At 41.3% G+C, this 49,929-nt stretch carries 43 protein-coding genes, 2 pseudogenes and 1 riboswitch (1 of these 46 running past the window's edge); of the genes and pseudogenes, 33 read left to right on the top strand and 12 right to left on the bottom strand.

Translation table 11 applies throughout. From position 1 onward, the window contains the following. Positions 1 to 95 precede the first annotated feature (95 nt). The 3 genes from F991_RS16250 to F991_RS16240 are packed head-to-tail and all read left to right on the top strand — an operon-like array spanning position 96 to position 2,501. Complete coding sequence (locus F991_RS16250; protein ID WP_051064217.1) at positions 96 to 443, top strand: GtrA family protein; 348 nt, start codon at positions 96 to 98, stop codon at positions 441 to 443. Beyond that, the gene (locus F991_RS16245; RefSeq protein WP_004673473.1) at positions 444 to 1,745 is read left to right on the top strand and encodes an FAD-binding oxidoreductase; all 1,302 of its coding nucleotides are present in this window, start codon (positions 444 to 446) and stop codon (positions 1,743 to 1,745) included. Further along, positions 1,746 to 2,501, top strand: coding sequence for an SDR family NAD(P)-dependent oxidoreductase (locus tag F991_RS16240; protein WP_004673471.1), 756 nt, complete (start codon positions 1,746 to 1,748; stop codon positions 2,499 to 2,501). It begins immediately after the preceding gene. A 186-nt stretch (positions 2,502 to 2,687) separates the two neighbouring features. On the opposite strand, the gene F991_RS16235 is transcribed toward F991_RS16240, so the two are convergent. Beyond that, a complete protein-coding gene (locus tag F991_RS16235; RefSeq protein WP_004673469.1) occupies positions 2,688 to 3,407 on the bottom strand; it encodes an SDR family oxidoreductase in 720 nt (239 codons plus the stop codon). A 197-nt stretch (positions 3,408 to 3,604) separates the two neighbouring features. Here F991_RS16235 and F991_RS16230 point away from each other — a divergent pair. The 3 genes and pseudogenes from F991_RS16230 to F991_RS16220 all read left to right on the top strand — a co-directional run bounded on the left by F991_RS16230 (position 3,605) and on the right by F991_RS16220 (position 5,053). Next, a pseudogene (locus F991_RS16230) lies at positions 3,605 to 3,962 on the top strand (type II toxin-antitoxin system RelE/ParE family toxin). After that, positions 3,955 to 4,257 carry a helix-turn-helix domain-containing protein gene (locus F991_RS16225; protein ID WP_004673466.1) on the top strand — a complete coding sequence of 101 codons (303 nt, stop codon included), beginning with the start codon at positions 3,955 to 3,957 and terminating at the stop codon, positions 4,255 to 4,257. The pseudogene F991_RS16230 and the gene F991_RS16225 overlap by 8 nt, the downstream one beginning before the upstream one ends. 85 nt (positions 4,258 to 4,342) lie before the next feature. After that, a complete protein-coding gene (locus F991_RS16220) occupies positions 4,343 to 5,053 on the top strand; it encodes a hypothetical protein (RefSeq protein WP_034595744.1) in 711 nt (236 codons plus the stop codon). A 251-nt stretch (positions 5,054 to 5,304) separates the two neighbouring features. Here F991_RS16220 and F991_RS16215 read toward each other — a convergent pair whose 3' ends face one another. From F991_RS16215 to F991_RS16205, 3 genes and pseudogenes are all read right to left on the bottom strand, one after another. Then, positions 5,305 to 5,805, bottom strand: coding sequence for a GNAT family N-acetyltransferase (locus F991_RS16215; RefSeq protein ID WP_004673461.1), 501 nt, complete (start codon positions 5,803 to 5,805; stop codon positions 5,305 to 5,307). A gap of 39 nt (positions 5,806 to 5,844) precedes the next feature. Continuing rightward, positions 5,845 to 6,030, bottom strand: a pseudogene (locus tag F991_RS17875) (DUF3565 domain-containing protein). Then, positions 6,031 to 6,483: a MarR family winged helix-turn-helix transcriptional regulator gene (locus F991_RS16205; RefSeq protein ID WP_004673458.1), complete on the bottom strand. Its 453-nt coding sequence runs from the start codon at positions 6,481 to 6,483 to the stop codon at positions 6,031 to 6,033. A gap of 182 nt (positions 6,484 to 6,665) precedes the next feature. Between F991_RS16205 and F991_RS16200 the strand changes: the two genes are divergently transcribed. From F991_RS16200 to lpxC, 9 genes are all read left to right on the top strand, one after another. Then, entirely contained in the window at positions 6,666 to 7,148 is a 483-nt protein-coding gene (locus F991_RS16200; protein ID WP_004673456.1) for a glutathione peroxidase, read from the top strand. A gap of 221 nt (positions 7,149 to 7,369) precedes the next feature. Next, positions 7,370 to 8,314 (top strand): glutathione synthase, encoded by a 945-nt coding sequence (gene gshB / locus F991_RS16195; RefSeq protein ID WP_004673453.1) that lies wholly within the window; start codon positions 7,370 to 7,372, stop codon positions 8,312 to 8,314. A 228-nt stretch (positions 8,315 to 8,542) separates the two neighbouring features. Beyond that, positions 8,543 to 9,640, top strand: a complete 1,098-nt coding sequence (murG, locus tag F991_RS16190) for an undecaprenyldiphospho-muramoylpentapeptide beta-N-acetylglucosaminyltransferase (protein WP_081398975.1) — start codon at positions 8,543 to 8,545, stop codon at positions 9,638 to 9,640. A gap of 14 nt (positions 9,641 to 9,654) precedes the next feature. Next, the gene (gene murC, locus F991_RS16185; RefSeq protein ID WP_004673448.1) at positions 9,655 to 11,100 is read left to right on the top strand and encodes a UDP-N-acetylmuramate--L-alanine ligase; all 1,446 of its coding nucleotides are present in this window, start codon (positions 9,655 to 9,657) and stop codon (positions 11,098 to 11,100) included. Positions 11,101 to 11,134: 34 nt separating this feature from the next. Further along, positions 11,135 to 12,061, top strand: coding sequence for a D-alanine--D-alanine ligase (locus F991_RS16180; protein WP_004673445.1), 927 nt, complete (start codon positions 11,135 to 11,137; stop codon positions 12,059 to 12,061). A gap of 3 nt (positions 12,062 to 12,064) precedes the next feature. Beyond that, positions 12,065 to 12,922 carry a cell division protein FtsQ/DivIB gene (locus tag F991_RS16175; protein WP_004673444.1) on the top strand — a complete coding sequence of 286 codons (858 nt, stop codon included), beginning with the start codon at positions 12,065 to 12,067 and terminating at the stop codon, positions 12,920 to 12,922. Between the two features lie 63 nt (positions 12,923 to 12,985). Then, complete coding sequence (gene ftsA / locus F991_RS16170; protein WP_004673441.1) at positions 12,986 to 14,248, top strand: cell division protein FtsA; 1,263 nt, start codon at positions 12,986 to 12,988, stop codon at positions 14,246 to 14,248. Between the two features lie 166 nt (positions 14,249 to 14,414). Next, the gene (gene ftsZ / locus F991_RS16165) at positions 14,415 to 15,590 is read left to right on the top strand and encodes a cell division protein FtsZ (protein ID WP_004673440.1); all 1,176 of its coding nucleotides are present in this window, start codon (positions 14,415 to 14,417) and stop codon (positions 15,588 to 15,590) included. Between the two features lie 202 nt (positions 15,591 to 15,792). Beyond that, positions 15,793 to 16,695 (top strand): UDP-3-O-acyl-N-acetylglucosamine deacetylase, encoded by a 903-nt coding sequence (gene lpxC / locus F991_RS16160; protein WP_004673438.1) that lies wholly within the window; start codon positions 15,793 to 15,795, stop codon positions 16,693 to 16,695. Between the two features lie 98 nt (positions 16,696 to 16,793). Here the strand turns inward: lpxC and F991_RS16155 are convergent, their stop codons facing one another. After that, positions 16,794 to 17,234, bottom strand: a complete 441-nt coding sequence (locus F991_RS16155) for a hypothetical protein (protein WP_004673437.1) — start codon at positions 17,232 to 17,234, stop codon at positions 16,794 to 16,796. 106 nt (positions 17,235 to 17,340) lie between these two features. Here F991_RS16155 and F991_RS16150 point away from each other — a divergent pair, with 106 nt between their 5' ends. The 5 genes from F991_RS16150 (at position 17,341) to F991_RS16130 (ending at position 24,157) form a co-directional block, all read left to right on the top strand. After that, positions 17,341 to 18,027, top strand: a complete 687-nt coding sequence (locus F991_RS16150) for a M23 family metallopeptidase (RefSeq protein ID WP_004673436.1) — start codon at positions 17,341 to 17,343, stop codon at positions 18,025 to 18,027. Between the two features lie 206 nt (positions 18,028 to 18,233). Next, positions 18,234 to 20,951, top strand: a complete 2,718-nt coding sequence (gene aceE / locus F991_RS16145; protein WP_004673435.1) for a pyruvate dehydrogenase (acetyl-transferring), homodimeric type — start codon at positions 18,234 to 18,236, stop codon at positions 20,949 to 20,951. A gap of 2 nt (positions 20,952 to 20,953) precedes the next feature. Continuing rightward, positions 20,954 to 22,900, top strand: coding sequence for a 2-oxo acid dehydrogenase subunit E2 (locus F991_RS16140; protein ID WP_004673434.1), 1,947 nt, complete (start codon positions 20,954 to 20,956; stop codon positions 22,898 to 22,900). Positions 22,901 to 23,033: 133 nt separating this feature from the next. Beyond that, positions 23,034 to 23,315: a hypothetical protein gene (locus F991_RS16135; protein WP_004673433.1), complete on the top strand. Its 282-nt coding sequence runs from the start codon at positions 23,034 to 23,036 to the stop codon at positions 23,313 to 23,315. 40 nt (positions 23,316 to 23,355) lie between these two features. Further along, positions 23,356 to 23,496, top strand: a riboswitch (yybP-ykoY riboswitch). Between the two features lie 85 nt (positions 23,497 to 23,581). Further along, entirely contained in the window at positions 23,582 to 24,157 is a 576-nt protein-coding gene (locus F991_RS16130) for a TMEM165/GDT1 family protein (protein WP_004673431.1), read from the top strand. Positions 24,158 to 24,213: 56 nt separating this feature from the next. On the opposite strand, the gene F991_RS16125 is transcribed toward F991_RS16130, so the two are convergent. Next, the gene (locus F991_RS16125; RefSeq protein WP_004673429.1) at positions 24,214 to 26,373 is read right to left on the bottom strand and encodes a TonB-dependent siderophore receptor; all 2,160 of its coding nucleotides are present in this window, start codon (positions 26,371 to 26,373) and stop codon (positions 24,214 to 24,216) included. A gap of 284 nt (positions 26,374 to 26,657) precedes the next feature. Between F991_RS16125 and guaB the strand changes: the two genes are divergently transcribed. The 4 genes from guaB to recJ all read left to right on the top strand — a co-directional run bounded on the left by guaB (position 26,658) and on the right by recJ (position 31,958). Beyond that, positions 26,658 to 28,124: an IMP dehydrogenase gene (gene guaB, locus F991_RS16120; RefSeq protein ID WP_004673427.1), complete on the top strand. Its 1,467-nt coding sequence runs from the start codon at positions 26,658 to 26,660 to the stop codon at positions 28,122 to 28,124. 126 nt (positions 28,125 to 28,250) lie between these two features. Continuing rightward, positions 28,251 to 29,588 carry a phosphoglucosamine mutase gene (glmM, locus tag F991_RS16115; RefSeq protein ID WP_004673425.1) on the top strand — a complete coding sequence of 446 codons (1,338 nt, stop codon included), beginning with the start codon at positions 28,251 to 28,253 and terminating at the stop codon, positions 29,586 to 29,588. Positions 29,589 to 29,600: 12 nt separating this feature from the next. Then, positions 29,601 to 30,257, top strand: a complete 657-nt coding sequence (pdxH, locus tag F991_RS16110) for a pyridoxamine 5'-phosphate oxidase (protein ID WP_004673423.1) — start codon at positions 29,601 to 29,603, stop codon at positions 30,255 to 30,257. Further along, entirely contained in the window at positions 30,258 to 31,958 is a 1,701-nt protein-coding gene (gene recJ / locus F991_RS16105) for a single-stranded-DNA-specific exonuclease RecJ (RefSeq protein ID WP_004673421.1), read from the top strand. A 44-nt stretch (positions 31,959 to 32,002) separates the two neighbouring features. On the opposite strand, the gene F991_RS16100 is transcribed toward recJ, so the two are convergent. After that, complete coding sequence (locus F991_RS16100) at positions 32,003 to 32,860, bottom strand: putative porin (protein WP_004673419.1); 858 nt, start codon at positions 32,858 to 32,860, stop codon at positions 32,003 to 32,005. A 203-nt stretch (positions 32,861 to 33,063) separates the two neighbouring features. After that, positions 33,064 to 33,846, bottom strand: coding sequence for a putative porin (locus tag F991_RS16095; protein WP_004673417.1), 783 nt, complete (start codon positions 33,844 to 33,846; stop codon positions 33,064 to 33,066). A 411-nt stretch (positions 33,847 to 34,257) separates the two neighbouring features. Between F991_RS16095 and prfB the strand changes: the two genes are divergently transcribed. The 5 genes from prfB to F991_RS16070 all read left to right on the top strand — a co-directional run bounded on the left by prfB (position 34,258) and on the right by F991_RS16070 (position 39,114). Beyond that, positions 34,258 to 35,353, top strand: a protein-coding gene (gene prfB, locus F991_RS16090) for a peptide chain release factor 2 (protein WP_155757036.1) whose coding sequence is annotated in 2 segments (ribosomal slippage) — positions 34,258 to 34,329 and positions 34,331 to 35,353 — 1,095 coding nt in all. Because the reading frame shifts where the segments join, the coding sequence is not laid out codon by codon here. A gap of 184 nt (positions 35,354 to 35,537) precedes the next feature. After that, on the top strand, positions 35,538 to 35,840 hold the full coding sequence (locus F991_RS16085) for an ArsR/SmtB family transcription factor (protein ID WP_034595781.1): 303 nt from the start codon (positions 35,538 to 35,540) through the stop codon (positions 35,838 to 35,840). 56 nt (positions 35,841 to 35,896) lie between these two features. After that, on the top strand, positions 35,897 to 36,961 hold the full coding sequence (locus tag F991_RS16080) for an alkene reductase (protein WP_004673412.1): 1,065 nt from the start codon (positions 35,897 to 35,899) through the stop codon (positions 36,959 to 36,961). 126 nt (positions 36,962 to 37,087) lie between these two features. Further along, on the top strand, positions 37,088 to 38,407 hold the full coding sequence (locus F991_RS16075; RefSeq protein WP_004673409.1) for a 3-deoxy-D-manno-octulosonic acid transferase: 1,320 nt from the start codon (positions 37,088 to 37,090) through the stop codon (positions 38,405 to 38,407). Then, positions 38,404 to 39,114, top strand: a complete 711-nt coding sequence (locus tag F991_RS16070) for a 16S rRNA (uracil(1498)-N(3))-methyltransferase (RefSeq protein WP_004673408.1) — start codon at positions 38,404 to 38,406, stop codon at positions 39,112 to 39,114. Before F991_RS16075 ends, F991_RS16070 begins: the two co-directional genes overlap by 4 nt. On the opposite strand, the gene F991_RS16065 is transcribed toward F991_RS16070, so the two are convergent. Further along, a complete protein-coding gene (locus F991_RS16065) occupies positions 39,094 to 40,083 on the bottom strand; it encodes a mechanosensitive ion channel family protein (RefSeq protein ID WP_004673405.1) in 990 nt (329 codons plus the stop codon). The two genes, F991_RS16070 and F991_RS16065, sit on opposite strands and share 21 nt — an antisense overlap. Before the next feature lie 449 nt (positions 40,084 to 40,532). Between F991_RS16065 and acs the strand changes: the two genes are divergently transcribed. Then, positions 40,533 to 42,491 carry an acetate--CoA ligase gene (gene acs / locus F991_RS16060; RefSeq protein WP_004673404.1) on the top strand — a complete coding sequence of 653 codons (1,959 nt, stop codon included), beginning with the start codon at positions 40,533 to 40,535 and terminating at the stop codon, positions 42,489 to 42,491. 88 nt (positions 42,492 to 42,579) lie between these two features. Here acs and sfnG read toward each other — a convergent pair whose 3' ends face one another. Further along, on the bottom strand, positions 42,580 to 43,683 hold the full coding sequence (gene sfnG / locus F991_RS16055; RefSeq protein WP_004673401.1) for a dimethylsulfone monooxygenase SfnG: 1,104 nt from the start codon (positions 43,681 to 43,683) through the stop codon (positions 42,580 to 42,582). Between the two features lie 28 nt (positions 43,684 to 43,711). Further along, on the bottom strand, positions 43,712 to 44,452 hold the full coding sequence (msuE, locus tag F991_RS16050) for an FMN reductase (protein ID WP_004673400.1): 741 nt from the start codon (positions 44,450 to 44,452) through the stop codon (positions 43,712 to 43,714). A gap of 349 nt (positions 44,453 to 44,801) precedes the next feature. Between msuE and F991_RS16045 the strand changes: the two genes are divergently transcribed. Continuing rightward, the gene (locus F991_RS16045; RefSeq protein ID WP_004673399.1) at positions 44,802 to 45,452 is read left to right on the top strand and encodes a response regulator; all 651 of its coding nucleotides are present in this window, start codon (positions 44,802 to 44,804) and stop codon (positions 45,450 to 45,452) included. A 123-nt stretch (positions 45,453 to 45,575) separates the two neighbouring features. On the opposite strand, the gene omp33-36 is transcribed toward F991_RS16045, so the two are convergent. Next, positions 45,576 to 46,496: a porin Omp33-36 gene (gene omp33-36 / locus F991_RS16040; RefSeq protein ID WP_265588206.1), complete on the bottom strand. Its 921-nt coding sequence runs from the start codon at positions 46,494 to 46,496 to the stop codon at positions 45,576 to 45,578. A 710-nt stretch (positions 46,497 to 47,206) separates the two neighbouring features. On the opposite strand from omp33-36, the gene F991_RS16035 reads away from it, so the two are divergent. Beyond that, on the top strand, positions 47,207 to 48,046 hold the full coding sequence (locus F991_RS16035; RefSeq protein WP_081398973.1) for a class D beta-lactamase OXA-290: 840 nt from the start codon (positions 47,207 to 47,209) through the stop codon (positions 48,044 to 48,046). Between the two features lie 328 nt (positions 48,047 to 48,374). Next, a protein-coding gene (locus tag F991_RS16030) for a GGDEF domain-containing protein (protein ID WP_004673391.1) crosses the window boundary here: on the top strand, positions 48,375 to 49,929 show its 5' portion. Its footprint extends 167 nt past the window's final position; the window shows 1,555 of its 1,722 coding nt (coding positions 1-1,555); it begins with the start codon at positions 48,375 to 48,377; its stop codon lies beyond the right edge, outside the window.

Below are 49,929 nucleotides of genomic sequence, written 5' to 3'. Positions count from 1 at the left end.
TTCATCCAAGGATTATCTCTTGAATTAAATAATTTTGCTGATTAATTTAAGATCAAATAAATTGTACGTTTTTTGATTTATGACGGAAGTCTAATATTGTAGCACAAGATATTTCTAGTTACATTTATGTTGGAAATTTTTATATTTTTATTTCAATTTTTATTGGTACAGGTGTTGGCTTAGTTGTTAAGTATGTGCTGGATAAAAAATACATTTTTAAATATAAAACACAGAATACAAAACATGATGGAAAGGTTTTTGTGCTTTATACCATCATGGGTATTTTTACGACTATTATTTTCTGGGGCTTTGAGTTTGGCTTTCACGCAGCTTTTGGAACCAAAGAAATGCGTTACGTGGGTGGAATAATCGGTCTAATGATTGGCTATATTTGCAAATATTACTTAGATAAACATTTTGTGTTTCGTAAAGTTGAGGCATAAATGAAAACAATACAGGCTTGGGGCAGACTTTCTGACGCTGAACATCAAGTTATTCCTTTAATAACACCTTCACAAGCATCCAAACAAATAAAACATGGTACGTTCCCGGGTATCGCTCATGGTATGGGGCGTAGCTATGGCGATGTCGCATTAAATGGTAATGGTATTTTATGGCTGACGACAGCTATGAATCATTTGATTTCTTTTGATTTAAATACTGGCATTTTACATTGCGAAGCGGGTGCTACATTACAAGATATCCATAGAACACTGATCCCGCAGGGTTGGATGTTACCTGTAACACCAGGAACACAAATGATTACCGTTGGTGGGGCCATTGCGAACGATGTACATGGCAAAAACCACCATGCTTTTGGCTCTTTTGGTGACCACGTTCTGTACATTAAATTAATGAGAACTGATGGTGAAATTATTGAGTGTTCAAAGACTGAAAGAGCAGATTGGTTCTATGCAACCTTAGGCGGGATTGGTCTAACAGGAATCATTTTAGAAGCAAAAATTCAGTTACGTTCGGTTCAAAGTTCATGGATTGACTCAGAAACCATTCCTTACCACAATCTAGATGAGTTTTTTGCACTCTCTGATTCATCCGAACCAGATTGGGAATATACAGTTTCCTGGATTGATTGTATGAATGGTGCGAATGCCAAAGGACTTTTTACAAGGGGCAACCTAGCAAGTGAATCAACTCATATAGAACCTAAAATTAACGATAAAACATTTCCAATCACTCCACCTATTTCATTAGTCAATAAACTCAGTTTACCGGTCTTTAATTTTGCCTATTTCCATGGAAATTCGCTAAAAAAACAGCCTCAAACCGTACATTACGAGCCATTCTTTTATCCGTTAGATGCCATGCATGAATGGAATAAAATGTATGGACCCAAAGGGTTTTATCAATATCAAAGTGTGGTCCCGAAAGAGATTGGCAAAGAAGTCACTCAAGAGATGTTAAACACCATTAAAAAATCGGGTGAGGGCTCATTTTTAGCTGTATTAAAAACCTTTGGTGATCGTGAATCTGGGGGATTGCTGAGTTTTCCAAAGTCTGGCGTTACTTTGGCGTTAGATTTCCCTAATCGTGGGGAAAAAACATTAAAGTTATTAAATGAATTGGATCATATTGTACAGCAAGCACAAGGCCGCCTTTATTTAGCCAAAGATGCGCGTATGCCAAGATCACTATTTGAAGCGGGCTATCCTCGCTTTACTGAATTTTTAAAATATCGAGATCCAGGCATCAGCTCGGAAATGTCTCGTCGTCTATTAGGGGCTTAAATGTCAAATCAACCAAAAATCTTAATTGTGGGTGGAAGCTCCGCTATTGCCGAACATTGTGCCAGACTCTGGCTTAAGCAGCAGCCTTATGAAATTATTTTGTTAGGGCGAGACCAAGACAAGCTACAACGTGTTGCTAATGATCTTAAAGTCCGTACCCCGCAAGCTAACATCCAATTTCAGACCGTTGATTTTTTAAATGCGACAGCCATTCAGGATTGCATTAATACCATCAATCAACAGGGAAAAATCGATATTGCCCTAATTGCTCATGGTAATTTACCAGATCAAGATCAATGTCAAAATGATTTACTTCAATGCCAACAGGCAATCGAAGTCAATGCAATTTCTCCTGTTCTATTTACTGAAATTATTGCTAAACATATGATTGAACATAATCATGGAAAATTGGCAGTAATTGGTTCAGTCGCTGGTGATCGTGGTCGTAAATCGAATTATGTGTATGGTGCATCGAAAGCGCTGATTGATAAATATCTACAAGGATTACAACATCGCCTAGCTTTAACGGGCTCTGTTGTCACAGCAACTTTAATTAAGCCGGGCCCGACAGCAACCCCTATGACAGCTGGGATATCTGGTAAAGGCAAGCTTGCCTCACCTGAACAAGTTGCTCGTGATATTGTGCAAGGAATCGATAAAAGTAAATTAACCGTCTATACGCCAGGTAAATGGGCGATCATTATGATGATTATCCGAAATTTACCTTTCTTTTTATTTAGAAAAATGGACATATAAATTATTTATAATTAAAAAGCTCAATCATATATTGGGCTTTTTAACTTATGTGTGTTTATCTAGAATATACGACGTTTGCACTCCAACATCGCCCTTGGTTTCTGATGACATATTTTTTTAGTTAAAACCCAAGTGCGACTTGTCATGAAAGATCATTTATATAGTCAGAACCTAAGCGTAAAAAAACTAAACATTCTGATCCAACATTGCAGGCATAAGTATTTCCTTTACACAGGCAGCCTTACTGGTTGAAATAATAAAATTAATTGCATGAAGAACATCTGCCAATGGGATTAAGGAGTATTCCGTTTCTTCTAAAATTTCTTCAACAGGTTTTTCAATCTCATATTCACTGGCAAGGTAGCCTAGATTAAGCACACTCGCTCCAATTAAATGTTCACGTAAGATTTCTCTGAGGGATTGTGCAATACCTCTTAATGCAAATTTGGTTGCCGAGAAAACAAGTTCTTTGCCGTTATGGTTATCAACACCCCAAGTTGAACCGATCAGAATAATTTTGGCATTGTCAGAGCGCTTTAGATTTTCAAGTAATGATTGAATGGATTGGATACAGGTGATGATATTGGTATTAATGATTTGGCTGATTTCAGCAGCAGAAACGTCTGCAAAATTATAATTTTCGCTAAATGCCTGTTGTTCCCAAATGCCCACGTTGTATATCAGCACATCAATTTTTTGCTGTCCAATCACAGCCTGTACATCACTTACAGCTTGTTCAGGTTTGGAAAGATCAGTACAGATCCAGTTTAAGTTTGGAATTTCTCGTGGTTGGGTGCGAGATACGCCATAGATGGTATCTGTTGACTTTGGTACAGTTTGAACAATGGCTTTTCCTAGCCCTTTACTGACCCCGTAAATGAGAAATGTTTTATTTGAATCACTCATCAATCTTTCCATGTATCTAAGGTTAAAACGCAACTATAAAAGCTCAACTTAGCTTGAGGTCAAGGGTTAATTGATCTGCTAAATGTGGATTATGACTCATGAGAAATATGATGTGGTTTTTGTTCTAATGTTCTCTATTGCGAATCTATTCTCTTTGTTATAAGGTATAGATTGTAGTCTATATTTTTGGTTGTGATATGTGGACAGTCATTACGACAGACTTGTTTAATGAATGGCTTGAACGGCAGGATGAATCCACACAAGAAAAAGTCTTAGCAGCTTTAGTTGTTCTACAACAGCAGGGACCGAGTTTAGGTCGTCCTATGGTTGATACTGTATATGACTCAAAATTTACAAATATGAAAGAGCTACGATGTTCAACATCGAGGTAAGCCTCTAAGAGCTTTTTTTGTATTTGATCCATTTCGACAAGCGATTGTGCTGTGTATTGGTGATAAAAGTGGTAAGAAGCGTTTTTATACAGAGATGCTGGCAGTTGCAGATGAGCAATATGAACTGCATCTCTCAACTTTAGGAGATCAATCTAATGGCTAAGACCTTACAAGAATTACTGGCTAGTCGCTCTCCAGAGAGTCAAGCTCGTATTCAAGAAATGGCAGATGAATTGCTTTTAGAAACTCAGCTTTATCTTATTCGTGAAGAGTTAGAGATTTCTCAAAAAGAACTGGCTGAAACGCTTGGGATCAAACAGCCTTCACTTTCAGCGATTGAAAATCGAGGTAATGATTTAAAGATTTCAACCATGAAAAAATATGTAGAAGCGATGGGCGGAAAGCTTCGTATCGATGTGGAGCTTCCTACAGGAAAACATATCGGATTTAATGTTTAAATTCTTGGAGAACAAAAAAGGGCATAAGGTTGCCTCTTTTAAGTATTTCTAATCAATTGTTGGAAATAATGATTGAAAAATAAGTGTGGAACATGAAAAATCACAAAAAATCCGTTCCAGTGCGCTGAACCCTAGAACGGATTTAGATAAGGTGTTGATGAGAAAAGGAAAAAATCAGGTTTTGCGCATAAGGCGTATTATGTTAATTTTAGCTAATGTTAAGAACAACATGTTTTGTGAAAATACATATTTAGCCAGTGTAGAAAAGGCTAAAAGTCTTGGTTATAAAGAGTATTTAGATACTAAAGCCTACTCAGGTAAATCGTATCGTAAGAATGGGAAAAAGTGGATTATCTTTAGTCCTTTTCACTTACTTGAAGATCCTGAAATTAAAGCCAAAAATATTAAGGATGAAGAGGGTTTAGAACGATTAGGTTATAACGTCAAAGACTATTATGATCATCACCCTGATTCATTAGCATACAGAGCTGATTTACATAGAATAGAAGCCGAGCAAATTTTCTATGAAACAGAAAGAATGCAAAACATAAAAGAAATTTTTGGCCATGCAAATATTGATTTTGATGATGTTGATAATATCAACGAAACCTTAAATCAAATTGGCTATAACTCTTTTTCTTTAGAAAAAGATAAGGATTCAGATGATGAAAGTAACGAAGAATATCTAGAAATAAATGATGAAAATCAATCTCACAATGCCACTCTGAACCAGAAAATTGCAGCGTGGCATTGTGATGATGAGAAGAAAAAAATGCCGCATATTTATAAGAAATAATCACCTACTTAACATAATGGGCGTTAAACGCAACCAGAGCTATGTAATTCATATAAATCAAATGCTTAATAACTAGCATAATCCCAGAAACTGTCAAAAAAGCCGACTTTGAAACAAGCTAGCTTCTTTTTAAGCACATTTGTCACTTTTTAGCCAATAAATTCGTTTTAAAAACAACCAAAACAAGAGTTTCTTTGCTCGTCTGAAGAAGGGGATTTAGAGCAATCCGCAGCCATAGGTGATTAGCTCTACTATAAGAAAAGCTTCATCATGAGCTCATCAGTATATTCCATATTGTCATGGTCTTTTAATGCTTTGTGCTCTACACCGTATATTTGAAAACCAAGTTTCTTATAAAGATGAATGGCAGAGTTATTGTCATCAGCGACGGTCAGTAAAATTTGTTCGATATGTTTATTACTATGTTCTATAACTGCTTGAATTAGTTCATTTGCGATACCTTTGTTTTGAAATTCTGGTTGAACAAATACACTTGATAGATAGGCTTTATGGGAAATTTTGGCGACGGTTTCTTGTGTTAACGTTGCTAAAGCGACGATTTCTTTTCCGTGATAAGCGCCAAATACTATTGAGTTTGATAAACAGTTCTGAAAAAAAGCTAAAGGCTTGTTTAGTTCGACTGCGTAGCTAGAACCAAACATTTTAGGGGCATTTAATAACGCTGCAAGTCGAATATTTCTAAAATCGTTAATATCACTTACATTTAAAATTTTAATCTCAATATTCATCATTTTTTCTTTTACAAAAAATTAAATTTAACACAAAACCTCTTATCCAGATTTTATCTCCTCGCACTTCTTAGTCCAACAACACTCCAATTTTTTCTAAACGCCCTTGTTCAGTCAACACTCAAGAGCGATTTTGCCATGGCGCACATGTTGCGTATGACCACAAGAAAGATCAGCAACCCAATGATTTTCTTCATCGAGGTGAAATCCAACAATGGCTTGTTGCATTTATTCACTCAAACTTTCGAGTTTAGAATCCTCTAAACCTTTTAAAAAACGATGGCATAGATTATGGATCGCCACCAAATCATTTGGATCAACACCCAAAGAGCAGGCGAGTTTAAAAGGAATCAAGGTAATTTCATCTTTTGCAGCAAGCGCTTTTTCCAGCAAGATCACTTTCTTCATGCGCTCATCTTCTTTCACCGCAACACGCTTTAAAAACTGTTTTTCTTCGAGTTTTTTAATAATCGGCGTGAGCGTTCCTGAATCAAAAAAGGTCTTTTGTCCAATTTCAGACAAAGTCACATTGTCCTTTTCATACAAAGCCAGTAGCACAATAAACTGCGGATAGGTCAGGTCGTATTGCTTAAGTAAAGGGCGATATTGACGAATCATCGCATTGGTCGCGGAGTACATCGCAAAACACACTTGATTATCCAAGTAAGAAATTTCAGTCATGCTTTACTCCTCAACACCATCATTATTGCTAGAGAACAGTATAGTTTGGAAATGCACAAAAGTATATTGCGCATAATTAACTTGCACGCAAGATAATTGTGTGCAATATTAATATGCATAGCTGAACGACTAGACAAAGCTATTAGGCAAATAAGATTGATTGAATCAGAGCGAGATGTTGTATGACGACAATTTATGATTTTCAAGCTGAGCTGTTAGAAGGCGAGCAAAAGGACCTTGCAGACTATCAAGGCAAAGTTTTACTGGTGGTCAACACCGCAAGTCAATGCGGCTTAACCCCACAATTTGAAGGACTGGAAAAGTTATATCAAGACTATCAACAGCAAGGTCTCGTGATTTTAGGCTTTCCATGTAACCAGTTTGCCAATCAAGACCCATCAAGCAATGAAGAAATTGGCAGCTTCTGTCAGCGTAACTATGGCGTATCATTTCCGATGTTTGCCAAAGTTGACGTGAATGGACCAACTGCACATCCTTTGTATCAATACTTAACTTCGGAAGCGAAAGGTCTGTTAGGCAGTGCAAGCATTAAATGGAATTTCACCAAGTTCTTGATCAATCAAAATGGCGTAGTAATCAAACGTTACTCTCCAACGACAAAACCTGAAAAAATTGGCAAAGATATTCAAAAACTTTTGGCTTAAGTTGTATAAAGTGTTGATGATTTGGAAATTACTGGTATTGAAATCATCTACCAGTAATTTTCTGATTTTTAATCAATGATCAATTCAGACCTGATATATAGATCATTGTAGACGACTGAATAAAATAGATTTTTTATAATTAAGAATTACATAACTTGTTTAAACATCATCATTAAAGTTCGTTATACTTTTGCCAAGATTAAAAATACGAGCGTCAGATTATGCGTGTACTTGTAGTGATGGACCCAATTGAAACTGTGAATTTAAAAAAAGATTCCACCATGGCGATGTTATGGGCGGCCAGCCGTCGTGGACATGAGTTGGGTTATGCATTACAACAAGATTTGTATATCGATCAAGGTAAAGCGTTTGGTTTGATTTCGCCGTTAAAAGTGTTTGAAGATTATGATCATTATTATGAGTTAGGCGAAAAGCAAAAAGAATCGATTGCTGCTTATGATGTGGTGTTGATGCGTAAAGACCCGCCGTTTGATATGAATTTTGTCTATAGCACTTATATCTTGGAACAGGCAGAGCGAGAAGGAGCGTGGATTATCAATAAACCACAATCTTTACGCGACTGTAATGAAAAGCTGTTTGCTACCCAATTCCCTGAGCTACAAGTCCCGACCTTGGTGACTTCACAACAAAGTTTAATTCGTGAATTCATCAAAGAACATGGTGATGTCATCGTAAAACCATTGGATGGCATGGGTGGTACAGGGATTTTCCGCTTGTATCAAGATGGTGTGAATATTGGTTCAACTTTAGAAATGCTCACTGAACTAGGTACATGTCCAATCATGGCACAACGTTATATTCCTGAAATTGTGGAAGGGGATAAACGCATTTTGATGGTTAATGGTGAGCCAGTGCCGTATTGCTTGGCGCGTATTCCACAAAACGGTGAAGTGCGTGGCAACTTAGCTGCGGGTGGTTTAGGTCAAGCCCGTCCGCTGAGTGAAAATGACAAAATGATTGCGGCAAAAGTTGGACCATTCTTGCGTGAAAAAGGTTTGGTTTTTGTCGGATTAGACGTGATTGGCAATTATGTCACCGAGATTAATGTCACCAGTCCAACCTGTATTCGTGAGATTGATGACCAATTTGGCACTGCCATTGCCGATGATTTATTTGCGGTGTTAGAAGCGGGTCGTACAAACTAATTTATTATCAATTTTTGACCGAATTGCCCATTTATTTTTTATGTTAATTTAGCAGTAAATGGGCAATTAGATGTAGACATCATCATGTTTTTAGCAAACAATTGCAAAAAGTATAGCTTTCTGTTGTAAACGAGTGAAATTCGCTTTTCGTGAATGAAACTTTAGGATTAAAATAACTGCCGAAAACAATAGACGATAACCTTCTTTTTTGAGTTGAAGAATTACACCGTGACCAATTCACCACAGAACAAACCCAAACATGTCTTGATGATGGCCGCTGGTACGGGTGGGCATGTTTTTCCTGCGCTTGCTGTTGCCAAACAACTTCAACAAGAAGGCTGCCAAGTCTCATGGTTGGCGACGCCTACGGGTATGGAAAATCGCTTACTCAAAGATCAAAATATTCCGATTTATCAAATTGATATCCAAGGTGTGCGTGGTAATGGTTTGTTGCGTAAACTCACTGCACCTTTTAAAATTTTAAAAGCAACTTTAAGCGCAATGCGCTACATGAAGCAGCTCAAGATTGATGCTGTTGCTGGTTTTGGTGGTTATGTCGCAGGACCGGGTGGTTTGGCTGCACGTTTGCTCGGTATTCCGATTCTCATCCATGAACAAAATGCAGTTGCTGGCTTTACCAATACCCAGTTGTCACGGATTGCCAAAACAGTTTGTCAGGCTTTTCCAAATACTTTTCCAAGCAATGATAAAGTGGTCACCACAGGCAATCCTGTGCGAGCTGAAATCAGTGCCATTTTGAATCCATCATGGCGTTATCAAAGCCGTGAACAAGAGCAGCAACCGATCAATATTTTGATTGTCGGTGGTTCATTGGGGGCGCAAGCGTTAAATGAGCGTTTACCTGAAGCCTTGATCAAACTCAATGTGCCGTTAAATGTTTTTCATCAATGTGGTCAAAATCAGCAAGATGCAACTCGAAATCGTTATCAAGCTGCACCTGCGAGTATGAATGTCGCAGTTGAACCGTTTATTCATGATATGGCCAAAGCCTATAGCGATGCAGATCTGATTATTTGCCGAGCAGGTGCGTTAACCGTTACTGAAGTGGCAACTGCAGGGCTTGCAGCAATTTTTGTACCTTTACCAATTGCGGTAGATGATCACCAAACCGCAAACGCGAAATTCCTCGCAAATGTAGGGGCTGCCAAGATTTGCCAGCAAGCAGAGATGACGCCAGCAGCTTTAGATGAGCTGTTGGCGAGTTTACTCAACCGCCAGCTTTTATCTGAAATGGCCATTAAAGCACGTCAACAAGCACAACCGAATGCAACTCAGCATGTGGTTGATCTGATTAAAAAATTGTAATTTGAGTTTTATTTATGTCTCCAACAAATCCAAACCAAGCTAAAAAGCTGATTAAAGTGCCAGAGATGCGCCGTATTAAACACATCCATTTTGTGGGGATTGGTGGTGCGGGGATGTGTGGTATTGCTGAAGTGTTGGGTAACCAAGGCTATAAAATTTCAGGTTCAGACATTAAAGCCTCAAAGACCACAGCGCAACTCGAAGCCAATGGCATCAAAGTGTACATTGGTCATAGTGCTGAAAATATTAAAAATGCCAATGTATTGGTCGTTTCAACCGCAATTGATCCTGAAAATCCAGAGATCAAAGCCGCGATTGAGCAGCGTACGCCGATCGTGCGTCGTGCGGAAATGTTGGGTGAGTTGATGCGCTATCGTCACGGGATTGCTGTGGCAGGTACGCATGGTAAAACCACCACCACCAGTTTGCTGACCACCATGTTGGCTGAAGAAAACCTTGATCCGACCTATGTGATCGGTGGGTTGTTGAATAGCACAGGTGTAAATGCTGCACTTGGTGAAAGTCGCTTTATCGTGGCTGAAGCCGATGAGTCAGATGCATCGTTCTTGTATTTGCAACCGATGGCGGCCATCGTCACCAATATCGATGCAGATCACATGGATACCTATGACGGTAGCTTTGACAAGTTAAAAGATACCTTCATCCAGTTTTTACATAATTTGCCGTTCTATGGCTTAGCTGTGGTCTGTGGAGATGATGCCAATATTCGCGAGATTCTTCCGCGAGTGGGTCGTCCTGTGATTACTTATGGCTTTGATGACGATAATGACGTTCGTGCCATTGATGTAGAACAAGATGGTATGCGTTCACACTTCACTGTGCTGCGTAAAGATCGTGAACCGTTACGTGTCACCGTCAACCAACCGGGCTTGCATAATGTGCTGAATGCATTGGCCGCGATTGGGGTGGCAACCGATGAAGGCGTTTCGGATGAGGCGATTTGTCGTGCGCTAGCAGGATTTAGTGGTGTCGGACGTCGCTTCCAAGTTCAAGGTGAATTTGAAGTCGGAGATGGCTTGGTGAAATTAGTGGATGACTATGGTCATCATCCTAAAGAAGTCGAAGCGACCATCAAAGCGGCACGTGCCAGCCATCCAGATCGTCGTTTAGTCATGATGTTCCAACCACACCGTTATAGTCGTACCCGTGACTGTTTTGATGATTTTGTGGATGTGTTATCTCAAGTCGATCAATTGTTGTTATTGGAAGTGTATTCCGCAGGTGAAAAGCCAGTGGTTGGTGCTGATAGTCGTGCTTTAGCGCGTAGTATTCGTCTACGTGGACAGGTTGAGCCGATCTTGGTTGATCCAGTCGAAGGTAATTTACCAAGTGTTTTACAAAAAGTGTTACAAGCGAATGACTTGTTATTAACACAAGGCGCAGGTAACGTGGGGGCAATTTCGGTAGAATTGGCTCAGCATCGCTTGTATGCCAAATAATTGTATTTTGTATTAAAGTTTTAAGGATATAAACGTGTCAAATGCTGCAAAATTCGGCAAAGTTGCTGTGTTGTTTGGTGGGAAGTCGGCTGAACGTGCTGTGTCATTGGATAGTGGTCAAGCCGTTTTAGATGCATTGTTGCGTTCAGGCGTGCAAGCAGAAGCATTTGATCCACAAGATCGTAGTGTGACTGAATTGGTTGCTTATGATCGCGCTTTTATCGTGTTGCATGGTCGCGGCGGTGAAGATGGTCAGATCCAAGGGGTATTGGAATGGTTAAATATTCCCTATACAGGCACTGGCGTACAAGGTTCTGCGATTGGTATGGACAAGGTCAAAACCAAGCAAATTTGGCAAGGCAGTGACTTACCAACAGCACCATACCGTATTATTAGCAAAGCGACTGACTTGGATGCTGTGATTGCGGAATTGGGCTTGCCTGTGATTATTAAACCTGTGCATGAAGGCTCAAGTGTCGGCATGAGTAAGGTTGAGAAAGCCGAAGACTTTGCTGCTGCCATTGAAAAAGCAACGCAGCATGATGCAGTGGTGATGGCTGAAAAATGGATTACAGGTCGTGAATTTACCATTTCATTTTTGAATGGTCAGCCTTTACCTGTAATTCGTTTACAACCGCCAGCAGATGTGGCGTTTTATGATTATGAAACCAAATATCAACGTAATGATGTTGAATATGGGATTCCTTGCGGGTTAAGCGAGGCAGAAGAGCAAAGTTTACAAGCGCTTTGCTTGCGTGCGTTCCAAGCAGTGGGTGCAGAAGATTGGGGGCGTATTGATGCCATGCAAGATGAGCAAGGCAACTTCTGGTTGTTGGAAGTGAATACCGTTCCGGGTATGACCAGTCATTCTCTCGTGCCGAAAGCAGCACAAGCCGTGGGTTATAGTTTCGATCAGCTCTGCGTTGCGATTTTAGAGCAAACCTTAACAAAGTCGGCTTAATTTATGGCTCAACTCCCTGCATCCATGCGCCGTAAATCACGGCCAGCGATTAGCTCTATCCACGAGAAACCGCCTTCACCTCAACAAAAGATGGTGAATGCGGGCGGCTGGGTGTTGCTGGTGATTGCATTTGCAGTGCTGGCGCTGGGTATTTATGGCTTGTATAAAGTCATGACTGATGCCACAGTGGCGGAATTGCAGGTGGTTGGTGCAAATTCAGAACAAGAAAACCAGTTATTGGTTCAGAAATTAACGCCGATTATTAAAGATAATTATTTCACTTCAGATTTAGAACTCATTCGAGATCAAGCATTAAACGTTTCATGGGTCGACCGTGTGGTCGTGTCACGAGCTTGGCCAAATGCAATTCGTGTGCGGGTGATGCCGCGTCATGCGATTGCGCGTTGGGGAACAGGGCGTTTGCTCAGTGACAATGGTGAAGGATTTAGCGAGGCTGTGCCAAAAGCACATCCAAATTTACCGCTTTTACATGGTCCGACCAGCCAATCCAAAATGATGATGCGTCGTTATAATGAAATTAATCAGCTGTTTCTGCCTGCTGATTTGCGTTTAAAAGAGTTGTATTTAACCGAGCGTATGACGTGGTTTATGCAGTTTGATTCGGGTTTACGTATTATTGTAGATCAAGATCAGACCATGAATAAACTACAACGCTTAAGCCATTTGGCACAAACGGATCTAAAACCTGTATGGCCCAAAATCTCGGCGATTGACTTGCGTTATCGGAATGGCCTTGCCATTCAATGGAGAAATGCAACACCGCCTAAGATCGTCAACGGTCAGTTTGTTGTAACGATTGATGACACAAGCCTTGCAGGTGCAATTCAGGCAAAGCCATAATACGTGGCTTGAAAACAACAGGCAGTTTGCCCGTACTACACAACAAAATATGGTATTCAAGTAATGAGTGAAACTGTTCCCTCAGTTGTTACGATTGATATTGGGACTCATAAGGTCACAGTTTTAATTGGTAAAATCCATGCGCCGGACAAGATCCAAGTCATTGGCATGGCATCCGCTCGTAACCGAGGTATGGTTAAGGGCAAGATTGTCAGTCTAGACAAGGTCATTGCGGCGATTAAAAACGCAGTATCCGAAGCTGAGGATATGGCGGAGTGCCGTATTCATAGCGCTTGGGTGTCTATTCCGAGTACAGAATTACAGAGTTTTTATGCCTCTGGTCGTACACCTGTGGCCAACCATGATCATATTATTACAACAAATGAAGTAGTCAGAGCGTTAGAGCTGGCGAAAGCCAGTCATGTTTCCCCAGATTATTATTTAGCAAGTGCAGTGCCACTTGGTTTTGAGTTGGGTGATTCGGCGGAATGGGTGCAGAACCCCGTCAATATGTCTGCACACAGTATGACGGGACATTATCAATTGATGATGATGCCAATTAGTACCATGCAAAACCTTGATCGTGCGATGAAAGGCGCGAATATCGGGGTGGAAAAAATGGTGGTGTCTTGCTTAGCAACCGCGGAAGCAAGTCTGCTTAAAGATGAAAAAGAATATGGCGTGTGTTTGGTAGATATTGGTGCGGGTATTACCAATATTGCGGTATATCTAGATGGACGTCTAGCGCTAGCCCGTACTTTGCAGCGTGGTGGTGAAAATGTAACGCGTGATATTGCGGCTGTACTACAGACCACCACGGATGAAGCTGAGCGGATCAAGATACTGCATGGTTGTGTGGATCTGAGTGTGGTGAAACCTGATCATATGATCCAAGTACAGGGGATTGATGGCACCCAAACCATTAGTCGTATTGAACTTGCAGAAATCATCATTGCACGTTATGAGGAAATCTTTGCGCTGATTCGTGATGAATTACAGCATAGTGGTGCGATTCATGGTTTGTATCATGGCGTGGTGTTAACGGGCGATGCTTGTCAAATCGAAGGTATGGTGAATTTGGCACGACGGATGCTTGGTGTCTCTGCACATTTGGGCAATCCACCGTTACAGGTGTATGCCGATGATCAGCATTTGCCAGCCTTGCGTCGTTCGATGTATGCCACGGCTTCAGGTTTGTTGATGTTTAGCCAAAGTGATTTGCAAGATGTGGTTGAAGAACCAGAGGAAGCCGCGGATCGTAGTTTTGTGGATCGGGTTGCCAATGGTTGGAATGCATTGAATAGCAAATTAAAGGCTATATTTTAAGTTGTAGTTATTTTTAGGAAAATTTGTTAGGAAGTTGTAATACTAAGTCACTCTACTTGACAAGTTGATGATTATTGCACAGCATCCTAAACATCAGTAGTTTTAAAAATCAGGGCAGTAACGGGCTGAAGTAACTGCCATTAATATATTAGGAAATCTAAAGGTCATGGCCTCATTTGAATTTATAGAAGATGAACTAGACGATGGCAACGGTCAAGCCCGTTTCACAGTGTTTGGTGTTGGTGGTGGTGGTGGTAATGCTGTTCAGCACATGGCGCAGTCTGATATTCAAGGTGTGAAATTTGTCTGTGCCAATACAGATAAGCAAGCACTTGACTCTATGAATGCACCATTCAAGATTCAATTGGGTGAGCAAAGCACGCGTGGCCTAGGCGCTGGCGCAAACCCAGAAGTGGGTCAGATTGCCGCAGAAGAAAGTCGTGAAGTGATTCGCCAACACCTTGAAGGTACTGACATGGTCTTTGTCACTGCGGGCATGGGTGGCGGTACAGGTACCGGCGCGGCGCCAGTGGTTGCTGAAGTTGCCAAAGAAATGGGGATTTTGACCGTTGGTGTTGTCACGACTCCATTCAACTTTGAAGGACGTCGTCGTCAAAAATCTGCGGAAAAGGGCATTGATGCTTTAGAAGCGCATGTTGATTCTTTGATTATTATTCCGAACCAGCGCTTACTCAGTGTTTATGGCGATATTTCAATGAAAGATGCCTATAAAAAGGCAGATGATGTATTGCTAAATGCGGTTCGCAGTATCTTCGATCTGGTGGTCAATCGTGGTCACATTAACCTTGACTTTGCCGATTTAAAAACAGCGATGAGTACACGTGGTTATGCCATGATGGGTGCTGGTTTAGGCCGTGGTGAAGATCGTGCACGTCAAGCTGCTGAGCAAGCGATTCGCAGCCCGTTGCTTGATAATGTAAATATTATCAATGCCAAAGGCGTGTTGATCAATATCACAGGTGGCGATGATATTACCCTTCGCGAAACAGAAATTATTACCGATATCGTCAATCAAATCGTTGATTTGGATGATGGTGAGATTTTCTACGGTACGGTATTTGATCCAGATGCCCGTGATGAGCTTCGTGTCACCGTTATTGCAACGGGTTTAACACGCAATTCAGCCGAAGTTGATCATAAAAAACGTACGACTGCTACACATGCTTCCGCTCAAGCAACCCAAGCTGTTGATGAAGATGATGTTCCTGCGATCAATAAGCGTGCGAATGCAGAGGCTTCAGCCAATGCAGCGCCAAGTTCATCACCGTTGTCATCACCGATGAGTATTCAAGACTATTTGAAAAATCAACAACGTAAATAGTCGAATAAAAAGATGGTTAAAAAGGGGTATTGATTACCCCTTTTTTTTATTTTTAGAATAAATGGGTCATCATGTCGCTATTGCTTACGTTTTATTTCAGCTCTGATGAGATTTTCTTTGACAAGGCAATCCATTTATGAAGTGCCAAAAGACCCTAAATATGCTAACTTATAGCGGTTTTTGCAAATAAAGTTGGCATGGCATGTTGAAACAACGGACTCTCAAACGTGTGGTGAAAGCGAGCGGTATTGGTCTGCACAGTGGTCAAAAGGTGCTGATTAATTTTGTTCCACACCATATTGATGGAGGTATTGTCTTTCGCCGTATCGACTTAAATCCGCCAGTTGATATTCCAGCCGATGCTTTGCTGATCCAAGAAGCCTTTATGTGTTCCAATCTGGTCCGTGAAGACATTAAGGTGGGCACCATCGAACATGTCATGAGTGCCATTGCTGGTCTTGGGATTGATAATTTAATTGTTGAGGTATCCGCTTCTGAAGTTCCGATTATGGATGGAAGTGCAGGGCCATTTATTTATTTACTCATACAAGGTGAACTTGCGGAGCAAGATGCGCCGAAAAAATTTATTCGAATTTTAAAACCTGTTGAAGCATTAATAGAAGATAAACGCGCGATTTTTACACCGCATTCAGGCTTTCAGTTGAATTTTACCATTGATTTTGATCATCCTGCCTTTGCTAAAGAATACCAGTCAGCCACCATTGATTTTTCCACAGAAGTTTTTGTCTATGAAGTGAGTGAAGCACGCACTTTTGGCTTTATGAAAGATTTAGATTACTTAAAAGCCAATAATCTTGCCTTGGGCGCGAGCTTAGACAATGCGATTGGGGTGGATGATACAGGTGTAGTCAATGAAGAAGGATTGCGCTTTGCGGATGAATTTGTCCGACATAAGATTTTGGATGCAGTCGGGGATTTATATCTCCTTGGACATCAGGTCATTGCGAAGTTTGATGGCTATAAATCAGGCCATGCACTCAATAATCAGCTATTACGCAATGTTCAAAATGATCCAAGCAGCTATGAAATTGTAACATTTGATGACGAGAAGAATTGTCCAATTCCGTATGTAAGTGTGACATAAGTCATTGTCTTTCCATGCCTATGTTATAATGTAACAAGCTGAAATGAGATGCACGTCACGGAAAATAACAGTAGATTCCATCACTTAAATTGAGTGGTTTACTTTTTATTGCTTGCCAAACGTAGTAAAGCTTGGCTAAGCTTAGGGTCGCTCACATATTCAGCGGCGCTACGCAATAGCTCTTGAGTCTCTGGTGTAAGTACTTTTGATGAGGGGGATGGTTGTTGAGGTGCAATAACTTTGTGTCTTAAACGAACTTGAATTTTTCGTAAATCATGAAGTCCTTGGAGTTGAGCTAACTGCGCAACATAGTGGCTTTGCAAATAACTGAGTTGACTAATCATTGCTTGATTTTCACCGGTTATGATCAGAACACCATGTTGATAACAAACAACTTGCCATTGCTCTGGTTGGGGCAGTAAAGGTTGAATAATTTTCGTAAGTTGTGTCCATTGTGTGACTTGCGTCGTTAGAAACGTTAAGTTTCCAGTTTTTGTACGTTGTCCTTTCTGTTGAAAAACGTTGCTAGGTTCAGACATGTCAACTTCCTTCGAGGAGATATGCCCATCTTAAGCGTTTATTTTGGCTGTTATCAAGGAAGAGATGATAAAGGGACTTTTTAAGGACGGTTTCAAGAGGTTTTTTATGCATCATACGCGTCGTATTTTACTGGCATTTTCATTGGCGGCTTCAGCTGCTTCAGTTGCTTTTGCAGACTATCAAAATATCAATCAAGCAAATGCTGCTGATCGTTTAGAACAGTTATCAAATACCTTAGCTCAAGGTTCTTATACCCACCCTGATGATATTGATTTACCTGCTGTATCCAATGTATCGGTTAAATTACGCGAAAAAACCATTGAATTGAATAATGCAAGCATTGAGAAAAAATATGGTCGCCAAGACAGCGGATCATCTTTCTCAGCGGGGACAGGTCATTCTTGGTTGGTGAGTCATCCACTACAAGAAGGCCGAGTAAGTTCTACTTGGGGCAATCGCACCTTATTGGGTTCGACCCGTCATCATTCAGGTGTTGATATTGCGGCACCATCAGGTACACCTATCTATGCAACTGGTCCTGGTGTTGTGACCAAAGCAGGTTGGGGTACAGGTTATGGTCAATATGTTGAAATTGACCATGGCAGCGGTTATGTCACACGTTATGCGCATGCATCACGTTTAATGGTGAGTGCAGGTGATCGTGTCGGCGCTGGTGAGCATATTGCCAATGTTGGATGTACAGGTCGTTGTACTGGACCTCATTTACATTTTGAAGTTGTGAAAGATGGTCAACGCAGAAACCCTTCAACTTACCTTGCAATGTTGCCTTAATGTAATTTATTAACAGTTGTATATAAATATTTAAAGAAAATCGCCTTTATTGGCGATTTTTTATGTTTTATGTTTGATTTGGGTCAATGACTATTTAGGAAAAAAATATTAAGTGCTTTTGTATTCATTTAGGGCAATACCTTTATGAAGCCAAAACATGATAAATATAGCAACAACAATATAACTTAAGGGAAAAGGTGAATTATATGGCGTTTTATGGCGACTCTGACGCGCAGGAAACCCAAGAATGGCAAGATGCTTTTGATTCAGTATTGCAGCACATGGGCACGGAGCGCGCTGCTTTCTTACTGGAAAAGCTTTATCAACGGGCGATTGCGAAACATGTTCCAATTCAACGCTTAAATACACCTTATCTCAATACGATTTCAGTTGAAGAACAACCTGCGATGCCTGGCGACCAAGATATGGAACGCCGTATTCGTGCATTGATTCGTTGGAATGCCTTAGCAATGGTACTTCGTGCGAATAAAACAGGTGATGATCTAGGTGGACACTTGGCGAGCTTCGCATCAAGTGCAACATTATATGACGTAGGTTTTAACCATTTCTTCCGCGCAAACAGCAATAACTTTGGCGGAGATATGATTTATTACCAAGGACACTGTGCTCCTGGTATTTATGCACGTTCATTCCTTGAAGGACGTTTAACTGAAGAACAGTTAAGTAATTTCCGCCGTGAAGTTGGTGGTAACGGTTTACCAAGCTATCCACATCCGTATTTAATGCCGGACTATTGGCAATTCCCCACAGTCTCAATGGGTCTTGGTCCAATCATGTCGATCTACCAAGCACACATTCAAAAATATTTGATGAATCGTGGTTTGATTAAAGAAGAAGATCGTAAAGTCTGGGCATATCTTGGTGATGGCGAGATGGATGAGCCAGAAAGTACTGGTGCAATTTCACTTGCTGGTCGTGAAAAGCTTGATAACCTAATTTGGGTCGTGAACTGTAACTTACAGCGCCTCGATGGTCCTGTACGTGGTAACGGTAAAATTATTCAAGAATTAGAATCTTTATTCCGTGGTGCGGGCTGGCGTGTCATTAAAGTGGTGTGGGGCCGTCATTGGGATCCTCTACTTGCTCAAGATAATTCAGGCGCTTTAAAAGCAGTAATGGAAGAAACAGTTGATGGTGAGTACCAGCGCTATCAAGTGAAAGGTGGTGCATATACACGTGAGAAATTCTTTGGCAAGTACCCAGAAGCTGCGGAACTTGTAAAAGATTTAAGCGATGAAGACATCGATAATCTTAACCGTGGTGGTCATGACCCGTACAAAGTTTTTGCTGCCTATGCAGAAGCAATGAAAGCCAAAGGTCAACCAACCGTTATTCTTGCGAAAACGGTTAAAGGTTACGGTTTGTCTGAGGAAATTGAAGCGGTGAACAAAACTCACCAAATCAAAAAAATGCAGGTCGACTCTTTGAAATATGTACGTGACCGTTTTAACCTGCCATTTACAGATGATAAGTTAGAAGAGCTTCCATTCTACCGCCCAAGTGAAAACTCTCCAGAAATGAAGTATATGAAGGCGCGTCGTGAAGCATTAGGTGGTTACCTACCTGCACGTCGTAAAGAGAGTGAAATTTTAGCGATTCCTGAATTATCTGTATTTGATGCAGTATTAAGCGGTTCAGGTGGTAAAGAACAATCGACCACGATGTTGATGGTTCGTTTAATTTCTGCCTTACTGAAAGAAAAAGCAATTAAAGACCGCGTAGTACCAATCGTTCCAGATGAAGCACGTACTTTTGGTTTAGAAGGTATGTTCCGTCAGCTCGGTATTTATGCTGCTCACGGTCAAAAATATACCCCAGAAGACCAAGAACAGCTCATGCATTACCGTGAAGCAAGTGATGGTCATATGCTTCAAGAAGGAATTAACGAAGCGGGTGCGATGAGTGCATGGGCGGCGTTAGGTACCAGTTATTCAACCAATAACTTGCCGATGATTCCAATGTACATGTACTACTCAATGTTTGGTTTCCAACGTATTGGTGACATTGCATGGGCGGCAGGTGATGCACAGGCACAAGGTTTCTTACTTGGTGCTACTGCTGGCCGTACTACACTGAACGGTGAAGGTTTACAGCACCAAGATGGTCATTCACATATCTTGGCGAACACAATTCCAAACTGTGTATCTTATGATCCATGTTTTGGTTATGAGTTAGCTGTAATCGTTCATGACGGTTTACAACGTATGTATGTAAACCAAGAGCGTGTGTTCTATTACTTAACAGTAATGAACGAAAACTACGAGCATCCTGCAATGCCAGAAGGCGCTGAGGAAGGCATTAAACGTGGTATGTACTTGTTCGAAAATGATGAAAAAGCAACTGTCCAATTACTTGGTTCAGGTGTCATTCTTCGTGAAGTGATTAAAGCTGCGAAAATCTTACGTGATGAATACCAAATCCACTCAAACGTTTGGAGTGTAACAAGCTTCAATGAGTTGTCGCGTGATGGTATGGCATGTGAAGAATACAACCGTTTACACCCACTTACTGAAGAAGTGAAAGAATCTTGGGTATCTAAACAATTACGTGGTACAGAAGGTATCGTTGTTTCTGCTACAGACCATATGCGTGCGTACAGCGAACAAATTCGTGCATATCTTCCTGATGGTCGTCCATTTGTTGCATTAGGTACAGATGGTTATGGCCGTTCAGATACACGTGCGAACTTACGTAGTTTCTTTGGTGTTGATGCTGCACATATCGTTGTTGCGACTTTGAAAAAATTAGCTGACGAAGGTGAAGTGGATGCACGTTTAGTTAAAGATGCAATTTCTAACTTTGAGTTAGATACTGATCGTCCAGTGGCTTGGGCTCCACAAGCGCATCCAGAAGTTCAGGCAGTTGCTGAATACCATGAAGCGCAAACAGGTGAGGGGAAATAATCATGCAAATCCAAGCACCTGATATTGGCGTAGATAAGGCTCTTGTTGCAGAAATCTTGGTAAAAGTGGGTGATCACGTTGCAGTTGAGGATAGCCTTTTGGTTCTAGAATCAGACAAAGCAACGGTTGAAGTACCAAGTACCGCCGCAGGGGTCGTCAAAAGCATTTTGGTAAAACAAGGTGACGAAGTCACAGAAGGCGTTGCACTGATTGAGCTTGAGGAAGAATCTCAAGCTGCACAAGAGACGGCTACTGAAGCACCAAAGTCTGAAAGTCCGAAAGCGGAAGCGCAACCTGAGAAAACTGAAACTCAACCAGCACCTGTGGCGGCTCAAACAGCGACTGCGACGCAAGTGGTTGATGTGAAAGTACCTGACATTGGTGTTGAAAAAGCATTGGTTGCAGAAATTTTGGTCAAAGTTGGTGATCAGATTGAAACTGAGCAAAGCATCGTGGTGGTTGAGTCAGACAAAGCCACAGTAGAAGTGCCAAGCTCGGTCGCTGGTGTGGTTGAGTCGATTCAGATTAAAGAAGGCGACAGTGTTAAAGAGGGTGTTGTATTAATTCAAGTCAAAACAACAACCACTGAAACTGCGTCAGCACCGCAAGCTGAACCTGCTGAAGCCGAAGCACCTGCCTCAACTAGTACCACAACAGGTGAAGTTGAAATCACAGTGCCTGATCTTGGTGTAGATAAGGCAGTTGTTTCTGAAATTTTGGTCAATGTCGGTGATCGTGTAGAAGCACAACAAAGTCTATGCGTGGTTGAGTCAGATAAAGCTTCGGTTGAAGTACCAAGTTCATCTGCTGGCATCGTGAAAGCCATTCATGTGTCATTGAATCAAGATGTGCGCCAAGGGATGCCGTTGGCAACGGTTGAAGTCAGTGGTCAGGCAATTGCGCCAGCCGCAGCAAAAGCTCAGGCCACTCCTTCGGCAGAGCCTAAAGCCGCGGAAAAACTGCAGCCCGCAGTGGCGGCATCAGCGCCTACTGCTGCAACACAAACAGATAAGTTAACTAAAGCACAAGAAGCAGACAATGCCAAGGTTTATGCAGGGCCTGCCGTGCGTAAGTTGGCACGTGAATTGGGTGTGGTACTTGGGCAAGTCAAAGCTTCGGGTGAACATGGTCGAGTAATGAAAGACGATGTTTTTGCATATGTAAAAACTCGATTGACCACAGCGCCAGTAAGTCCAACAACTCAAGCTGCACCAGCGGCTTCTGGTTTGCCAGCTTTACCAGACTTTAGTGCCTTCGGTGGCGGTGAAGTTAAAGCGATGACGCGCTTGCAGCAAGTCTCTGTGCCGCAGTTGTCATTGAATAACTTTATTCCCCAAGTTACACAGTTCGACTTGGCGGATATCACTGAGTTAGAAGCGTGGCGTGGTGAACTCAAAGATGGTTTCAAAAAGCAGGGTCTTAGCTTAACCATCTTGGCATTCATTGCCAAAGCGGTTGCACACTTGCTGAAAGAAGAGCCTTATTTTGCTGGACACTTGGCGGATGATCAAAAATCAGTACTATTACGTAATGAAATTCATATGGGCATTGCAGTTGCAACGCCAGATGGATTAACCGTTCCTGTATTGCGCAATCCTGACCAGAAATCGATTAAGCAAATTGCCACTGAATTGGCTGAGCTGAGCCAAAAAGCGCGTGATCGTAAGTTGTCACCGAAAGATTTACAAGGTGCGAACTTTACTATTACCAGCTTAGGTTCAATTGGCGGTACGGCATTTACACCACTGGTCAACTGGCCTCAAGTTGCAATTTTGGGTATTTCACCTGCAACCATGCAGCCAGTCTGGAATGGCAAAGACTTTGATCCGCGACTCATGTTGCCACTATCGTTATCTTATGATCATCGTGTGATTAATGGTGCAGATGCGGCACGTTTTAGTAATAAGCTCACCAAGTTATTAAAAGATATTCGCAGTTTATTGCTGTAAATATTTTGAATGTAGAGAGCCTCGCTTATGCGGGGTTTTCTTTTTGGGAAATTTAAAATATCAGACTTTATTTCAGCGCTGTTTTATTTAGAATAAATCATCAGGATTCAATACGCTTAAACAGGAAGTAGAGATGCTCGCGATTTATAAAGTGATGTTACCGCTCGTGTTGATTGCTTTTGTGCTGATGGGGTTGTGGGTGAGTTACTTACACTTTCCATGGGAATGGATTCTTTATGCGGTAATGGGTTTGGAGGTGTTACTTGCGACCGTGGCGATGACAATGGAATATCAAGCGCAGCATGCTGGTAGCACCAGCGGTTGGGGAAGTATGGGTATTATTGGCAGCAATGTCGTTTTTGCATGCCTATTGGGGCTTTTTAGATGTGTATTGTGGTGGTATCAAAAAATCTAAATTTAGAGATTTTAAATAGGATATGGATTTGTTAGAATAAAATCACTTCATTGGGGAGTAGCCGCTCTTTACGCAAAGTAAAGAGGTGATGATCAACATAATTGTTCAACAGAACATGGTCATCATAGCAAAGAACCAAAAACAGCTTTTTAGCTGTGCTTTTGTTGGCAAGACCTTTGATTTATCACTCTGCAATCAATCTATTTGATTTTGGCTAGCAGGAGGGGTAGGTCATCGGTATATTTTGCTAGCCAGAGCATTCAACAATGTATGAATTTCTCATCTCGACTTCTATCGTTGCCCTTGCTGAAATGGGCGATAAAACTCAACTTCTGGCTTTATTGCTTGCCGCACGTTTTCGTAAACCGATTCCGATTCTGATTGCCATATTATTGGCGACATTGATTAATCATGGTTTATCGGCTGTCCTTGGGCAATGGATTACCACCGTACTGAGTCCTGAAATCTTATTGTGGATCCTTGCCTTGGGTTTCATTGGGATGGCGATTTGGATGTTGATTCCAGATGAATTGGGTGATGAAACAGAAAATATCAATAAATGGCAAAAATTTGGTGTGTTTGGTGCAACCTTTATCTTATTTTTCTTGGCAGAAATCGGCGATAAAACCCAAATTGCAACGGTCGCATTGGCGGCTCGTTTTGACAGTATTTTTTGGGTCACGCTCGGCACAACTCTAGGCATGATGATTGCTAACGCGCCTGCGGTATTTATTGGCAATAAATTGGCTGAACGTTTGCCGATCGCTTTGATTCATAAGATTGGTGCTGCGATTTTCTTAATTATCGGTTTATCGGCTTTGGTGCAGCATTATTTCTTGTAAGGTTGTGATCCAGATAGCGCACGCTGCTTTAGCGTGCGTTTTTTGTGATCAAAGGATTAATAGTTAAACTTCACCGTAAAGTTAATCTGGCGTGGGTTGCCAAGAGTGACCATATTCTCATTCAGCGCACCAGCATAGTAATCTTTGTCAAACATATTGCGGATCGCCAATTGTGCACCCCAATGTTCGGCATCATAACCCGCTTCAGTATCAAATAATGTGTAGCTTGGGATATCCACAGATAAGCCATTGACGCTTTTCTTCGTTTCACCTCGCAAACCAGCACCCACATACCAGCCTATATCAGAATTCGGTTCAAAACGATAACGGGTAGAAAGACTGTAGCTATGTTTGGGAATATTATCGATCCGCAATCCGATATTATTGGCTACGGTATCTTTGCTGGTTTCAGCGTCAGGTGTATACGTATAAGCGGCTGTGATTTTGAGCTGATCAAAGAGCTGAGCGGCGATTTCAGTTTCGACCCCACGTGTCATTTGTTCACCACGTTGTACCTTAAAGCCTGAGTTGATTGGGTCGCTGACAGAAACATTTTGGCGGCGTAGGTCAAACCAAGCAATGCTACCTTGAATCCGCTGATCTGGACTTTGTAGTTTTAAGCCAACTTCAATTTGTTTGCCCTTTTCAGGCCTAAAAGTATTGTCATAAAAATCAGTTCCTGTTGTAGGCAAGAAGGACGTTGCATAACTGACATAGGGTGCAACCAGATCGTTAATGCTATACAGGAGGGAGGCATTGCCAGTAAATGCATTATCAGATTGTGATGTCTCAGTATTTTTGACCAAATTGTTGCTGCTGGTTTCTGCCCAATCGTGACGTCCCGCAAGATTTAAAACCAGTTGTTCATTCAGTTGTATCCGATCGCGTATATATAAGCCCGTATATCTGAGGCGATTGATATCATGATTGGTTGGCGTTTCAGGGCAATCCACAGTGGTGTTATATTGTGGCGCATATAAATTCAAATTGCCGACTGTACAGCGATTATTGATGTAATCACTTTTTTCTTGCATGGCATCGACACCAACCGTCAATTCATGTGCCATATTGGCAAGCTTAAATGTTTTCCGTAGCTGATTGTCGATTGCAAAGTTTAGATTATCCACATCTTGATAGCGTCCCTGACGCTGAATGGTGGTGTAATCAATTTTCCCATTTTTATCTTTCGCCCAGAAGTTTTTACCTGTTGCTGCAAACACTGCTGGACCGAGCATTTCAGTTTTTTGTATTGCAAAGTTTTGCTTGAATTGCCAATCATTTTCAAACCGATGAGCAAAATTATAACCGACACGGTAAACATCCGCATCGTAACCACCATGTGCAGGTTCACTGATAAACAATTTACTGGTCAATGAGCCATTCGGGTTCGGCAATAAAGTGCCCATAACAGGCAAGCCTTGTTGGCGCATATATTCACGATGTTGATAACTGGCAATCACCGATAAATCCGTATTTTCACCTAAATCAAAATTATAAGACGGTGAAATATAATAATTTTTAAAATAGACAAAGTCGGTGGGATCGTTTTGATCAGAAATCCGTCCGTTTAAACGAAAAGCACCTTTATCGCTATTATTTGGGCTGTAGTTTAAATCAAATGTACCTTGTTTGAGTTGATTTGAGCCATAGGTCAATGTACCGCGATAGAAACTTTCTGCTTGGGGGCGCTTGGTCACCATATTGACCATGCCACCCGGTTGCACCAAACCAAAATTGACCGATGCAGGGCCTTTTAAAACTTGGACTTGATCCATGCCTGAAATTTCGGTGGCAACGAAAGTGCTTTGTCCTTGGCGTAATCCATCAATAAACACTTGATCTGATGAGTTTTGTCCGCGAATAATAAAATCATCCCAGCCACGTCGTCCAAGTTGTCCTGATACCACACCCGCAACACCATTGATGGCTTCGGCTAGCGTAGAGGCTTGTTTCTGTTCTAATTGTTCTTGGGTAATCACACTGACGGATTGAGCTGTTTTAAATAAAGGATCATTTGACTTTAACACTGAGCTGGCTTTTTTGGCAACGTAACTTGATGTAGGCTCTTGTTGTGCCTGAATTTCGATTGTGGGCAGGATATTGGTTGATTCGCTACTTTGGGGAGTCGCAGTTGCTGCATGCGTTGTGGTCATCGCTGTAAAAACAGCAAGCGCTAAGAGGGTGGGTGAAGATGGGAGTCGTTGCGATGGTCGCATAAATGAGTCAGCCTAGACAAGCAGAAGTTGAATTTGATAATGAGAATTATTGTATTTAAAAAAATATTATTTTTAAATGTCCAAAACATTTATTTTTAAATTGAGTGAGCAGGCGATTTGTCTCTAAAAATGATCGGAAATGTGTGGTGGTGATCGGGGTGGCGTGCTGAATTGTGGGCGAAATAGCAAAGATTTAATGGTGTAAAAATTATTTCATCATAGAAAATGAAAAATACAGCGAAATTTGTTTATAATAGCTCACGGAAATTACCAGTGAGATTGTTATGCTGACCATCGTTCAAGAAGCGTTAACCTTCGATGATGTCTTATTACTTCCTGCCTACTCAACTGTTCTCCCAAAAGATGTCTCTCTAAAGACACGTTTAACTCGCGGAATTCAACTTAATATCCCTCTCGTTTCGGCTGCAATGGATACAGTGACTGAGTCACGTATGGCGATTGCGATGGCGCAAAATGGTGGTATTGGTATTTTGCATAAAAACATGGATATTGCAGCGCAAGCCGCTGAAGTACGCCGTGTGAAAAAATTTGAAGCGGGGATGGTGAAAGATCCAATCACCGTTACGCCTGAAACCACTGTTCGTGAATTGATTGCGATTACGCAAGCCAATAACATTAGTGGCGTGCCAGTGGTGAAAGATGGCAAAGTGGTTGGGATCGTGACAGGGCGTGATACACGTTTTGAAACCAATCTTGAGCAACCTGTAAGCAACATCATGACAGGTCAAGACCGCTTAGTAACGGTTCTTGAAAGCGAATCGAAAGAAAATATTCAAGCACTTCTTCAAAAACACCGTATTGAAAAAGTATTGGTGGTTGATGAAAACAATGCACTGAAAGGTTTAATCACGGTTACTGACTTCCGTAAAGCTGAGCTTTATCCAAATAGCTGTAAAGACGAACTCGGTCGTTTACGCGTGGGTGCTGCGGTTGGTACAGGTGCAGAAACACCTGCACGTGTAGAAGCGTTGGTCGAAGCTGGTGTGGATGTGATTGTCGTAGATACGGCACATGGTCATTCTGCTGGTGTGATTGAACGTGTGCGTTGGGTTAAACAAAACTTCCCACAAGTTCAAGTGATTGGCGGCAATATTGCCACTGGTGATGCAGCATTGGCATTACTCGATGCGGGTGCAGATGCTGTGAAAGTCGGCATTGGTCCAGGTTCAATTTGTACTACTCGTATCGTTGCAGGGATTGGCGTTCCTCAAATGTCTGCGATTGATAATGTTGCCAGTGCTTTAAAAGGTCAGATTCCTTTGATTGCTGATGGTGGTATTCGTTACTCAGGCGATATGGCGAAAGCGATTGCTGCGGGTGCAAGCACGATCATGGTAGGTTCACTCATGGCGGGTACTGAAGAAGCGCCGGGTGAGGTTGAATTTTTCCAAGGACGCTACTATAAAGCCTATCGTGGTATGGGTTCATTAGGCGCGATGTCTGGTGCTTCAGGTTCGTCTGACCGTTATTTCCAAGATGCCAAAGCAGGTGTAGAAAAGCTTGTTCCTGAAGGTATTGAAGGTCGTGTACCTTATAAAGGTCCAATGAGTGCGATTGTGCATCAAATGATGGGTGGTTTACGTTCATCTATGGGCTATACAGGTTCAGCGGATATCGAAGCAATGGCGCAAAACGCGAAGTTTGTGAAGATTACCTCTGCGGGTATGCAAGAATCACATGTGCATGACGTGACGATTACCAAAGAAGCACCTAACTATCGTATTGGTTGATTTTTGGTAACTGTTTAGATTGAAAAACCGTCAGTTCACTGATGGTTTTTTTGTTTTGGTGTAAAGTGAATAACATGAAAAAGATATGGTTACAATCCATATAAAAGATAAGAAAGTGAGTAAATAATGAGTTATTTTGGTACTGATGGAATTCGTGGCAAATTTGGACAAATGCCAATTACTCCTGAATTTGCATTGAAATTAGGTTTTGCAGCTGGAAAAGTATTAAAACGTACCAGTCCGAAAAATAAGCCAATTGTTGTTTTGGGTAAAGATACACGCTTATCAGGTTATATTTTAGAGGCGGCACTGCAAGCAGGTCTTAACGCAGCAGGCGTTTATGTACATTTATTGGGCCCATTACCAACCCCAGCCATTGCCCATTTAACCCGTGCACTACATGCCCATGCTGGGATTGTGATTTCAGCATCACATAATCCTTATTATGATAATGGCATTAAATTTTTCTCAAGTGAAGGCAAAAAGCTTCCCGATGCATTGCAAGAGCAAATTAACCAAGAATTAGAAAATGATCTTGAGATCGAAGACAATGCCAGTTTGGGTAAAAGCGTTCGAGTGAAAGATGCCAATGGACGTTATATCGAATTTTGTAAGTCGACCTTCCCATACCATTTTGATTTGCGTAATGTAAAAATTGTGGTGGATTGTGCCAATGGTGCAGCTTATAGCGTAGGACCATCCGTGTTCCGTGAGTTGGGTGCTAAAGTGATCCCGATGTATAACGAACCAGATGGTCTAAATATCAATGAAAATTGTGGTTCTACTCATCCTGAACATTTACAGAAAGCAGTTGTTGAACATAACGCTGATCTAGGTATCGCTTTTGATGGTGATGCCGACCGTGTGGTGATGGTGGATAAAAATGGTCAACTGATTGACGGTGATCATATTCTATATATCCTTGCGACACAGGCGAAAAATAAGCCTACAGGGGTGGTTGGAACAGTAATGAGCAACATGGCACTTGAGTTGGCATTGCAAAAAGCCAATGTCGGTTTTGTCCGTGCGAGTGTAGGTGATCGTTATGTTTTACAAGCGCTTGAAGAAAATGAATGGGTGATTGGCGGTGAGCCATCAGGTCATATTCTGACACTGGATAAGAGCACCACGGGTGATGCAATTATCGCAGCATTGCAAGTGTTAACGGTGATGGTCGAACAAGACAAAGCTTTACATGAGTTGGTCGAAGGTTTTGACTTATTCCCACAAATACTGGTCAACGTGCGTTTGCAGCAGATGATTGATCCATACTCGATTCCTGCTTTAGTTGCTGAGTTTGAAAAAGCTGAACAACAATTGAAAGGACGTGGGCGACTTTTGATTCGTAAATCAGGAACTGAGCCTGTGATTCGGGTGATGGTTGAGGGTGATCAACAACAAGAAGTTGAAACTTTAGCGCATCAATTGGCTGATGCAGTACGAGCCCAAGCCCAAGTTGCATAGTGGAGAGTCGGCATGAGTGATGTGATTAAAGACTTAAGTGAATTACGTTTAAGTTATGAACAAGGTGAGTTACACGAAGCACAAATTAGTGATCATCCTCATCTTCAGTTTTTAAACTGGTTTAATCATGCTCTGGCTGCACATTTACATGAGCCGTATACCATGTCTTTGGCAACGGCAAATGCCCAAGGGCGACCACATGTGCGTACCGTATTGTTACGTGGTGCAACGGAAGCAGGCTATGACTTTTATACCAACTATGACAGTCAAAAAGGTATCGACCTTGCTGAGAATCCTTTTGCCGAATTGTTATTTTATTGGCCGAGCTTAGAGCGTCAGGTACGGATTAGCGGACAGGTGATCAAGATTTCTGAACAAGAGTCAGCGGAGTATTATCACAAACGCCCACGTGATAGTCAGATTGCAGCCCATATCAGTACACCGCAAAGTGGACGAATTGCCAGCCGTGACGAGTTACAGCAACGTTTCCAAGACTTGCAGCAGCAGATCGGTGAGCAGGGTGAACTTGCCAAGCCAGAATTTTGGGGTGGCTATCGTTTAGTGGCTGACTATTATGAGTTCTGGCAGGGACGACCGAATCGGTTACACGATCGTTTGAGTTATGAAAAACAAAATGGACTTTGGGTTATCCAACGTTTGATGCCATAAATGACCAAAATGCAGATTCAACAAAGACCCTTTCTCACGCGCCCTGAACAATTTCAGGGCGTGCCATCGTTTATGGCTGAAATTTTAGCGAGACGAGGGGTTCAATCCGAGCAGGAACTTGAACTAAAGCTAAAGCATTTACTTTCACCCAATTTAAAAGGCTTAGATACTGCCGTTGAACTGATTAATCAAGCAATTGATCAACAGAAAAAAATTGTCATTATCGGCGATTATGATGCCGATGGTGCAACCAGTACGGCCTTGATGGTCTTGGTATTAAGGGAAATGGGTGCAGACGTTGAGTATCTCGTGCCCGACCGTTTTAAATATGGTTATGGACTCACACCAAAGATTGCTGAGCTGGCACAACAAAGCTATCAGCCTGATTTACTGATTACAGTCGATAATGGTATTTCCAGCCATGCAGGGGTAGAAACAGCGCAAGCTTTGGGGATGCAGGTGATTATTACCGATCATCACTTAACCACAAAAGCGACGCCAAATGCAGAGGCGGTGGTTAACCCAAATCAATTGGGTTGTGATTTCCCGAGTAAAGCATTGGCAGGAGTGGGTGTTGCTTTTTATGTGTTGGCTAAACTCGCAAGTGCTCGCACTCAGCAGGGTAAAAGTAGCTGTAAAGTCACTCAATATTTAGATTTGGTTGCACTCGGCACCTATGCGGATGTGGCAACTTTGGATTATAACAATCGGATATTGATTGATACGGGTCTAAAGCGCATTCAGCAGCAGCAATGTCGTGCCGGAATTTTGGCTTTACTGGATATTGCCAAACGCGATGCAGCAACATTACGCGCGCAAGATTTAGGGTTTGTCATCGGACCACGAATTAATGCGGCTGGGCGTATGGAAAGTATGCGTATTGGTATTGAATGCTTGTTAGCACCAGATCTGGCAACGGCTTATCCGATCGCACAACAACTGAATCAACTGAATATCGAACGCCGCCAAGTTGAAACTGAAATGAAGCAACAAGCATTAACGGCTTTGCAACATATTCAGCTTGAAACCGAACATCTGCCAGCAGCTTTGGTGATGTTTGATGAGCAGTGGCATCAAGGTGTGATTGGTATCGTCGCTGGGCGGCTAAAAGAACAATTTTATCGCCCAAGTTTAGTATTCGCCCCTGATGAAGATGGTATTCATATCAAAGGATCTGCGCGTTCCATCGATGGGATTCATATCCGTGACATGATTGAACAAGTGGCGGAACAGCGCCCTGACTTGATCAGCCATTTTGGTGGCCACGCAGCAGCAGCAGGCTTGACCCTGAAAAAGCAAGATTTTGATGAATTCAAAATAGTATTTACCCAGTCTATCGCTGAAATGGATGATGATTTATTTCAAGCGACATTGTGGACGGACGGTCAGTTAGTTGATTCAGCTTTAAATTTGTCCACATTGGATTGGATCGAACAACTTGGACCTTGGGGGCAAAAGTTTCCGCTGCCTCAGTTTGAAGGTCGCTTTAAAGTGATTGACTATCGCTGGTTGAAAGACCAACATTTGAAATTAAAAGTTTCACTTGGGCAGCAATCAGTTGATGCAATTGCTTTTAATGTAGTTGATCGTTTTGAATTTAATCCGATGTTAGATTATGTTGATTTGGTTTATACCCTAGAACGTAATATTTATAATGGAAATACCAGCTTACAATTGCAAGTGATACATTTAACACAATAAAAAAGCCGCTTTTAATAGCGACTTTTTTATATTATTTTTTAGAATTAGAAACGGAATGTACCGTTGATGCCAAAAGAATCTGCGCCATCAATTGTGGTATAGCCAACACCAACAGCAACTTGTGGTGTAAAGAATTTTTGGGCGCGAATGTTGAAAATACTATCTGAGTCATCCGCAGTCGAGTCTGCAAATGAAATGCCTACACTCAGTGTAGGGTCTAAATAAAGATCAGCAGCCAAGCGGTAAGTTGTTTCATCACCAAAATAACTTTGTGCTTCAAAGTTAGTATAGTAACCACCAACTTGAGTGACATATTTGGCACGTAAAGTCACCGCAGTATCATCATCTTCGCCTGAAACGGTAGCAGAATTCATGAAATTGGTAATAAAACCATATTGTGCAAGTTGTACTGGATTCAGACTCTTAGATAAATCAGCAACTCCTGCTGCCAATAATAAACCACTGATAGGCAAGAATCCCGCCTCAACCGCATAACCATTATGTACTTTTGAGTCTGAACCGAATAATGGAACTGTGACTTTGGTGTTGGTACGGTATAAAGCACCTGATACATAGAATTGTGTATCAGGAATAAAGACTTCACCGGTTACACCAAGACTATTAAATTGTAACTCGATTAGATCTTCATCACCTTCAAGTTTGTTATAAGCAAAGCCCCCACCAATATTGGATGCTTTATTCAAAAATGCTGCTTCTGCTAAAGGTGCATTGCGGGTTTGTATTGGGCTGAAATAGTATTTTCCTGTAATCGTCGCGCCATTACCTTTGCCATCATCCATGTCGATATGTTCGTAGGCAATGGTTGATTCTGTTTGATAGGCATTCGCATTCAATGCAATAACAGATGTAAAAATTGCTGTGGCTAAACTGAGTTTTTTCATATGGAGTCCCCATTCATTAAAATAATTGCTTTATTAATATTTTGTAACAGCGGTAGTTTAATGAAAAAAGGACAAACGTCAACAGACCCTAAATAAATGGTCAAATAAACAGTGATTTTTTGGTTGAGATATAAATTAAAAATGCCCTGAAAATAAATTTTCAGGGCATCTGAGTATAGATTTAGAGTATGTAGCTATAGATATTAGAAGCGGTATTTTGCTGCAACGCCAAATGTATTGTAGTCATTTTTGGCAACAGTTCTATCTTTACCGAAACCAACACGTCCTTCTAAACTCATTTGTTGGTTAAAGAATTTACGTGCATTTACGCCAAATTCACGTTGTTTTGATAGGTCATTGTCGTAGTAATCAGCACCGACACTTAGGGTTTTATCAATATAGTAGTCAGCTGCGAGATTAAACTCATCCAAATCACCGAATGCTGCGCCTGCCTCTAAGTTGATGTCATTTCCACCCACTTGAGTTACGTATTTAGCACGAATGGTTGGATCAACACCATCATCAAATTTGTTGTCATAGCCTTTCGCACCGACTGCAAGCAACAAACCTGGTGCTGGCAGATAACCGACTTCAGCACTGTAATAAGTGGTCTTGATATCTCGTGCCTTATCCAGTTTTAACGTGTTACGGCTAACATCACCGCTAAGATAAAAATCAGAGTTAGGAACAAAGTATTCGACACCGACACCATAAGTATTGTCGTCAGTCGCGCCTTTATCTTTCCAAGACGCTTCAGCACTTACATTACTTGCTCGATCTAAAAATGCAGCTTCGGCAAGTGGCGCATTACGGGTTTGTACAGGGTTGAAATAATATTTACCATTAATCGCGAAGTCACTGCCTGAACTACCTTTATCAGGGTCGATATAACCTACCGATGCGCCAACTTCAGCTTGATAAGCATGAGCAGTTCCTGTTACTGCAAGTGCAGATAAAAGTGCTGATGCAATTGCTAATTTTTTCATGGTTATGCCCCTTTGAGATAATGAACCGAATGAAATTTAGATTACATGTTTTGTTACAACTTCCAGTCTAGGCTAAAAACAGGATGCGTCAATCCTAATTCGGTAAACAAATGGTACAAATGTAAGTGAAGTGTAATTTGGTTTGTTTAATATATTGATTTTAATTGATAAATATTAATGTTTTGATTTATTAAAACTTAGGATAGATTGTGTGTTTTGGTATTTTTCGTGTAATTCATAAACACTATTGTCGCTAAATGTGTCGTTTAAGAATAATAAAATCAATAAGGAAAAAAGGACTATTTTGAAATCAGCAATAAGGAAATCTGTTCGAATCACAGAGGCTGTGTAGTGTAAAACACTTATGTTAAAATGATCGATTGAGTGAAAAAACATTGTGAGACGAGACGCGTGGAAATTAATCCGTATTTAAACCAATTGAAAGATTTATCTGATCGTAGCCAAACACTACGGGGGTATCTTTGACTACGATCTAAAGGCTGAGCGTTTAGAAGAAGTTTTAAGAGAGTTAGAAGACCCTGAGATTTGGAATGATCAAAGCCGCGCGCAAGCCATCGCTAAAGAAAAGGGCAGTTTAGAAAATACGCTTGGGGTGTTTGACCGTTTGGCGGAACAGCTTGATGATGCCAAGGCAATGCTTGACCTCGCTGTTGAGGCGGATGATGAAAGCTTATTGCTTGATGTGCAAAGTGAATTAGACAGTGCTGAAACAGCATTGGCCAATCTTGAATTCCGTCGAATGTTTAGTCATCCAATGGATCCAAATCCATGCTTCCTCGAAATTCAGTCAGGCTCTGGCGGGACCGAAGCGCAAGATTGGGCATCGATGCTGTTACGTATGTATCTGCGTTGGATCGAGCGTCACGGTTTTAAAGCTGAATTGATGGAAGTGTCTGACGGTGATGTGGCAGGGATTAAATCTGCAACCATCCGTGTTGATGGTGAGTTTGCGTATGGTTGGTTACGGACAGAAACGGGTGTACATCGTTTAGTACGTAAATCACCATTTGATAGTAACAATAACCGTCATACATCTTTCTCTGCTGTGTTTATCTCTCCTGAGATCGATGACAATATTGAAATTGATATCAATCCATCCGATGTCCGCACGGATACTTATCGTGCTTCGGGTGCAGGTGGTCAGCACATTAACAAAACGGATTCTGCGGTGCGTTTAACCCATGCACCAACAGGGATTGTGGTTGCTTGTCAGAACCAGCGTTCACAACATGCGAACCGCGACCATGCTTGGAAACAGTTACGCGCCAAACTCTATGAATTAGAGATGAGTAAACGTAATGAAGCTGCGCAAGCCTTAGAAGATTCAAAGTCAGATATTGGTTGGGGCAGTCAAATTCGTTCTTATGTTTTAGATGATTCACGCATTAAAGACTTGCGTACAGGTGTGGAAAACTCAAACACCAAAGCAGTTCTCGATGGTGATCTAGATAAATTTATCGAAGCAAGTTTAAAGCAGGGTCTATAAACCTCTTTTCTAAAAAGAGACTTTGGAAAATTAATTTAAACGGCAAGCTCGTTTAGCGAGAGGTGGTTAATCGGAAAAATATGATATTAATATCGAAAAAAATAGATATTAATATTTGAAAATTTCGATATACTGATTCTAGGTGCTGAACGAAGCTTCGCTTGTTGAGAAACGTGGTGAGTCTATGGATATTGATGTTATAAGCAAGGCCCTAGCCAATCCATTACGTCGACAGATTTTGCAATGGTTAAAAGAGCCTGAGCGATTTTTGCCCGTTGAACAATGTGGTGGTAGTTTTGAACGCGGCGTATGTGCAGGGCACATTGAGCGTTTAGGCAAAGTTGCGCAATCAACGATGTCGAATCATTTGTCTGTATTACAGCAGGCTGGTTTGATACAGGTTGAAAAATATGGACAGTGGTCATATTTCACGCGTAATGAAGCTTTGATTCAGCAATACATCGAACATTTGAAACAAACACTCTAAAAACGTATTTAAAGGTCAACCTTTAATACGTTGATAAAAGTGAAGTTGAGGCGATCATGGCTGAACTAAATTCTGCATTACGAGTAGGTGACTTTACGATTAAGAACCGTTTGGTATTAGCACCATTAACGAGAGCACGTAGTGGTGCGGAGCGTATTCCAAACGATTTAATGGTGGAGTATTACCAACAACGTGCCAATGCGGGCTTAATCATTACTGAAGCAACAGTGATTAGTCCTAAAGCAGCGGGTTATGCCAACACACCAGGTCTATGGTCACAAGAGCAGGCTCAGGCGTGGCATAAAATTGTAGATGCTGTGCATGCGCAGGGTTCAAAAATTGTGGTTCAGCTCTGGCATGTTGGGCGTATTTCACATCCAGATTTATTGGATGGCGATATCCCAGTTGCACCAAGTGCCATTCAACCTGCGGGTGAAGTGAGTTTACTTCGTCCTAAACGTCCATTTGTGACGCCTCGTGCTTTATCTCATGAAGAAATTCAAGAGATTGTTGCACAATATAAAAATGCCGCCGAACTTGCCAAAGCCGCTGGCTTTGATGGGGTTGAACTACATGCAGCGAACGGCTATTTGATCGACCAATTCTTACAAAGTGGAACCAATCAACGTAATGATGAATACGGCGGCTCGGTTGAAAACCGTGCGCGTCTATTGTTACAAGTCGTGGATGCTTTTATCGAAGTATGGGGTGCTGGCCGGGTCGGCGTACACCTTGCGCCGCGTGGTGACTCACATGACATGACGGATGAAAATCCGTTAGCGACTTTCGGTTATGTGGTTGAGCAACTGGATCAACGTAATGTTGCCTTTATTTTCACTCGTGAATATGAAGCTGAAGACAGTTTAATGCCCGCTTTGCGTCCAAAGTTTAACGGTGTTTGGATTGCCAATGAAAAATTAACGCCTGCATCGGCGAAACGTATTTTGGCTACAGGGCAAGCAGATGCAGTCTCATTTGGTCTAGCGTATATTGCCAATCCTGATCTATTAGACCGTTTAGAGCATGATCTACCCTTAAATCAGGTAAATTTTCAAACGTTATATGCTGCTGGTGCAGAGGGTTATACCGATTATCCTGCATTTGAAAAGTTAGAAGCGTAATTCGTTTGATAAATTACTCATGTCATTAAGGTTTGTTGAATATCAATGAACCCTAAAAAATGGCATGAGTTTTTTGTTTAAATTCCGCATAATGAGCTGAAATCAAATAGTGAATCATGGTCTCGAATGGCGCAGGCAAAATCAGCACAGCAAACCCCATTTTGGTATAACTTTTTATTGGCTTGTCTCAAGCCGTTATATCGTTGGAAAATAAAACAACGTGCTGAAAGTGATGCGCTATTTCAACAAGAATGTATTGAGCGTTTTGGTCCCTTTCAACCGCCTAAAAATCTGCATGCAATGTGGTTTCATGTAGTCTCGGTGGGTGAAACCAATGCAGCGCAGCCGTTAATCGAACATTATCTAAAATTAGGTCATCCTGTTCTCGTGACCAATACCACCAAGACAGGTCAAGCCCGCGCAAAATCCCTGTTTCTAAAAGCACCTTATCTGGATTTATTTCAAGCCGTCTATTTGCCTGTTGACCAAAAATCGTTGCTCAAGCAGTTTTTTGCACTGTATCAACCGAAAATTTTAGCGTTAGTCGAAACAGAAATCTGGCCAAATTTAATTGCAGTAGCACAGCAGCACCAGATTGCTTGTATTTTGCTCAATGCTCGACTGTCAGAAAAATCAGCCAAAGGCTATGCCAAGGTGAGACGATTAACCCAGCCGATGTTGCAGCAACTGACATGGATGTTGTCTCAAGATTCCGCCACATTAGCGCGTTATGTTGATTTAGGTTTAGATCAAACCAAGAGTCAAGTGGTGGGAAATATCAAATTCGATATTACCGCACCAACTGATTTTATTGAGCAAGCCGAACAATTAAAACAAGATTGGCAATTGGCAGGTCGTCAAATTATCACTTTAGCCAGTACTCATGCGCCAGAAGAAGAAATTTTACTGAAGCAGCTTCAACCACATTTAAATTCAAACCCAAATTTACTCTGTATCGTTGTGCCACGTCATCCTGAGCGTTTTGATGAAGTCTATAAAGTCTGCCAAAATCTAAATTTAAATACGCAGCGTCGCAGTTTAGGACAGCGTATCGAGGCGAATACTCAAGTTTTTCTGGCCGATAGTATGGGTGAAATGTGGTTGTGGTATGCCATGAGTCAGGCGTGTTTTGTTGGTGGTTCACTGAATGAACCCGGTGGCGGGCACAATATTCTAGAGCCGATGGTGTTGAATGTGCCCACGGTCATAGGCCCTCGGTATTTTAATTTCCAAAGCATTGTCGATGAATTCGTTATAGCGCGAGGAATTTTGGTCGGGGAAAATGCTGAACAGGTGACAGCGCAGCTTCTCGGCTGTTTGGATGATTCAAAGCAGCGTCAGCAACTCATCGAACAGGCTCAAGTCGTATTGCAACATAATCAAGGTTCGTTGCAACAGCATATTCAACTGCTCGATCACTATTTGAAAGCAACAGATGCATCATGAACATCGTTTTACTTGAACCCTCTCAAACTGCTTGCGCGGAGCAATGGTTGATTGAAAATCCACGTCAATTACAACATTTAAAACAGCATGTTCAACCGAATGTTGGCGATCATCTAAAAGTTGGCATTCGCCATGGTCAGCGTTATCTCACTGAAGTTTTGAATATTTCAGAGCAACGGATTGTGTTGAAACCGATTCAGATGGAGGTCGTGCCTGAAAAACTTCCTGTGCATTTGATTCTGGCGTTACCACGTCCGAAAGTATTACGTCGCATCATCATGGATGCAGTCACACTGGGTGTAGAGCGGATCAGCTTGATTCATAGTTATCGGGTGGATAAAAGCTATTGGCAAAGCCCATTTTTGCAACAACTGAATGACTATGTCACTTTGGGGCTAGAGCAGGCAGGCGATACGGTTGAGCCTGAAATTCAGATCTATAAACGTTTCAAACCTTTTGTAGAAGATGTGCTGCCAAGTTTGATTAGTGCCGAAAAACCAGCCTATGTGGCGCATCCTTATGCAGACCAGCCGATGCCGCATGCCATTCAACAGGCATGTACGGTGATCGTTGGACCCGAAGGTGGTTTTATACCGTATGAGGTTGAGCTGCTCAAAAAAAATGGTTGCCAAGCGATGCGCTTGGGCAACCGTATTTTACGTACAGAAACCGCTATTTCTTATATTTTAGGTCGTTTGATTGTCTGAAGGCTTCATGTTTGTTGGAAGTTGAGCGACTTGGTTTGACTGAACCTTAAACTCTTGGATCGGATAAGGAATATTAATTCCTTGGGCACTAAACGCTTGTTTGACTTGTGCTTGTATCATACTTGAAGAGGACAGAATATCGGTTTCTGTGGTATCAATCCACCAACGAACAGTAAGGTTGACTGAGAAGTCTGCCAGTGCAGTCACATTGACTGAAAATTTCGGTTGACTCAGTACGCTACGTTCATTGTTGAGAATATCTAATACGATTTGCTTGGCTTTTTGTTCATCATCATCATAGCCAATCCCCACAACAAATTCACAGCGTCTTTGCTGATAGGCTGTATTTACGGTGATTGCACTGGTATAGACCGTCGCGTTTGGAATCACGATCCGACGACCATCATAAGAGCGTAAAAAAGTGGCTCGAATTTGAATATCTTCAACGGTGCCTTCCATCCCATTGACAATAATGGCATCACCAATGCGGAACGGTTCTCCTAATAAGATCAGTATGCCTGAGAGTAAGTTCTGGAAAATATCTTTGAAAGCAAAACCAATCGCAACCGAGCCAATCCCTAGTGCGCCAATCAATTGACCCGGAGTAAAGCCCGGAATCGCGATCACAAGTGCGATCAGGAAGCCGAAAAATAAGATAAAGGTACTGCCGACACGATGTAGCACAAGGACTAAGTTCTGTCGTGTATAAGAGCGATTACTGAGGGTTTTGTTGATAAAGAATTTAAAAAATTTAGTCAGTAGCCAAAACAAAACAAAGACAAAAATGGCTAAGCAGATATAAGGAACGCGTTCCCAAAAAACCAGCACCATTTTATCGATAGCACTATATGCCTCATGGTATTTTTCAGTATGCGCCAATACGGTTTCTGAGGTTTTTGTGCCTGCTTGTTGGATCAGTGTACCTGTATCTTTAGCGACACTCGTCAAGTTGATTTGTTCGTTTGCCAAGGGAAGTCTCTATTTCGTTTGGAGGTTGATCAAGAAAGCCATCATGATGAATGTATGACCAACATGGATGAAAAATTTACTAACAGCTTTATCGGTTTATTTTATAACGAAACCATCGTAATCGTTTATGATTATTGTTGGAAAAAATGTTGCTGAATAGACGATCCTCATTGTCGTTATTTCTGATGATTCGCGCGCTTAAGCGTGGGTCAATGATCAAAATAACGATCAATTTTGAGAATAAAAACCATCGACAAGTCGTTCATATTTAAATTATTTTAAATAAATTTTAAAACTAGATTGGGTGTATAAGAACAATACTCCTACGACCAAAGCCGCATTGTTTACTCGTGTATATGCTCGCCATACTGCAAGAAAGCACAAGCATACCCAAGAAATAGATGTGTACATCTAGGGTGTGAGATAAAAGACCAAGGAAGTAATAAGTTATGAAAGAAATCTACCCAGTGCCTGAAAAATTTAAAGAAACGGCAAGAATTTCGGAAACAGACTATTTCAATCGCTATCAATATTCTATTGAACAGCCTGATGCATTTTGGGCAGAAGAAGCACAAAATATTGATTGGATTAAACCATTTACCCAAGTCAAAAATACCAGTTTTGACCCAGATCATTTCAAGATCGAATGGTTTGCTGATGGTGAGCTGAATGTCTCTGCTAACTGTCTGGATCGTCATTTAAAAGACAATCCATTAAAGCCTGCCATTATATGGGAAGGTGATCATCCATCACGTCATAAAATTATTTCATTCGCTGAATTGCACGATGAAGTTTGTCGTTTTGCCAATGTTCTCAAGAAACATGGGATAGGCAAAGGTGACCGCGTCGTTTTATATATGCCAATGGTGCCTGAAGCGGCGATTGCCATGTTGGCATGTGCGCGTATCGGTGCTGTACATTGTGTGGTATTTGGTGGTTTCTCACCTGACTCTTTAGCCAGCCGAATTGACGATAGCCAAGCGAAATTAGTGATTACTGCCGATGCTGGGATGCGTGGTGGCAAGATCATTCCGTTAAAAGAAAATGTGGATGCTGCATTACAGATTCAGGGTACGGATAGCGTTGAACATGTAATTGTGGTACATCGCACGGGCAATCCGATTCAGTTCAATGAAGTACGTGATTTGTGGTATCACCTCGAAATCATGGAAGTGAATGAACACTGCCCACCTGAGCCAATGAAAGCGGAAGATCCACTATTTATTTTGTATACCTCTGGCTCTACAGGTAAGCCGAAGGGCGTATTACATACCACTGGTGGTTATCTAGTGTATGTAAATACCACGTTTAGAGAAGTATTTGATCTTAAAGAAGATGATGTGTACTGGTGTACAGCCGATGTGGGTTGGATTACAGGGCATAGTTATTTACTGTATGGACCGCTGTGTAATGGCACGACAACGGTCATGTTTGAAGGTATTCCACAATACCCAACATGGGCACGTATCGGTCATGTGATTGATAAGCATAATGTCACCATTCTTTATACTGCACCAACCGCGATTCGCGCCATGATGCGAGAGGGTGATGCTTATGTTCGTGAAAGTGATCGTAGTAGCCTTCGTTTATTAGGCTCTGTGGGTGAACCAATTAACCCAGAAGCATGGAATTGGTATAACGAAGTGGTCGGTGAAGGCCGTTGCCCGATTGTGGATACATGGTGGCAAACAGAAACAGGTGGGATTCTGATTTCACCATTACCAGGTGCTACTGCATTGAAACCAGGTTCAGCAACTCGACCAATGTTTGGGGTTCAGCCTGCTTTGGTGGATGGTGAAGGCAATGAACTTGAAGGTGCCAATGAAGGTAACCTTGTCATTAAAGATTCTTGGCCGGGTCAAATGCGCACCATTTGGGGTGATCCTGAACGCTTTATTGAAGCGTATTTCTCGACCTTCAAAAATAGCTATTTCACAGGTGATGGCGCACGTCGTGATGCAGATGGCTATTACTGGATCACAGGCCGTGTCGATGACGTACTCAATGTCTCTGGACATCGTCTAGGGACTGCTGAAATTGAAAGTGCACTGGTTGCGCATGAAGCGGTTGCTGAAGCGGCTGTCGTTGGGATGCCACATGACATTAAGGGACAAGGCATTTGTACCTTTGTGACCTTACAAGCGGATGTCTCTGAGTCTGAAGAGTTACGCAAAGAGTTGGTCAATTGGGTGCGTAAAGTCCTTGGTCCAGTGGCAACGCCAGATGCTTTGCATTGGGCACCAGCTTTACCAAAAACTCGTTCGGGTAAAATCATGCGTCGTATCTTGAGAAAGATTGCAGCAAATGAACTGGATAGCTTGGGCGATACTTCAACCCTTGCTGAACCAGCAGTGGTTGATGCTTTAATTGCAACGGTTTATCCAGCAGTAAGTAGTGTTGAAGGATAAATAGAAAAAGCCCCCAAGCCGAGTCTTGGGGGGAGTTTTTTGCGGCACCATCTTTTATTTTTATTCTTATCCAAAATACGATTTAAGTTTAAGCCGATTTAGCGGTTAATTGAGTTTGTTGTTCTTGTTCCAACTGTCGCACCAGAGGCAGTACTTTCTCTCCAAAATATTCAACTTCTTCAATAAAATGCAGAAAACCTGACAGCACAAGATCCACGCCTACCTGTTTTAAAGCCACAATCCGTTCAGCGATTTGTTGTGGTGTGCCGATTAAATTGGTTTTAAAGCCGTCGTTATATTGCACTAAATCATCGAAAGTTGATTTTGCCCAATTGCCTTCAGCTTCTGGTGCAGCCGCACCTGCTTCACGGGTTGCGTCTCCAAAGGCATTGACTGCCTCTACATTTGCCTTAGCGATGATTTCATTCAGCACAGCATGTGCTTCTTGCTCTGTATCGCGGGCAATGATAAATGCATTCACTCCGATCTTCACTTGTCGATGGGCAAGCTTGGCTTTGTGACGAACGTCATCGACCTGTTTTTTGATTTCTTCGATGCTATTGCCATTGGTAAAATACCAGTCTGAGACGCGTGCGGCCATATCTCGCGCAGCACGTGAACTCCCTCCTTGGAACACTTCAATAGAGGGTTTCTGCAAAGGTTTTGGTTTTAGGGTGTAGTTTTTGAATTGATAATATTTCCCTTCAAAGCTGTAATCGTCAGTGCTCCAAATGCCTTTGAGTGTACGAATAAATTCCTCAGAGCGGACATAACGTTCATCATGTTCAGGCCACGGCTCGCCTATTGCATCGAACTCGCCACGGAACCATCCACTGACGACATTAATCGCAACACGACCTTGGGTGAGATAGTCAATGGTCGCTAGTTGTTTCGCAGCAAGTACAGGCTTCCAAGGGCCAGGTAAGATAGCAGCAATCACTTTAAGTTTTTCGGTCTTGGCTAATAGCGCATGACTAAAGCTGACCGATTCATGTTGATTTTCTGCGCCGTAGCCTGCGGTGAAACGGATTTGGGTTAGTGCATATTCAAAGCCACTTTTCTCTGCAGCTTGTGCTAGACGGAGATTATAGTCATAGCTCCAGTCGGTACGTTGTTCGATATTGCTGACCACAAGTCCACCACTGACATTGGGGACCCAATAAGCGAACTTAATTGCTGATGTCGTTGTCATTTTTTCTACCCTCTAAACATTATTGATTTTATGCGACGTGGGTTAAATTTTTTGTAGACTTGGGATGCAAGCGAGATTCGGCTGCATCTAAGTCTGGAACGGCCGCAGATGGTAAAACCTCTGCTTGTTCAATCTGTTTGTTAATCCCTAAGTTTTGATTGGCTTGTTCGGTTTTGGCTTTGATCACCGCAGCGCGTTGTCCTTTGGCTGGCGCCCATTCTAGAATCGGTAAAGCGCGTGCCACGGCTAAGGTCACGCGATCAGATAATTGTTCACTTTTGACGGTATATTCTGGTGTGAAATCACGATCAGTTGCATAGACCCCGATAGGTAAGGTTTGCGCTTGGAAGAAACTAAACAACGGGCGCAATTGATGCTCTAGTACCAATGCATGACGGTCGCTGCCACCTGATGCAGCCAATAAAACAGGAACATCGACCAATGCTGTTTGTTCGACGAAATCAAAGAAGTGTTTGAATAATCCTGTGAATGAAGCACGATAAACAGGTGTACCAACAATCAATGCATCGGCTGCTTCTACCGCAGCCAAGTCATCTTGTACTCGTTGGGGTAATTGATTGCGATAAATTGCACCACCCAATAACGGCCCAATTTCACTGAGTTTCACAAAATGTACTTTGATATGAATGGCTTCTGCAAGCTCATCTAGAATAGCTTGGACTAAGCTCTCTGTCTTTGATGGGCTATTTAACCCCCCAGAAACAGCAACGATATTGAGGGGAGTAGAAACAGTATTACGATTGGACATAGTGATAGCCTAAATAAAAGTTCATTAGCAATGGCTTTTATTTATCTATATCGCTGCACCACAGTAAAATAAGCAAATGCTGCAAGCTTATCTGATTTAAAGATATATCGCCCAATCGTGCAAAATTGGAAATTTAATGCGGTTTAATTCTATGTTTCTATTCGAAATTTTGAATGTTAAATTTGATTTGATCTGATTTATACGAATATCTGATTTATTTTACTGGAAAAGGAAATAAAAAATGTCAGAGTGCTTGACCAATGGTTTATTTAAAAATAGGCTTAGATAGGTTAATTTTAATAAACACCGTACAGTGACGTACTAAAACAGCAGATTGCTTATAGCGCTTATGAATATTTTAATTGTAGATGATCACCCTCTCTTTAGACATGCTTTAATTCAAGCGGTTCGTTACAGTTTGCCACAAGCGCAGATCCAAGAAACGGCTGATGTAAACGAATTCTATAAGCGGTTAGAACATGGTGCAGAACCAGATTTAGTGTTACTCGACTTAAATCTACCTGGTGCTTCGGGTTTCTCTGCTCTGGTCTATGTGCGGGCGCAATATCCTGCCATTCCGATCATTGTGGTATCAGCGCATGAAGAGGCTTCAATTATTCAGCGTGCCATCGCACATGGTGCTATGGGCTATATTCCGAAGTCATCACATCCAAGCCATATTGGTGAAGCAATTAAACATGTGTTAGAAGGGGAAATTTGGCTACCGCCAAGTTTACCGAAACATGCGGGTTTTGATCCAAGAGCCGCCGATGAGACCGCTTTGGCAGAACGTCTGCAATCACTAACACCGCAACAATTTCGTGTGCTTATGATGGTTGCTGAGGGATTGTTGAACAAACAAATCGCCTATGAGTTAGAGGTTTCAGAAGCCACCATTAAAGCGCATGTGACTGCAATTTTTCGTAAATTAGGGGTACAAAACCGTACTCAAGCCGTATTAGCCATTGGTGCATTAAATATTGAAGACAAAAAGATGTAATTCAATATAAAGATAAAGGCGAGATACTTTATTTCTCTTTGATCTTTAAAAATAAAAAACCAGTTCAAATGAACTGGTTTTTTACGATGTATCGTCTGCTCTATATAGAGCATAGATTCAATCTTAGAAACGGAACTTCGCGTTTACGCCAACAGTTTGCGTATCTAAATTCACAGTATCACCAAATTCGTCTTGGAAGCTTTTTGCATTTGCATTAACGTAGCTTGCACCAACAGCAACTGCTGGAGTGATGAAGTAGTTTACGTTCGCACCCCAAGCAGATTTGATTGGAGAGAATTTGTCATTTGCAGGGTTAGAGCTTGCGCTTACTTCTGCATAAGAAGCACCAACACTTAACTTAGGTGTTACATAGAAGTCAGTTTTTAATTCATATGCAGTTGTATCACCATAAACAAGACCAGCTTCAAAGCCTACAGCCATGTTGGTACCGTCGATGTTACCTACATATTTAGTACGCGCAGTAATTGCATCTTGGTCTTCGCCAATCACTAATGGTTGAGCGAATGATTTTACAATACCGCTCGAAAGTACGCTGTTTGCATCTAAAGCAAATTGGTCAGCAATATTTGTATAACCAACAGCAACTAAGAAGTTAGGAGTAAGCATAGTACCAACTTCTAATGCGAAACGGTCACCATTGTCTTTTTCGCCATCAACTTTAGATTTAGTGTGGCTATAAGATGCGCTTGTATATACTGGTAGGTATGGTGTAGGGATGTAAGCTTCACCTTTTGCGCCATATGATTGAGTTTCAGAAGTTACAACTTCATCACCATCATGTTTAGTATAGCTATAAGCAGCAGAAACGTTAGATGCATGGTTTAAGAATGCAGCTTCAGCTAAAGGACCTTTAGAAGCGTCTACATCTTTGAAGTAATAAGTTGCTTGTCCAGCACCAGTAAAGTTTTTGTCATTTACAGTTGTATCTAAAAATTCAGATTGACCTTGAACTTCAACTTGATAAGCGTTAGCACCGGTCATGGCTAATAATAAAGCAGTGGCTAAACCGAGTTTTTTCATAATAATTTCCAGCTTTAACAGTGATTGAGTTAAGTTGGAGTCATTGTATTGTAACAAAGTATGATGTCAATGTCATAAATCGAAGCCTCCGACGAAGGGTGAAGCACTGATCACATTTTGTTTAAAAAACAAACAAAAGCAAAGTTTGTTGTCAACCGTTGATAAAGGTTATAATAAACAAATAGATATAATTGTTTAATGCTAGGGAGAAAGATCATTTTTAAGTGCTGTATGAGATTTGTTTGATTGGTTAATTCGATTGTTATAATCGTTTTTTACATTTAATGTACGTTGGTTTGTGTCATAATTTTGCCATTAAAAATGTGGTTTAAGCATATTTTTTTAATAATTCTGCGATGAAATATACAAAAAATAGCGAGCAATTTTTGTAGAAATCATGATCAATTTAAAACTGAGAAAGAAATGATTTAAAGATTAAATCTAATTTGCCGATTAAATTTTCAAATGTAATTTGTTTAATCGGTTTTACATTGTGAGGTATAGTTCACATAATGTGAAGCAAGAGATAGGTAATTTGCATTTTACGATCTCGGAACATTTTCTTTGTGTATTTGTAGTTTACTAGCTCAGCTTTCCCCAAGGTTGAGCTTTTTTTGTCTGTTCATTTCCTAGTATAGATGAGATAACAATACAGAGCGAATAATACAAAAGGTTTATAGTAATCAAATCTATACTCGACTTCTGCTTTTCTTATGCCAAAAATACTAAAACATCTTAGCCTTTGCGCATCTGTAATGATTGGACTGACGTTGCTAGGTTGCCAAAATTTGCACGCCCCAACTCAAAGCGCCGTGTCAAAAAAACACGATCAAACCGAGATCGCTTCTTTATTCCAACATACTCAAACTGTTGGCGTATTTGTTACATATGATGGGCAAACATTTCAAGAATATGGCAATGCGTTGAGTCGATCGAATACGGCTTATATTCCAGCCTCAACCTTCAAGATGTTAAATGCTCTGATTGGGATACAGCATCACAAAAGTTCGCCCAACGAAGTGTTTAAATGGGATGGCAAAAAGCGTGCTTTTGCGAGCTGGGAAAAAGATTTAACTTTAGCCGAGGCGATGCAGGCATCAGCAGTGCCTGTTTATCAGGAATTGGCTCGGCGTATCGGGTTAGAGTTGATGGCGAACGAAGTAAAACGCGTTGGCTTTGGCAATACTGAGATCGGAACGCAAGTCGATGATTTTTGGTTGGTTGGCCCGCTTAAGATTACCCCCGTTGACGAAGTGAAATTTGCTTATGCTCTGGCAAATAAGCAGCTTGCATTTGACCAATCTGTGCAAGAACAAGTGAAACAGATGGTCTTCGTTGATGAAGTTCATGGAACTAAGATTTATGCCAAAAGTGGTTGGGGTATGGATGTAACACCGCAAGTGGGTTGGTGGACGGGCTGGATTGAACAACCGAATGGACAGGTGATTGCATTTGCTTTAAATCTGGAAATAAATAAGCCTGAGCACGGTGATGCGCGTAAAGCGATTGTTTATCAAGCATTACAACAATTGAAATTGTTACAGAAGCAATAAATATTTTCTTAAAAAAAGCCCAACTTTAACGAAAAAGTTGGGCTTGGAAATAGGATGTTTATACTTGGGGGAGAAAACATCCTAGAGGGTTAAAAGTACAGATTCAGGTATTGCTTGGCTTGATTAAATTATGTGCAAATGATCTTGATTTGTAAAATTGATAATTTTCATATTTAGAATCTATTTATCCAATAGTCTTGCTGCTAGGTGATTTGATCAATGATATTGAGGAAATTGAAAAGTTGCTGTGGTTGAGAGAACACAGGTAAAATTATTGATTGTTTAAAAATTAATCTGGATGGCTTTTTGAGAAAGACAAGGTGGGTTTATGGGACGTAACTTAAGACGTGTTAAATTACGTTCAGAACAAATCAGCCTTCGACTTTTTGTCTGTATGGCGATCATTATCTTATCAATTCTATATATTTCTATTCCTTTAATTCTGAATAGTTTTCAAGAATATAATAAAACAAATCAGGTTTTGACTGAAATCACCAGCTTACGTGCATTAGTCCAAACTGCAAATAAGATTTCTAGAGAGCGCGGACCTGCAAATAAGGTTATGTCGAGTACATTAGAAGACATAGAAAAAAATAAACAGGAATTGTCTGAGTTTAGATTGGTTGTTGATAAGCAGATTAATGAAACAGTATCGACTTTAAATCAAGCGGGTTTCACATCAGTCGCAGCACAGCTCCAAACTGATTTGAAATTAAAATTAGAGCAGGCGCGTAAAATCGTCGACGCATATGCGGAAATACCACAGTCTCAACGCACATCTCAGCAACTTGATCATGCCATTTTAACCATGTTCAGTGTTTGGGATAACAGCCGTGAGCTTCTCAATGAGTTGATGGCGCAGTCGAAAAGTAAAGACAGTAAGATGTCGAATTATTTTATTTCTATTTTGATTCTAACGGATATGCGTGATCAGGCAGGACGAGTTGCATCTAATGTTATGGCACCGATTACTTTTTCTGAAAAAATTTCTGATATAAACCGTGCGAGGACTTTGCAAACAGAGCATCAGGCTAAATATCTGTGGTCCTTGGTCGATATAATTCAACCGCAATATATGAAAACTTCTGATTACATTCGATTACACCTACGTGTAAGAACGGAGTTCTTAGAACAAGGATTACCTATCATCCGTAGATTGTTAGATGAAAGTCAAAATAATCAAGCGTATTTTTTAACAGGGACGCAACTGACAGAACAAATTGTTGATAAATACACCACAGTCATGGATCTACAAAAGTATATTTTAGATTACAGTGTCCATATCGCAACGCAACAGAATAAAAAGGCCAAACAACAGTATTTTTTTACTCTAGCGATTTCAAGCTTATCACTGTTGATTGCTTTTTTTACGATGATCTATACCAAGAGAAAGGTATTTAGCCCTTTGATTAAAGCACGTGAGATGATTTTGGGTTTATCGGATACGATGCATGGGCCACCTTCTCGTCAGAAATCAAAACATGAGTTTTACTCCTTGTTTGAAGCAATTGATAAATTAAAACTAATGCTTAAGCAGCGCGATTTGATGGAGTCACAACTCAAGCAAATTGCGAATTCTGATGTATTAACGGGTGTATCAAATCGGTTGGCATTAGAAGAATATATTAATGATTTGACGGCTAAGCCGAATGCGCTATCTCAGACATGTGTGTTTGCAATCGATATTGATCATTTTAAGTATGTAAATGATCAATATGGGCATCTTGTTGGTGATGAAGTGATTGCAATGGTTGCCAATCAACTCAAGCATTATGTACGTGCTTCTGATCTTATCGTGCGTTATGGTGGTGATGAATTCTTGGTCGTGATCGAGAGTATTCAAATGGATGCCGCTATGGCGATTGCGGAAAGTATTCGCTTAG

Origin of the sequence: Acinetobacter sp. CIP-A165 (assembly GCF_000367985.1) — a bacterium.
In the GTDB taxonomy this organism is placed as follows: domain Bacteria; phylum Pseudomonadota; class Gammaproteobacteria; order Pseudomonadales; family Moraxellaceae; genus Acinetobacter.
Note: the sequence above shows the minus strand (reverse complement) of the source record. Positions and strands in the feature narration are given on the sequence as shown.

Coding starts and splice junctions, on each gene's coding strand:
- F991_RS16245 (WP_004673473.1), top strand. CDS start 444: ATGAAAACAATACAGGCTTGGGGCAGACTTTCTGACGCTGAACATCAA.
- F991_RS16240 (WP_004673471.1), top strand. CDS start 1,746: ATGTCAAATCAACCAAAAATCTTAATTGTGGGTGGAAGCTCCGCTATT.
- F991_RS16235 (WP_004673469.1), bottom strand. CDS start 3,407: ATGAGTGATTCAAATAAAACATTTCTCATTTACGGGGTCAGTAAAGGG.
- F991_RS16225 (WP_004673466.1), top strand. CDS start 3,955: ATGGCTAAGACCTTACAAGAATTACTGGCTAGTCGCTCTCCAGAGAGT.
- F991_RS16215 (WP_004673461.1), bottom strand. CDS start 5,805: ATGATGAATATTGAGATTAAAATTTTAAATGTAAGTGATATTAACGAT.
- F991_RS16205 (WP_004673458.1), bottom strand. CDS start 6,483: ATGACTGAAATTTCTTACTTGGATAATCAAGTGTGTTTTGCGATGTAC.
- F991_RS16200 (WP_004673456.1), top strand. CDS start 6,666: ATGACGACAATTTATGATTTTCAAGCTGAGCTGTTAGAAGGCGAGCAA.
- gshB (WP_004673453.1), top strand. CDS start 7,370: ATGCGTGTACTTGTAGTGATGGACCCAATTGAAACTGTGAATTTAAAA.
- murC (WP_004673448.1), top strand. CDS start 9,655: ATGTCTCCAACAAATCCAAACCAAGCTAAAAAGCTGATTAAAGTGCCA.
- F991_RS16175 (WP_004673444.1), top strand. CDS start 12,065: ATGGCTCAACTCCCTGCATCCATGCGCCGTAAATCACGGCCAGCGATT.
- ftsA (WP_004673441.1), top strand. CDS start 12,986: ATGAGTGAAACTGTTCCCTCAGTTGTTACGATTGATATTGGGACTCAT.
- ftsZ (WP_004673440.1), top strand. CDS start 14,415: ATGGCCTCATTTGAATTTATAGAAGATGAACTAGACGATGGCAACGGT.
- lpxC (WP_004673438.1), top strand. CDS start 15,793: ATGTTGAAACAACGGACTCTCAAACGTGTGGTGAAAGCGAGCGGTATT.
- F991_RS16155 (WP_004673437.1), bottom strand. CDS start 17,234: ATGTCTGAACCTAGCAACGTTTTTCAACAGAAAGGACAACGTACAAAA.
- F991_RS16150 (WP_004673436.1), top strand. CDS start 17,341: ATGCATCATACGCGTCGTATTTTACTGGCATTTTCATTGGCGGCTTCA.
- aceE (WP_004673435.1), top strand. CDS start 18,234: ATGGCGTTTTATGGCGACTCTGACGCGCAGGAAACCCAAGAATGGCAA.
- F991_RS16140 (WP_004673434.1), top strand. CDS start 20,954: ATGCAAATCCAAGCACCTGATATTGGCGTAGATAAGGCTCTTGTTGCA.
- F991_RS16135 (WP_004673433.1), top strand. CDS start 23,034: ATGCTCGCGATTTATAAAGTGATGTTACCGCTCGTGTTGATTGCTTTT.
- F991_RS16130 (WP_004673431.1), top strand. CDS start 23,582: ATGTATGAATTTCTCATCTCGACTTCTATCGTTGCCCTTGCTGAAATG.
- F991_RS16125 (WP_004673429.1), bottom strand. CDS start 26,373: ATGCGACCATCGCAACGACTCCCATCTTCACCCACCCTCTTAGCGCTT.
- guaB (WP_004673427.1), top strand. CDS start 26,658: ATGCTGACCATCGTTCAAGAAGCGTTAACCTTCGATGATGTCTTATTA.
- glmM (WP_004673425.1), top strand. CDS start 28,251: ATGAGTTATTTTGGTACTGATGGAATTCGTGGCAAATTTGGACAAATG.
- pdxH (WP_004673423.1), top strand. CDS start 29,601: ATGAGTGATGTGATTAAAGACTTAAGTGAATTACGTTTAAGTTATGAA.
- recJ (WP_004673421.1), top strand. CDS start 30,258: ATGACCAAAATGCAGATTCAACAAAGACCCTTTCTCACGCGCCCTGAA.
- F991_RS16100 (WP_004673419.1), bottom strand. CDS start 32,860: ATGAAAAAACTCAGTTTAGCCACAGCAATTTTTACATCTGTTATTGCA.
- F991_RS16095 (WP_004673417.1), bottom strand. CDS start 33,846: ATGAAAAAATTAGCAATTGCATCAGCACTTTTATCTGCACTTGCAGTA.
- F991_RS16085 (WP_034595781.1), top strand. CDS start 35,538: ATGGATATTGATGTTATAAGCAAGGCCCTAGCCAATCCATTACGTCGA.
- F991_RS16080 (WP_004673412.1), top strand. CDS start 35,897: ATGGCTGAACTAAATTCTGCATTACGAGTAGGTGACTTTACGATTAAG.
- F991_RS16075 (WP_004673409.1), top strand. CDS start 37,088: ATGGCGCAGGCAAAATCAGCACAGCAAACCCCATTTTGGTATAACTTT.
- F991_RS16070 (WP_004673408.1), top strand. CDS start 38,404: ATGAACATCGTTTTACTTGAACCCTCTCAAACTGCTTGCGCGGAGCAA.
- acs (WP_004673404.1), top strand. CDS start 40,533: ATGAAAGAAATCTACCCAGTGCCTGAAAAATTTAAAGAAACGGCAAGA.
- sfnG (WP_004673401.1), bottom strand. CDS start 43,683: ATGACAACGACATCAGCAATTAAGTTCGCTTATTGGGTCCCCAATGTC.
- msuE (WP_004673400.1), bottom strand. CDS start 44,452: ATGTCCAATCGTAATACTGTTTCTACTCCCCTCAATATCGTTGCTGTT.
- F991_RS16045 (WP_004673399.1), top strand. CDS start 44,802: ATGAATATTTTAATTGTAGATGATCACCCTCTCTTTAGACATGCTTTA.
- F991_RS16035 (WP_081398973.1), top strand. CDS start 47,207: ATGCCAAAAATACTAAAACATCTTAGCCTTTGCGCATCTGTAATGATT.